The sequence below is a fragment of the Dyella jejuensis genome (assembly GCF_044904675.1).
GTDB lineage: Bacteria > Pseudomonadota > Gammaproteobacteria > Xanthomonadales > Rhodanobacteraceae > Dyella_B > Dyella_B jejuensis.
Window position 1 is genome coordinate 1 of sequence record NZ_JADIKJ010000004.1, and the last position, 57671, is coordinate 57671.

The window sequence follows — 57671 nt, forward strand, 5'->3', positions numbered from 1 at the left end:
GATGCGAACTACCGGCTCACCGACCTGACCAGTCCGGCGTTCACCCTGCACGTGGCAAGGGATGCGATGGGGGATATCACGGCGATTGGCAATGCACCCGGTGCGAGTCCGGCTACCGAGACCTATGCCTACGATCCGCTGTATCGGCTGACCCAAGTCAGCGAGGCCGATGGAAGCATTTTAGCAAGTGTCGCCTACGACCAGGCGGGCGACCGGCTCAGCAAGTCCGGCAGTGGCCTCGCCACGGGAACATACGACCACAGTATGGGTACGCACCTCTTAATCGCGACGGGTAACGCTGCTCGTAGCGTAGATGCCAATGGCAACATGACGGCCATGGCCCAGAGTGGGAGCGCCTACGGCTTTGGGTATAACGATCGCAACCGGATGACGATTGCGCAGTTGGCTGGCAGTACGGTGGGAAGTTACACGTATAACGCCCTGGATCAACGTATACAAAAAGTAGCTAATGGCACGACCGAGCGTTACGACTACAACGAAACGCATCAGATGCTGGGTGAGTACGGAGCGACCAACAGAGATTACATCTGGATGGACGGCCTTCCGGTCGCTAATGTCGATAGGTCCGGAACAATCAGCAGCATTGTCTACGTAACGGCCGATCAGTTTGGCACGCCACGGGCCATCGCAGACAGCAATGGCAATGCGATCTGGCAGTTTGCGTATGCCGGAAATCCGTGGGGGGAGACGCAACCGACTTCGAATGGCTACGTCGATAACTTCCGTCTTCCCGGGCAGTACTACGATCAAGAAACGGGATTGGCCAATTACGGTCCGCGTACTTACGGCGCTGATATCGGTGGCTTCAATCAGCCGGACCCGACCGGGCAGCGCGGTGGATATAACCTTTACGTCTATGCCAGCGATAACCCGCTTCACTTCGTAGACGCGCTCGGCCTGCAACAGACGGATGAGCTGGACCCAAAGACAAGCGAAGCGCTCAATACGCCCGAGACCAATGCAGAAGTTAAAGCTCTCGATGAAAGTCAAGCCGAAGCGGCGCGTGCGCAAGACGCGAAACCATTTCTTTCGAGGAGGCCTGCATCTGAGTTTGGGGAGTTTGGTCAATGTTCGGCAGTCAAGCCGACGACTGCCCAGGTTGGTCCGCAAAAAGGACCAAATTTTATCGTAACTCCCTCGGGCACTGTGTACCCTGTTCCCGAGGGGGCTGTCGGACCAACTCCCACTGATAATGGCCGAGGTATGCAATTTCAGGGCGGGAGTGGTGGTGGCGGCCTTAATCCAAGGACCTCGGGTTTTAGATATATGGAGCCAGTTACGTCTGGCCCATACCAATATCCAAATGGTTATGGCTCATACAATAATATCTCCGGACAGGCCGTAAACCCTTATACTGGTCAAACAATCGCTCCATCAAATCCGATGTGGCATATACCTAATGGGTAGTAATGTGCAAGAAAAAAAGAAAACATTGCTGCAGGAATTGATCGAGCTGCATGAGTTAGCGTTTGTAACTATTATGCGCGGCTATCTGCAGCTTAACTTTGATGGTCCATATCTCAATGTCTATACAATGCCTGAGATTGGTGAGGATGGTGCTTCAATTAAATTAACCGATATGGGCTACTACGATCGTCTTTGCAGATTGGTGGGAAAAAAAGTTATCTCCGCCAAGGAATTTCCTGGGATTTGTTTGATATTGGCTTTTGAGGGAGATGTTTTTTTACGTATCTCCCTTAAGCCAGAGGATCGTCAGTGCGCTGAAGCAGTCATGTTGCAAGGTGAAAATGGTAAGCAGTGGATGGTTTGGTGACAAGGGTCATATTCGCGAAGGTGGAGAAATTAGGTCTGATTGGGTGCTTCATCGACCAAATTAATCCTGGCGCGCTATATGTCCAGTTTGCTCCTAGGCCTAAATAATGAACAAGATTGAAGTAGAGCTTTTTTCCGACCAAGGGGATGGCGCGATACTGCGGCTGCCCGAGAGAAAATTTTCGGGTCTGCTTCTACAGGAAGATTCTTTAAGAAATTTGGCGGAAATGGCTGAGCGAGTGCATATGCTTTCAAATAACGGGAGCGATGAGCTTAAAGAGGAGGCCGCCTTGCTGGCAGAGTCGCTTCGTGATTTATGTTCCTGGTATGAATCTTTCGCCGAGTGATATAAGTAGTGCGATCGCCATCCAATTAAATTCAGGCTTTACCTATATCGGGATGGATATGAGTCGTATAACAACGCAAATGATCAGGTGATAAACCCATATGCTGGTAGTCCAAATATCTCCAGGACGGATCCTTTTTGGCACATAGTTCCGGAAGGGATATCATTGATGTCGGACCATCCGCTACTCTCAAATCAAGAGTTCTTGACGCTCTTCCCAAGGAGCCAATGGATCGTTAGCTATTCGCAGGGCGCTGACTCGGGCGCAGTAATTCCCAACCGCATAGAGCATCGGCAGTATTCATATCCAGTCGACTGTGCGTAACTTCCGGCGGCGGTGGATCAGAGAGCGCCACGTAAGAGCTATCACTGGCTAGCTTGTGTGGAAACACTGCGATACAGGAGCCGCTGCCCTTTGTTGACGGGTAGCGGATGGCCTCAAAGCCAGCATCGAGGATCAGGCTGGCGAGTATTTGGCTGGGGGCAGGAAGGCCAAATTGAACGGGCATGACACGCCAGTTTCTGACCAGTGTCTCGCTGCGCAAACGCTTTACCGTGCGGATCATGAACACGCCGCTGGCTGGAATTTTGAGCCGGCGTTGGATTTTATGGGCTTCACTCGGCAACTTCATCTTGTTGAGAACCACACACAGCGCGTCGAGGGCGCCGGGTTGATCAAGATCAAAAACCTGTTCTAGGTGACCGTCCAAATAGGTGGCAGAAAAGCTGGAAGTTAGCGCTAATTCTTCGGGTGAAAGCCCATTGACGCGCTCATCTCCACTGAGCTGGAATTTTTCACGAAAGGCCGTTTCGAAGTCTTCGCCGATGTACAGCGCCGGCCATGGCGCGCGCATGGCTTTATCTACATCGCGCCCGATGTTGAATCGTCCACCGTAGTCGGTCAGACTGCCGGCCGCTGACAAGGGGCTGAGTGAGTAGCGATACGTGACAACGCGCGCCCAACGCTTGAAGGATAAGGATGCTGGCGCGACGGATTGCAGCGCTTCCATCATCTCGCCGTACAAGCGCTGTCGCTGGGGCTCGACACCGAAATACAGCAGGTCATTGAGTTCGTCGAGGTCGCCCGATAATCGACGCCACTGATTCAAGTTCTCGGTCGAGAAGCGATCCAGTTCAAGCAGACTGGGACGTGATTCATCGGCCGATACGGTTGGCCGAATAGGTGGCTGTTGCTTCCTTGCCCTGGGCACTCAGCGTGTTCCGTGCGGACTGGTCGTCGCTGGTGCCATCCGTTCCGCCATGGCATTAAGGATGAACTTGCGTAAGCGATCGAATCGACCCAGGCGAACCATGTCCCTGGGGGATATATCGCCTAGCAACGGATTTTTTGCTTTGAACCACAGCGCTGTTTTTACCGCATCACCATCGAAGGCTTGCGCAACGAGATTGCACGTCATGGCGATTTCTTCAAGACGGTCTCGCACGGCGACGGGAATGGCATCGTCATAGCGCACGGACTTCGGCGAAACAGCAGCCACGCGAGAGACGTCCGTTTTTTTAAGGTCCAGCCACTCGGACACTCGTTGCGGCTGAAACTGTGGGCCAAGCCCAAAGCCGAGAACGTCTTTGTCCGGTATGTTGCTGAATAGACTGACTGCGGTCATGGCTACGGCCTCTCGGGTCATGCAGTGTACCACCCCATCCGCCCGGATGGGCACTTTTCAACCGCGTTTCAACCATATTCAAACCACGTTTTAACCACGGCGTCAATGAGGTCGAAATGGCTGTGCGACGGGGACTTGGAGGGGTATATGAGGGCAGCCATCGTGAAAAGGAGGTCACGCAGAGGGTGTGCCGGATTACTTTGGAAGCCCATGGCGCCCCGGCGTCGGCGCTTCTTGAAAGGGAGGCCCCTATTAGGGAGCGCCCTGCGTCATAGTTATCGACAACTATCTTGCAATTGGCGCTTGGGACAATGGCTTACCTGGCGATCCTGGGGCCTGGCCTCTTTGGCACAAAGCTATTGAAGGCAAGCTTGTCGGGTCGCCTAATGATGAAAATCACTAACTGGTTACTGGTCTTGGTGACGCTGGGGACATCCTTGTCGTGTCCGCATTAATGGTATCGCCACAGCAATGCACTCGCGAACAGGCTATTCAAGCAGAGGGAAGTGATCCGAGTTTTCCCCGTTCTATCACCGCGACAAGCATTGCGACGCTTCTTTTTGCGCAGCCATGGAAAGGCGCTTTGCTGATCTCGATGTTGAAAACAAGCAGTGAGCGTTGATGGCCGCATTACACCTCATCCGTGTGTAAAACTGGCCTTGGCAAAGTTGCCACCCTCAAAACTTCGGATCACGGCTTACATGCTCACTGGCCAAAAGGCCGAATATGAACAAGTCGTCAAAGCCGTTATCCGAATAGCAAGCCTCGCGAAGCCGACCTTCGAGCACAAAGCCAGCGCGCGCTGCAACGTGCTGGCTCGGTATATTGCTGGCATGGCATCGCAATTCGACGCGATTGAAACGCAGGTCTTCAAACGCATGGTTCAATAGCTGCGCCAAGGCGCGGCTGACGAGGCCGCGCCCCTGGTAGCGGACATCAATGAAATAGCCCACTGCCGCTTTGCGGTTGTTGGCTTCGATATGGTTTAGCCGGATTCCGCCACAGAGGATGCCGTCCTGGTACAGATGCCAGTCGATTAGCGATCCCTCCGCTATCTGGCGTTCGACCAGATCGAAATGCGCTTGCGCCCGATCCATGGTGATGACTTCGGCAAGCGGTGGTAGATAACGACCGATAGGTTTTATGTTGCGCCGAACCAGTTCGATGAGTGATGGCGCATCGCTTCGTGATGCTGGTTTGGCTTCCAGGCCATTGCCGAGTTCGAAATGCTTCGTCTGCACGCGCGCGATCTCGTCGGCGATAAAGCAGTCAAGTCTAGACTATCGGGGAGTCAAGGCGTTTAGATGGAGGCCCTTGTAGGGCGCTCAGTTGTGCGTGGCGGGGGCTTGGTGTCCCGTCGTAAAGATAAGCGGGTCTACCTTGCCATGTTCTACGCCGGCGCGCGCTCCAGCGGCCGCACACGGCCTACCGTGATAGCCCATCCAAACCTACGTAGACTTGCCTCCATGCCCTTCCAGAGACTCCCATGAACGTTGACTCCCACGCCGCGTCGTCGATCCAGACTTTGCTGGGCGAAGCCGCGCTCGCCTATCAGCAAGGTGATTTTGCGCGTGCTGGCGAGCTTGCGTTGCAGGCAACACGCATGGAGCCGGGTAATGCCGAGGCGCACTACCTCACCGGCCTGGCGTGTCTGGATACCCAGCAGGTGAATCGCGCGCTGGAGCACTTGAACCGGGCGCTTTCGCTTAATCCCAAGAGTGCCGAGTACGCGACGCATTTTGGGCGGGCTTTGGCGCAGGCCCAGCGCTATAGCGAGGCGCTGCAGGTGGCCAATATCGCGTATGCGTTGCCGCCGGCCAGTCCGCTCACGCTGGACGTGCTGGGCTCGGTCTATATGCAATGCAATGCGCACGAGCGCGCGCACGTGTTGTTCCGGCGTGCGGTGGCGTTGGCGCCGGATAACGCGATCTGCCGCTTCAATGCCGCGGTCACGGATACCTTTACCGGCGATTTCGCCGGGGCCGAGCGGCAGTTCGACGCCTGCCTCGCGCGCCAGCCGGATTATTGGCGGGCCTATGGGCTTCGTTCGCGCTTGCGGACGCAAACGGCGGACCGCAACCACGTCGATGCCTTGCAGGCGTTGCTGGTGGCGAACGCGGGCGACGCCGAGGCGCAGATCCATCTGCACAGCGCGCTCGGCAAGGAATACGAAGATCTCGGTGACTACGCCAAGGCGTTTGAACATCTGAGCCTGGGCAAGGCAGCGGCGCGGCGGCGCGTGTCTTACCGGCCGGAGCAGGACAGTGCCATGGTCGATGCGTTGATCAAGGCGTTTCCCGCCGAGATCTCCACCGGGACCGGCTACGGCAGCGATGAGCCGATCTTCATCGTAGGCATGCCGCGTTCGGGTACGACCTTGGTCGAGCGCATTCTCTCCAGCCATCCGGAGGTCTATGCCGCTGGGGAATTGATGAACTTTGGCGCGCAAGTGGAGCGCCTGGCTCCGGCTGATGTTCCGGCGCGGCTGGATCCGGCCTTGATCGCGCAATGCCATCGGCTGGATTGGCAGCGGCTGGGACTGCGCTATGTGGACAGCACGCGCCCGCAAACAGCGGTCAAGCCGCGTTTCATCGACAAGCTCCCGCATAATTTTCTGTATCTGGGGCTGATCGCCAAGGCGCTGCCCAAGGCCAAGCTCATTTGCCTGCGGCGTCATCCGCTGGATACGTGCCTGAGCAATTTCCGCGAAGCGTTTGCGGAGAATTCTTCTTTCCATGGCTACAGTTTCGACCTGCTCGACATTGGCCGTTTCTACGTCCAGTTCGATCGCATGATGGCGCATTGGAACAAGGTCATGCCGGGCCGGGTGCTGCAAGTGGATTACGAAAGCCTGATCGCCGACCAGGCATCCGCCACGCGCACGCTGCTCGCCCACTGCGAACTGGCCTGGCACGATGCCTGCCTGCACTTCGAACGGAACACGTCGGCCGTTGCGACGGCCAGCACGGCGCAAGTGCGAGAACCGATCCATCGCCGGGCCGTTGGCCGCTGGGAACGCTACCGGCCTTGGCTCGGTCCGCTGGAGCAACTGCTGAATCAGGCTGGGATCAAGACGAATACGTAAGCGCTATCTGTCCCTGCGCGTAAGGGCGATCGGCCTGGCGTGGTTCGGCCGCACTTTCGCTATGATCGCCGCTTTGCACGATGGAGAGCCGCCGATGAATGTCCTGGGCAGGATGCTGCGCCACAAGTCCGTGGAGCAATTGCAAGCGGAGGCGGGCCGGCTTGGCGATTTCCGGCGCGTGCTTGGCTTGTGGCAACTCACCGCCATCGGCATCGGCGGCATTATCGGGGTGGGCATCTTCGTGCTGGCCGGGCAGCAGGCGGCGATGAACGCGGGGCCGGCGGTGGCGCTGAGCTTCATCATCGCGGGCCTCGGCAGCGCGTGCGCCGCGCTGTGCTATGCGGAATTCGCCGGGCTGATCCCGGTGACCGGCAGCGCCTACACCTACGGTTACGCGGTGCTGGGCGAATTCGTGGCCTGGATCATCGGCTGGGACCTGTTGCTGGAATACGCGCTGGTGGTCGCGGTGGTGGCGATCGGCTGGTCCGGTTATGTGCAGGTACTGCTCGCCTCGGTCGGCCTGCACTTGCCGGAATGGGCGCAGCAGAGCATGAGCACGCAGACCATGGAGTATTACCTGCAGCGCCTGTTCGGCTTGCACGGCACGCAGGCCATTGCCGGTCCCAGCGACGGCCACCGTTTCAATCTCATCGCCGCGGCGATTTCGCTGCTGGTGGCCGCGTTGCTCACCATGCGCACCGAATGGGGCGCGCGCTTCAATACGCTGGTGGTGACGATCAAGGTGATTGGCGTGCTGCTGGTGGTGGGGGTGGGCGTGTTCTACGTGCATACCGCGAACTGGCAGCCGTTCATTCCGGCGCGCGTGGTCGATGCGCAGGGCGTGGGCCATTTCGGCTGGGCCGGCGTACTGACTGGCGCCAGCGTGGTGTTCTTCGCGGTATTCGGCTACGACACGCTGACCACGGCCGCCGAGGAAGCGAAGCATCCGCAGCGCGATCTGCCGCGCGCGGTGTTGCTGTCGCTGGCAGTGGCGATGGTGCTGTATATCGCGGTGTCGCTGGTGCTGACCGGCATCACCCCTTACAGCCATCTGGGTGGCGATGCATCGGTGTCGGATGCGTTCGAATCGATCGGCCTGCACTGGCTGAGCGTGACCATCGCGGCGGCGGCGGTGATCGGCGTGACCAGCGTGCTGTTCGCCTTCATGCTGGGCGCGGCACGCATCTGGTTTGCGCTGGCGCGCGACGGGTTGCTGCCAGCGTGGTTCGCGCGCATTTCCCCGCGTTTCGGCACGCCGGCGCGGCCGACAGTGATCCTGGGTGTGTTCACCGCGCTGGTATCGGGCTTGCTGCCGATCGGCGAGGTGGCCGAGCTGGTGAACATCGGCACGCTTAGCGCCTTCATCATTATTTGCAGCGCGGTGCTGGTGCTGCGCGTGCGCAAGCCGCAGGTGCCGCGCAGTTTCCGCGCGCCGGCGCTGGGCTTCGTGGCGCCGCTGGGCGTGCTGTTTTCGCTGCTGCTGATTTTTGGCGTGCCGTGGCCGGAGGCCGAGGGCTGGCAGCGCATCGGCGGCCTGCCGTGGATCACCTTCGAGCGTTTCATCCTCTGGATGGCGCTGGGCTGCGTGATCTATTTCGGATACGGCATCCGGCATAGCCGTCTGGAGCATCCGCCGTCGTAATGGCGTGAAACATCTCGCGGCAGCAATCATGACCTCTGGCAGGGGAGTGACGGTGGGGCCTTGGCTCTACCATGCGTCGGTCACCGCCTGATCGGCGGTCATCGTCACCCAGCCGTATTTGCGGGCAGCCGCGCACGGCACCTGCCGGAGTTATCGAGTGAAGTCCCATTCCCTGCGTTTCAGCGTGCTCGCCGCCGCCGTGCTGGCGGCCTGTTGCTTCTCGGCCGGCGCGGCCGCGCAAACCGAAACCGCCGCCGGTGCGCCGGCGCCCGCCGATCAGCCGTATGCGGGCACGCTGACGGTTGACGTGGATCTCACCGACGCGGGCAAGCGCATCTTCCGTTCGCACGAAACCATTCCGGTCAAGCCCGGCGCGTTCACGCTGTTCTATCCGAAGTGGATTCCCGGCGAGCATGCGCCGTCCGGCCCGGTGCAGAACGTTTCCGGTTTGATCATCCGCGCCAACGGCAAGCAACTGCCATGGCGGCGCGATCTGCGCGACATGTTCGCGATCCACCTCGATGTGCCGCAGGGCGTGAGCCAGCTCGACCTGCAATTTGAATTCCTGTCGCCGGGCGATGGCGAAGGCAGCAACTTCGGCGCCAGCGCTTCCGCCTCGCCGGACCTGGTCGACATGGAGTTCAACCAGGTGGCGTTCTATCCGGCCGGCTATTACACGCGGCAGATCCAGATCCAGCCGACCGTGCAGTTGCCGCAGGGCTGGAAATTCGGTACGGCGATGGAGGTGGCCAGCCAGTCCGGCAATACCATCCACTTCAAGCCGCTGAGCTTCAACAATTTCGTCGATTCGCCGCTGATCGCTGGTGCGTATGTCAATCGCGTCGATCTCGCGCCGGGCGAAAGCGTGCCGGTGCACCTCAATGTGGTGGGCGATTCGGCCAAGGATGTGACGCTCACCGACAAGCAACTCCAGCAGCAGCGCAACGTAGTCAAGCAGACCAACCTGCTGTTCGGTGCGCACCACTACAACCACTACGATTTCCTGCTGACGCTGTCCGATCACACCGGCCACTTCGGCCTGGAGCATCATCAATCCAGCGACGATCGCCTGCCGGCCGATTTCTTTACCGACGACGACATGCACCTGGTTGCGGCCAGCCTGATGCCGCACGAATTCGTGCATTCGTGGAACGGCAAATTCCGCCGTCCGGCGGATTTGTGGACGCCCAACTTCAACGTGCCCATGCAGGACGACCTGCTGTGGGTGTATGAGGGCCTTACCGATTATTGGTGCGGCATCCTCACCGCGCGCGCCGGTTTGTGGACGCCGGAGCAGTACCGCGATTCGATCGCCAACATCGCCGGCGAGATGACCTACCGCACCGGCCGCGCGTGGCGCTCGCTGCAGGACACCGCCGACGCCGCGCCGCTTACCTATTACGGCTCGCAGAGCTGGATCAACTGGATCCGCGATACGGACTTCTATCCGGAAGGCCAGCTATTGTGGCTGGACGTCGATACCAAGATCCGCGACCTCAGCGGCGGCAAGCGCTCGCTGGATGATTTTGCGCACGCTTTCTATGGCATGGACAACGGCAGCTACGTCACCAAGACCTACAGCTTCGACGACGTCGTCCGCACGCTCAACCAGGTACAGCCGTTCGATTGGGCCACGTTCCTGCATGATCGCCTGGATTACACCGGTCCGACATTGCCCGAGCACGGCATCGAGCGCGGCGGCTGGAAGCTGGTATTCAACGACACGCCCAATGCCGAGGAAAAAGCCTACGAGAACCTGCGCCACGGCGCCAACCTCGCCTATTCGATGGGCCTGGTCGTCAACCAGAGCGGCCACATCAGTGACGTGCAATGGAATGGCCCGTCGTTCCAGGCCGGCCTGGTGCCGGGCCTGACCATCGTCGCCGTCAACGGCCGCGACTTCTCCACCGACGCATTGAAGGACGCGGTCACCGCCGCCAAGACGTCGCAGGCGCCGATCGAACTGCTGGTGAAGAACGTCGACGTGTACAGCACGGTGAAAGTGGATTACCACGGCGGTTTGCGCTATCCGCACTTGGTTCGCGCTGATGGCAAGGACCTGATCGGGGCGATCGTCGCGCCGCGGAAGTAGGCGACGGGCTGACATTCCAATCCGCGCCGCGGATAGTGACCATCACCCTCTCCCCTTCGGGAGAGGGTCGGGGTGAGGGGTGGCTCTTGCGATGGAGAAAACCGGAGCGAGTTTTTGCTGTGGTCCTGGCGCAAGATTGTCCCCTCATCCCGGCCTTCTCCCCGGAGGGGAGAAGGGGTAAAGGCGGCGCCCGTTTCTGCATCAAGTTTCCGTCCTCGACGACCAATCCGCGCTGCGGATAGTGACCATCGCCCTCTCCCCTTCGGGAGAGGGTCGGGTGAGGGGCGGCTCTTGCGATGGAGAAAACCGAAGCGAGTTTTTGCTGTGGTCCTGGCGCAAGATTGTCCCCTCATCCCGGCCTTCTCCCCGGAGGGGAGAAGGGGTAAAGGCGGCGCCCGTTTCTGCATCAAGCTCCAGCCCTCGACGCCGATATATCACCTTATGAAGAGGGATGAAGCGGCGCGTCGGGGACAACCATGAGTGGATTCTGGAAACGGCTGTTTGTGCGCGAGGTGCCAGCGCAGCGTCCGCGTCTTGGCATAGTCCTGCCGTGGCCGGAGCCAAGTGTGCCCCAGGAACAAGCGGTGGCGCTGAGCAGTGCCGATATCCAGGATTGGTTCTACCGCCTCGTGCTTGGCATGCCCGGTTCCGACGTCACTGACCTGCGGCCGCCCGAGCAGGTGATGCTCAAGCGGCTCGACGAGTTGTGCGGTGGCGATCGTTTCGACATCACCAGCCTGCCGCGCCTGCCGGAAGTGCTGCCGCAGTTGTTGCGCCTGCTCAAGAGCGAAAATTCCGACGGCACCAAAGTCTCCAAGCTGATTGGCCGCGATCCGGTGCTGGTGGGCGAGGTGATGCGCGTCAGCCGCAGTGCGCATTACCGCACCGCCCGGCCGATTTCGAGCCTGCAGCATGCGGTGGTGTTGCTCGGCTACGATGGCCTGCGCCAGATGGTGGCGCAGCATGTGATGAAGCCGATCCTGCAGGCGAGCGCGGGCATGCTCGGTCACGCCGCCGGCCAGCGCCTGTGGGACCACGCGGAACGCTGCGCGCATGCCAGCATGTATCTGGCCAAAGGGCATGGCGATCCGTTCGAGGCGTACCTCGCCGGCGTCGTCTGCAACGCCGGCGTGGGCGCGATGATCCGCGTGCTGGACCAGGAAGCACCGCCGACGCTGGGCGTATTCAGCCGTGCATTTTTGAACGGTTATGTCGGCATGGCCCATCACCTCTCGCTGCGCGCGGCGCGACATTGGGAATTGCCGCCGAACGTGATCGAAGCTTTGCGCGAGCGGCTGGAAATCCGCGCGCGCCCGGTGACCACCGAACTGGGAAACGCAGTGCTTGCCGCCGACCACCTGGCGATGATCCAGATGTTGGCCGAGAACCATGTGATCGACCGCGGCACTCCGCCGGCGCCAAGCCGCGTGGATCGTTTGCCCGACGTGCTGGTGGAAAGAGCGCAGCAGGAGTTGCGGCGGGTGTTCCGGCAATCGGAAGGCTATGTCGGTTGAGTGGAAGGATGCCGGCGCGCGTTGCTGGCAGCACTTCCTTCAGGGATGAGGAGCAAAGCAGAACGGGACATTCGACCGTTTCCCTCTTTTCTTCCTGAAGAGACTGGTCATGATTTGACTGGACACACTCTTGTGCGCCGGACGTTTCGGCCTGAGTGTTTCATCGCACAGCCGCACAGTGACGCAAGCTTGGCCCCTCACCCCGGCCCTCTCCCCGAAGGGGAGAGGGTGACGGTCAAGCCGAGGCACGCTGCAACAACGCTGCATGAGCACATGCTTTGCTCCCTCTCCCCTTCGGGGAGAGGGCTGGGGTGAGGGGCCAAGGCTTGCCTGACATTCCTGCGCGCCGGGTGGTGCGGCTTGAATGTTTCATCGCGCAGTCATGCGGCGATGCAAGGTTGGCCCCCCGCCCCGACCCTCTTTCCGAAGGGGAGGGGAACAGACCGGATTTACCTCAGCTCGTGCGCTGCTCGGCAAACGAATACACCTGGTCGGCCCATTGCGTCGCCGCGTAATAGGCGCCGGCCATCTTGCGGATGTTCTGCGGCTGCATTTGCGCTGCCTGCAGTTCGCCCGCTTCCCATGCGTAGATCTGGCTGAGCAGCGGCGCGAACGGTCCGCGATCCTCCACCAATGCATCGCGGATTTCCGGGGCGAGCGGCAAATGGCTCAACACGAATTCCATCGGCGCGCACAGCAGCGTGTCCAGCAGCGACAGCAGGCCGGCCATGAACGCCATCTCCTGCTGTTCGGCGGGCATGCCGTGCGCGAGTTTTTCGCACATATGCGCGCGGATCAGCGCGGTGCGCAGCAATTCTGGCGGACGATCATCCATGCTGCTGAGCGACATGGTATGGATCCAGTTGCGCATGCGCGCAACGCCGAAGAAGATCGCCGCCTGCTGGATGGATTTGAGCTGGCGCGGCAATGAGAAATAAGCGGAGTTGACGCAGCCGAGCAGCTTGTAGCTGAGTACGGCATCGTCGCGGATGATTTCACCCAGTTCCACGGGACCGGCGCTGCTTTCCTGCAAGGCGCCCATCAGGCGCAGCAGGCTGAGGCGGTTGGGCGTCAGCACCGGCACTTCGATCTGTTGCGGCACGAGCAGGTAGCGGCCCTGGATCGCCTGGAACGGCAGGCTCTTGCAGCGCCCGTAGGTGATGTGGTCGTCGACGTTGCCGGCGATGACGCTCAGCCCGCGTTCGTACAGTCGCTTGCAGCGTTCGGCCAGCGTCTCGTCGTCGAGCGCCTTGGCATCGATGCGTACATAGCGCGCCAACCGCAGCAAGGGTTCCAGCGCACCGAAGGAGTCGCTTGCGTCCGGATCGGCGTCGCCCAGGTCGAGCAGCAGCGGGCAGTTGCGCAATGCGAGTTGTTGCAGGCGTTGCAGCACGGCGGCATCGCGCACATGGATCGGATGCACGATCACGCCCAGGCGCGGCACGTGCGCAAGAATGTCGGTTTGTTCCAGCAGCAACTGGCGCGGCAAGCGCATGAACGCGCGATTGCCGCGTACCAGCCGGGTAATCGCCCCATCGGTAATGCCGGAGAGAATACTTCCGGCCAGCGTGGTGTCGGCGTCGGTGCCCGCGCCCTGGCGGTAGAACACGAGCTCGTAGGCGAACAGCTCTTCCTCGCGATCCAGCATCGGGCTGCGCACCACCGGCAGCAGCATGTCGCTGAGTGGGGAGGCGTCGTTACTCGCCGCCTTGGCTGGAATCGCTGTACTCGTCGTCATGGCATCGATACCGGGTAGGGGTGAGCGACTACGTGTTTTTTTCTCCCGCCGGGGACGGGGGAGTCTTGCAAATCAGGCTTGCGCCAGCGGTACCGAGCGCGTGTTTCCCTGGAACGCGCCGCTCTGGCTGTACGTGCCGGCTTGCGCATCGTTGCCGGTGAGCACCGACAGCGCGCGCCGCACTTGCGTCAGGCGCTGTCCCACCAGGGCGCCGTTGTGCTGGTTCTTGTCGCGACAGGTGGCGAGCGAGGTAAGCAGCGCGCGCCACATCGGTTCGACCTGCTGCGCCGCGTCGGCGGAAAGGCTGCTCAGGTGCAGGCGCTCCACGTCGAGTTGCTCGAGCCTGCGCATCAGCATCTGCTTGGCCTCGCCGGCGCGGTTGAGCGCCTTGGCGTCGGCGCAGTTGAGCGCGTCGCGCTCCTCGTCCAGGATCGCGATCAGCTGCGCGGTAGTCGCGCTCATCTCATCCAGGACGGTGCGCAAGGTGGCACCGAGTTCGGCCTGCAGGTTCGGGCTCATGGCATGGGTTACTTCGTGCCGCTGATCTGGCTTTCCATCGAGACGAGGCTATTGGCGATGGCGTTCGGGTCGACCTTGTAGGTGCCTTCGGACAGCGACTTCCTGATCTGCTCGACCTTGGCCGTATCGACCGGGCTGTCGGTGCTGCTGGCCTGTTGCAGCGCGCGGGCCGAATCGGTCAGCTTTACGCTGTCGCTCGAGACAGCTACCGACGCGGTGGTGCCGGACGCGGTCGCCGACGAGGTGCTGGTGCTGGTGTCCGTATTGCTGTTCGCAAGGGGAATCTGCGGCAAGCCGTTGGACGAAATAGTGGTGTTCATGGCGTTGGGATTCTCTCGTTCGATGAGCCCTGCAAAGGGGTATCGGCATCCCCCGGGAAAACTTTAAGCCTGCCGAGCACCTCAGTATGTCCGGTCGTGACGCCTCAGGGCAGTGCCTGCACCTGCCCTGCGCCGACCACGACCCCGTCGATGATCCGCCCGGAATTGCCATTGCGTACCCGCAGCCGCGTGCCGGTGTCGCCGCCGTCCAGCGCCATGCCGGAGGTGCGCACCTGGATACCGTCCAACTGGGCGATCAACTGCACTTGTTCGCCGGCTTGTACCGTCTGGCGCCCGTTTAGCTGGCCCGGCTCCAGCACCACCCCGGCGATCAGCGGCCGGGCCAGCGAATGGCCCAGGATCTGGTCGAGGCTGTCTATGTAGCCATAGCCCAGCCGGGCCACGTCGCGTTCCTCGGTGTGCACGTCGGCGGGGCCGATGTTGTCGCCGCGCGCCAGCGGCCGGCTGGTCACCAGCACCTGGCGGAAAACCTGCATCTGCACGGGCACCTCGATCGTCCAGCCCGGCGTACCGGCGCAGCTGACCGCGACGGCCACGCGCGAGGGCGTGCCCTCGCGCAGCGGCAAGCGCGTCTGCAGCGGATGCGTGCAGGCGGCGAGGTGCCAGCGCGGATTCAGTCGCGTCGGCACGATCACCACCCGGCTGCCGGCCGTGCCGTATTGCGCACGCACCGCCTGTTCGGCGGCCGCGCGCAGGTCGGTGGATGTCGTGGTATTGGCCGTGCCGGCCAGCGTGGGGCCGGCGATGCCCAGCAGGGCAAGCAGCATCAGGCCCCTGCGGGCGAGTACCGGAGCGCCAGCGACGCGGCGCTGGCGTGAAGCGCTGCGATCCCGTGCCGGCCTGCCGCTGCGGACAGCGCCGAGGTTATGCGTCGCATCGGCATGGGCTCGGCAAGGCGTCATGACTGGCCGTCGGAAAGGATCGTCGCCAACTGGCTGTTAATGGTCTCGCGTTCGCTTTCCAGCTTGCCGGACAACTGCGCGGCTTGTTCGAACTGGCCGTTGCCGAGCAGTTCGAGGAAGGCTTCGCCCTGCTCGCGCAGGCGCGCGGCCGATTGATGCAGGCTCGCGCTGGAAGGGTGATGGCCGTGGCGGGAGGTAAGGCGCTCCAGGCTGCGCCGGAGTACGTCGGTATCGAACCAGCGACGATCGAGCGAAGTCGGTTCTTGCAAGGCCAGTTCCATGCTTTGGCGCAGGCCGGTGACCGATTCGCGCACGGTCAGGCTGAGGCTGGCGGTGTCGCTGCCGCTTTCGCCTTCCAGCCAGCTCAGGCACAGGCGATGGGCCAGCGCGGCCGCGCGGCCGAGCGCTTCGCCATGGCGGCGCGCTTCATACGCGCGACGTTGCAGGGCGCCCAGCGTGGCCTTCATGGTGGTGGCGCGCACTTGCGCCGCGTCTTGCGTTTCGCGCAAGGCGCGCAGCCGTTCCACCGTGCCCTGCAAGGCCGTGCCGCCCTGTTGCAGCGAGCGTTCGGTTTCGCCAACGCCGCCCTGCGCGCGCTCCAGGCGCTGCAGGCTGAGCTGCACATTGCCGTTCATCTGCAACGAAAATTCGCCGATCGAGCTGGTCACGCTCTCGATTTCCGCGGTGGCTTGCGTGGTTTTTTCCGCCAGCTGCTTCACTTCGTCGGCGACGACCGCGAAGCCGCGGCCGGCATCGCCCGCGCGCGCCGCTTCGATCGCGGCGTTCAGTGCGACGAGATTGGTCTGGTGCGCAATGTCCTGCACGCTGGTGGTCAATGCGCGGATCTGCGCCACCTGTTCGGTGAGCAGGCTCTGGCTCTGGTTCATGGCCGACAGCGCACTGCGCAGCAGGCGCAGCTGGCCGTTCATTTCGCTCACGCTGGCCGCGCTTTGCTCGCCGGCCTTCGAAGCCTGGTCGATACCGCCCTGCGCTTGCTGCAGCAGTGTCGACATCCCGGCGCTGTGGTCCGTCAACTGGCCGACACTGTCGCGGCCTTCGCCGATCGATTGTTCCAGTGCGGACTGCTCGCGGTGCAGTGTCTGCGAATGGGCCAGCACCAGTCCCTGCTGTTCCAGCGATTGCAGGGCCACCGCCGCCGGCGCACGCGGCGCCAGCCGGGCGAACAGCGGCGCGAGCAACCCCGCTGCCGCCGGGTGTTTGCGGCACAACGTCGCCAGCTCCGCGTCGTTTCCGGCGAGGGCGGCTTGGACCAGGGCGGCCACGTGCTGGCTGCGGATCAGACTCATAGATAAAGCCATTCCATTCATGGGTTCCCTAACATCGGCGGGAAACGCTGGAAGTTGAGGAAGCAAGGGGTATGCCACGACCGCATCGGCAGCGCGGGAGCGCGTGTCCGCTCAAGCTCGCGGCGGGCGGGTCGATAACCACCCACCAAGCCCTCACGAAAGCCGATGACGCACGAGGAACAAGCATGAGCGGTGCAGCCCTGCTGGACAGCGTGGAGAACCACACCCGGCTGGCCGGTCACAACCGCGTGGCGATGTTGCTGTTTCGCCTGGGCGACACGCAGCTGTTTGGCCTGAACGTGTTCAAGGTGCGCGAGGTATTGCGCAAGCCGCCGCTGGAAAAATTGCCAGGCATGCATGAACTGCTGGCAGGCAGCTTCGATTATCGCGGCAAGACCATTCCGGTGATCGACCTCGCCGCGGCGCTAGGCTATCCGCCGCTCGAAGGCGTCGATACGGCACACTTGCTGGTTACCGAATTCAGCCGCTCGATGCAGGGTTTCCTGGTGGCGGATTTCCAGCGCATCGTGCATTGCCGTGGCGAGTCGCTCGAAGCGCCGTCCAGCACACTCGGCTTCGGTGGCCGGGTCAGCGCGGTGAGCCGGATCGACGGCCAGTTGATGGCGGTGGTCGATGTGGAGCACGTGCTGGCCAGCATCGACGGCGCGCCGGCCGAGATCTCCCACCGCATCCAGCAGCAGGCCGAACAGCGGCATGTGAACTCGCGCCGCGTCATGGTGGTGGACGATTCGAGCGTGGCGCGCCAGCGCATCGTCAATCTGCTGGGGCAGATGGGCATTGAATGCCTGATCGCGCAGGACGGCCAGGAGGCGCTCGATCTGCTCCAGCGCCTGGCCGCCGGCGACGAGGAACAGGTTGCGCTGGTGCTTTCGGATATCGAGATGCCGTGCCTGGATGGCTATGCGTTGACGCGCGCCATCCGCGATACGCCAGGGCTGCGCGGCTTGAAAGTGTTGCTGCACAGTTCGCTCAGCGGTGTCTTCAACGAGACGCTGGTGCGCGATGTCGGCGCGGATCGTTTCATCGCCAAGTTCCAGCCGGAGCTGCTCGCCAAGACCGTGCTGGAACTGATGACCGGGGAGACGTCAACAAATTGACAGCGCCACATTTCCATGCACGAAAAGGGTGCCTTCATTAAGGTGCGCCAAAATTTCGCACGCTCTTGGGGGATGGCCGTGATGGCCGGACACCAGTCGGAAATCCGTCCCGCCGCGCCGATATAACGTCACCGCTCCGCGTCGCGCCGGGGCCGATACCCGCAAAATGGCCGTCCCATGCGGCTTGCGCCATGCCGCGTGCGCGTGGCATGCAACTTGCTCGATGACCTGCAAGCAGTGATCGCTGCGGGGAATCCGTCATGAGCAATACTCTGGACAACGTCTTCGGTTTGAGCAGCCAGGCCCTGGGTCTGTGGCAGCGCCGTTCCGAAGTGCTCGCCTCCAATATCGCCAATGCCGACACGCCGAACTACCAGGCGCGCGACATCGATTTTCACCAGGCGTTGCAACAAGCCAGCGGCGAATCACAGACCCTGGCGTTGAGCACGCCCAGCGCCGGCCAGCTCGATCCGGCCACGCAGTCGACCGACTCGCTGAAATACCGCGTGCCGCTGCAACCGAGCATGGACGGCAACACCGTCGATACGCAGGTGGAGCAAGCCTCGTTCGCCAGCAACATGGTGCATTACCAGGCCAGCCTCAGCTTCATCAATAGCGCGATCCAGAGCCTGCGCCTGGCCATCAACGGCGGAGGACAAAGCTGATGTCGCTGATGAAGATCTTCGATACCGCCGGCTCCGGCATGGCCGCCGAATCGCTGCGGCTCAACACCGTCGCCAGCAACCTGGCCAACGCCGACAGCGTCAGCAACAGCCCCGATTCGGCTTACAAGGCGAAAGAGCTGCTGTTCGCGCCCACCCAGGAAAGCGATGCCGCATTCGGTGCGCAGGGCGAAGGCGAAGGCAATGCCGGCGTGCGCATGGTGGGCGTGACCGAAAGCCAGCAACCGGTCGAAACCCATTACGAACCCGGCAATCCGATGGCCGACGCGAACGGTTACGTGTACGGCAGCAACGTCAATCCGATCGATGAACTGGTGAACATGATTTCCGCGTCCCGTTCGTACCAGAACAATGTCGAAGTGATGAATACCACCAAGCAGCTGATGATCAAGACCATCGATCTGGGCAGCTGATCCAAGGAATCATTCCATGTCCGCCGTCATTGGCAGTACCAGCAGTTATTCGACCTCAGGCCTGAGCCTCACCGGCAGCACGGTGACCAACACGCCGACCGGCTCGACCATGACCCAGTCCGACTTTTTGCAACTGCTGACCACGCAGTTGCAGGACCAGGATCCAACGCAGCCGATGGACAACTCGCAGATGGCGTCCGAGCTGGCGCAGTTCGCGACGTTGTCCTCGACTCAGGATATCGACACCAACCTGCAGACCTTGAGCAGCAATCTAAGCACAGGCATGCAGACCTCGCAGGTGCTCAGCGCCTCCAACCTGGTCGGCAAGCAGGTGCTGGTGCCGTCCAGCACGCTCGATTACAGCGGCAGTGCCGCCACCGGCGGCGTGAATGTCACCACGGCCGGCGACGTGGTGGTCACCATCAAGGACAGCAACGGCAACACCGTCAACACCATCGACCTGGGCACGCAGCAAACCGGGCTGGCGCCGTTCAGCTGGAACGGTACCGACAGCAACGGCAACACGGTGGCCAACGGCACCTACAGCATCTCGGCCAACAGCGGCGGCAGCAGCACGGCGATGACCACGTATGCGTCCGGCTCGGTCACCGGCGTTGGCTACGGCGGCACCACCACCGGTACCTATTTGCAAGTGGCAGGCATCGGCGGCGTGCCGCTGAGCCAGGTTGCGCAGATCAACTGACGACGGCAGGCAACGTCCACCGTCATAGCATTCAGAGGAATACAGCATGGCTCTCAATCAGGCGCTTAGTGGCATCAACGCGGCCCAGGCCGATCTCAACGTTATCTCCAACAACATCGCCAACGCGGGTACGGTCGGCTTCAAGGGCTCGGCTGCGCAATTCGCCGAGGTCTATGCCGTGACCGGTCTCAACCTCAGTTCCGTGGCGGTCGGCAGCGGCGCCAATCTGACCGACGTGCAGCAGCAGTTCGCGCAAGGCGATCTGGAAACCACCAATGGCAGCCTGGACATGGCGATCAGCGGCAATGGTTTCTTCATCGTCAATAGCGGCAGCGGCGACCAATACACTCGCGACGGTTCGTTCCACGAAGACGCGAACGGCAACGTGGTCACCGCTTCGGGCGCCAACCTGCAGGTGTATCCGCCCAATGCCGCCGGCGGCTTCAACACCAGCACGCTCACCAACCTGCAGTTGAATACCGCGCAGAGTGCGGCCACGCCGACCAGCACCATATCCATCAGCTCCAATCTTCCGGCCGGCGCGTCGCTGCCGGTCGACACGACGTTCAGCCCCACCGACACCAACAGCTACAACAATGCCTCGTCCCTGACCGTTTACGACTCGCAGGGCGGTTCGCACTCGGCCACGGTGTATTACGTCAAGACCGGCAACAACACCTGGAACGCCAATCTTTATATCGACGGCAACAGCGCCGGCACCGCCGCGCTGACCTTCAATAGCGCCGGCGCGCTGACCTCGCCGGCCAACGGCAATCTCAGCTTCACGCCGACGCAGCCGACCAATGGCGCCACCTTGCCGACACCGATGACGGTGAACGTGAGCAACACCACCCAGTTTGGCACCGCGTATGCGCCGGGCACGATCAACCAGAACGGCTACGAGGCCGGCGTGCTGGAGAACGTGGAAATCGGCACCGACGGCACCGTCACGGCGGTCTACTCCAACAACCAGACCACCCAGCTCGGCCAGATCGCGGTCGCCAACTTCGCCAACCTGCAAGGTTTGCAGCAAGTCGGCAACAACAACTGGGTGGCGACGCAGGCGTCCGGCACCGCGGTGCTGGGTTCGGCGAGCACGGGCCAGTATGGCGATATCGAACAAGGCCAGCTGGAAACGTCCAACACCTCCGATACCACCGCGCAGCTGGTCGACATGATCCAGGCACAGCAGAACTACCAGGCGAACTCGCAGATGCTCGGCACCGTGAGCTCGCTGGACCAGGCGCTGTTCCAGGCGGTTGACCGCAGCTAAGCAACGCCATCAGGACTGACCCATGGATCGTTCCGTCTACATCGCGATGACCGGCGCCACGCAGACCATGCGTGCGCAGGATGCCGTCAGCCACAACCTGGCCAACGCATCCACCGTCGGCTTCAAGAGCGAGCTCAGCGCGTTCCAAAGCGTGCCGGTGCTCGGCGCGGGCGCCAACACGCGCATCAATGCCGTGGCGCAGGGCGAAGGGCAGGACGATACGCAAGGTTCGATCCAGCATACCGGCCGCTCGCTCGATGTCGCGGTGAACGGACCGGGCTGGATCGCCGTGCAGGCCGCCGACGGCAGCGAGGCGTACACGCGCGCCGGCAACCTGCAGCTGGATGCCGACGGCAATCTGACTGACAGCCGTGGCAATCCGGTGATGGGCGCGGGCGGTCCGATCACCATTCCCGACAGCTCGCAAATCAGCATCGGCAAGGACGGCACCATTTCCACCGTGCCGATGGGGCAGGGGCCCGACACCATCGCGGCAGTGGGCCAGCTCAAATTGGTCAATCCCGATCCGACCCAGATGGCGGAAGGATCGGATGGCCTGATGCATATGAACGACGGCAGCACCGCCGATGCCGATCCCACGGTCACGGTGACCTCCGGCGCGCTGGAAGCCAGCAACGTCAATCCATCGTCGGAGCTGGTGAAAATGATTTCGCTCTCGCGTCAATACGAAATGCAGGTGCGTTCGATCAAGACCGCCGAAGACGACGCGGACGACAGCAGCAAGCTGTTGCAGACGAGCTGAGAGATAGAGCCATGACCCGTTCTCTTGCAGCACGCACGACGCCCTCTCCCCTCCGGGGAGAGGGCTGGGGTGAGGGGACAACCTCGCCACGGCACTCACGCGAAGCAGCTTTTGAAGAAGGCCATTCGCCAGCGCAGCCCTTCACCTCGCTCCTCTTCCCAGTGGGAAGCGGAGGAAAAGCGCCAACGCTTCGCTTCACTCATTCGGAATAAGCCCATGTTCTCGTCACTCTGGATCGCCAAGACCGGCCTTGATGCGCAACAGACGCAGATGGACGTGATCTCCAACAACCTGGCCAACGCCAGCACTACCGGCTTCAAGGCCTCGCGTGCGTCGTTCCAGGACCTCATGTACCAGAACGAAGGCCAGCCCGGCAGCCAGACCACCGAGCAGACCGAGGCGCCGTCGGGCCTGTTGCTCGGCACCGGCGTGAAAGTCGTCGGCAGCGAAAAATTGTTCACCCAGGGCGCGGTCACGCAGACCGGCAATTCGCTGGACGTGGCGATCCAGGGCAACGGCTTCATCCAGGTCAGCCTGCCCGATGGCACCGTTGCCTACACGCGCGACGGTTCGCTGCACGAAGATTCCACCGGCCAGCTGGTGACCGCCGACGGTTATCCGCTGGTGCCGTCGATCACGCTGCCGGCCAACATCAACAGCGTGACCATCGGCACCGATGGCACGGTGAGCGCCACCAGCAACGGTTCCACCACGCCCACGCAGATCGGCGTGATGCAGCTGGCCAACTTCGTCAATCCCGCCGGCCTCGAACCGATGGGACAGAACCTTTATCTGGAAACCGAATCCAGCGGCACGGCCCAGACCGGGCAACCGAGCATCAACGGCATGGGATCGCTCGCGCAAGGCTCGCTGGAATCGTCCAACACCAACGTGGTGGCGGAGATGGTCAACATGATCGAGGCGCAACGCACCTACGAGATGAATTCCAAGTCGATCAGTGCCGTGGACGACATGTTGCAGTTCGTCATCAACAAGACCTGAGTACCGCCGTCATGTCGTATCCCTCCGTGTATGCACGCCTGGTTTCCGCTTCGCTGCTGGTGGCGGCGCTCGCCGGTTGCGCCGGCATGCAGCAGCGCCAGAAGCAGGAAGACGCCGAATGGGCCGCCACCGCGCCGGTGGAGAAAACCGCGCCGCCGCCGGCCGACGGTTCGATCTACCACGACATGCAGAACCTGGAGCTGTTCAACGATCCGCGCGCGCATCGCATCGGCGACATCCTGACCATCAACCTGGTCGAGGCGATGCAGGCGAGCAAGAAATCGGAAACCACTACCGCCAAGACCGACAAGGTGAATGTCGGCGCGCCGGAAATCCTCGGCCATTCGTTGAGCGTGGGCGGCGGCGCCGCGGCCAATTCCGCGCTCAATACGGCCAACAGCTTCGATGGTTCGGGCAGCAGCACGCAGAGCAACCAGCTCACCGGCGAGTTCACCGTCACGGTGGCGCAGCGCCTTTCCAACGGCAACCTGATGGTGCGCGGCGAGAAGTGGCTGACCATCAACCAGGGCCAGGAACTGATCCGTCTGTCCGGCATCGTGCGTCCGGAAGATATCGAGCAGGACAACTCCGTCGATTCCACCCGCGTGGCCGACGCGCGCATTACCTACACCGGCCGCGGCACGCTGGACCAGGCCAATACGCAGGGCTGGCTGGCGAAGTTCTTCAATTCCAAGTGGATGCCGTTCTGACGCTCTTCTCCCTCTCCCCTGGGGAGAGGGTTGGGGTGAGGGGACAACCTCGCGAAAGAACCCAACCTGACATACACACATGAACATCAACATCCGCAACCCTAGTGGGCATTCTGGCAAGGGCAGCCCCTCACCCCAGCGCTCTCCCCGCAGGGGAGGGGGAGTAGCTCTCGTTGCAGTGCTGATCGCGCTACTGGTTTTCACTCCCTCCGCCCACGCCGACAAGATCCGCGACCTGGTGCAAGTCGCCGGCGTGCGCAGCAATCAGCTGGTCGGTTACGGCCTGGTGGTGGGCCTGGACGGCACCGGCGACCAGACCACGCAGGCGCCGTTCACCACGCAGAGCCTGGAGAACATGCTCAAGCAGTTCGGCGTGTCGATTCCGGCTACCGGGATCCAGCCGCAGTTGAAAGACGTGGCGGCGGTGACGATCACCGCCGAGCTGCCGCCGTTCGCCAAGCCGGGCCAGAGCATCGACGTGACGGTGGCCTCGATCGGCAATGCCAAGAGCATCCGCGGCGGCGAGCTGCTGATGACGCCGTTGCGTGGCGCGGACGGCAATGTCTATGCGGTAGCGCAGGGCAGCGTGGTCGTCGGCGGCGTCAGTGCGTCGGGCCGCAGCGGTTCCAGCGTGCAGATCAATATCTCGGCCAGCGGCCGCATTCCCAACGGCGCTTCGGTTGAACGGACGGTGCCCAACTCGTTCGAGCGTGGCGGCGACCTGGTACTGAACTTGAATACCGCCGACTACGTCACCGCCAACCGCGTGGTCGAGGCCATCAATCATCTCTACGGCGCGGGCACCGCGCATGCGCTCGACGGCGGCTCCATTGCCGTGCGCGGGCCGGTCGATCCCGGCGAAAAAGTGGCCTGGCTCGGCGCGATCGAATCGCTCGACGTCACGCCCGGCGATGCGCCGGCGCGCGTGATCGTCAATTCGCGCACCGGCACGGTCGTGATCGGCTCGGACGTGCGCGTGAGCGCGGCGGCGGTGGCGCACGGCTCGATCCAGGTCACCATCACCGAACAGCCGCAGGTCAGCCAGCCAGGAGCGTTTAGCAACGGGCAGACCGTGGTGGTTCCCAACAGTTCGGTATCGATCAACCAGCAAGGCGGGCATATGTTCAAGTTCGGGCCCGGCGTGAGCCTGGATTCCATCGTGCGCGCGGTGAACCAGGTCGGCGCTACGCCCACCGACCTGATCTCCATCCTCGAAGCGCTCAAGCAGGCCGGCGCCTTGCATGCGGACCTGGTGGTGATATGAGCGCCTGCTTGCAGCCCATGCGCCGCCCGCGCTGCGCCGACTCCGCCAGCAGGCCCGGCCATGGCTGATCTGGGCAACGCCGCGGCGCAAAGCTTGAGTACCTGGACCGACCTGTCCGGGTTCAGTGCCTTGCGTCATCAGGCTGAGACCGATAGCGGCGCCACGCTGCCGGCGGTAGCCAGGCAGTTTGAGTCGATGTTCACCGAAATGCTGCTGAAGTCGATGCGTGATGCGAACTTCGGCGACCCGCTGTTCGAAAGCCAGGCGGGCGACGAGTGGCAAGACATGTACGACCAGCAGTTGTCGCTCAACCTGTCGCAACACGGCAAGGGCCTGGGTATCGCGGACATGCTGGTGCGCCAGCTGGGTGGCCACGAAAACCACGGCGATAAATCAGGACAGGTCGATCCGGCGGCGACAGGGCTCGTCGACGACTGGAAACAACGCTTGTATCAAGTGGCTGACGCTACCCGTTCGGCCGGCCGCGCCGCCATGGCATGGCTGCCGGACGATGCCGAAGCGTTCGTGCGTGAACTCGCGCCGCAGGCCAGCATCGTGGCGAAGGAACTGGGCCTGTCGCTGCGCACCGTGCTGGCGCAGGCTGCGCTGGAAACGCAATGGGGCAAGCATATGCCCACGCATCCGGACGGCAGCAGCAGCTTCAACCTGTTCGGCATCAAGGCCGGCGGCAGCTGGGGCGGTTCGCGCGTGAACGTACCCACGGTGGAATACGAAGGCGGCATCGCGGTACGCAAGCAGGCGCAATTCCGTTCCTACAAATCCATCGCCGATTCGCTGGCCGACTACGCCGACCTGATCGGCAAGGATCCGCGCTACACGCAAGCGCGCGGCCACGGCGACGATGTGCTCGGCTATGCCCGCGCGCTGATCGAAGGCGGTTACGCCACCGATCCGGACTACGCGGGCAAAGTGGCAGCCATTGCCAACAGTTCCATGATGCGCAACGCGCTGAGCGCGCTCAAGAACGCCGACCCGGTGCCGACACCATGAGAGAAAACGCTGCTCGCCTGCATAAGGCAACGCTGCCTTCCCCGGACGCGGGGAAGCGTCGGGAGGCGTGTGCGTCCGCCTGCACCCCGATGCGGGCGGGCACCTTCTTTCCGACCTTCCGCGCCCACTGATCCTGAGGAACGCTTCATGTCCAGCATGCTCAACATCGGCATTACCGGCTTGAATGCCGCGCAGGTCGCGCTCAGCACGGTCAGCAACAACATCGCCAACGCCAGCACCAGCGGCTACAGCGAGGAAAGCGCGCTGCAGGTGGAAAGCATCGGCCAGAGCAACGGCGCCTACACCATCGGCAGCGGCGTGAACGTGGTGGCAGTGCAGCGCGCCTATAGCCAATATCTCACCAGCGCGTTGTGGAGCAGCAACAGCGGCCTGCAAAGCGCCACCACCGCCAACACGCTCACCAGCACGCTCAATAGCCTGCTGAGCAACAGCGGCAACCTGCAGACCGCGCTGGACAATTTCTACAGCAGCTTCAGCAGCGTGGCGAACTCGCCCAGTTCCACCTCGGTGCGGCAGGCAGCCCTGGGCTCGGCGTCATCGTTGACCAGCGTGTTCAACACGCTCGGCCAGCAGCTCAGCCAGCAGTCGACCCAGGTCAACCAGCAAGTCACCGGCACGGTCACCAGCATCAATACCCTGAGCCAGCAGATTGCCGCACTCAACGGCCAGATCGCGCAGGCGGGGCTGGGCAGCAATCCGAACAGCCTGCTCGACCAGCGCGACAACCTGGTGCAGCAGCTGGCCGGCTTGACCGGCATCTCCGCCTCCACCGACAGCACCGGCTCGATCAGCGTGTATACCTCCGCCGGCGAAACGCTGGTGAGCGGCACGCAATCGTACGCGCTGTCCGCCGGCGCGAACCCCTACGATCCGGGCACCACCGACGTCTTCGACAGTGCCGGCAACGACGTGACCGCGCAGCTCAGCGGCGGCACGCTCGGCGCCTTGATCAGCTATCGCGGCAACGTGTTGCAGCCGGCGCAAAACGCCTTGGGCCAGTCGGCGATCGCCTTGGCCGCCAGCGTCAATGGACAGCAGGCGCAAGGCCTCGATCTCAACGGCCAGCAAGGCCAGGCGATCTTCAGCGTGGACGGGCCTGCGGTGTTGCCATCCAGCCAGAATGCCGGCAGTGCGGCGGTGAGCGCCTCGGTCAGCGATGCGTCGGCGCTGACCACCTCCGACTACATCCTCAAGTACACCGGTAGCGGGACCGGCACCAACGGCTGGAGCCTGTCCACCACCGGCGGCCAGAGCGTCCCGCTCACCGCCAATGCGGATGGCACGCTGTCCGCCGACGGCCTGACCTTCAGCACCTCCGGTACGCCGCAAACCGGCGACAGCTACGAAATCGAGCCCACGCGCAACGCTGCCGCATCGCTATCGGTGAGCATGACCGATCCCAAGGGCATTGCCGCCGCGGCGGCACTGACCGCGACCGCTGCGGCTTCCAACACCGGCACGGGCAGCGTGGGCTCGATCAGTGTCAGCAACAGCGCCAACGCCAACCTGCTTGCCGGCGCCACCATCCAGTTCGGCAACGGCGGCAGCTACACGATTACCGATGGCGCCGGCAACACCACCACCGGGACCTACACATCGGGCCAGCCGATCACGGCCGACGGCTGGAGCCTGAGCCTCAGCGGCACCCCGGCCAGCGGTGACAGTTTCACCGTCGCGGCCAACAGCAACGGCCTCAGCGACGACAGCAATGCGTTGTCGCTGGCCGGCCTGGCCGATGCCGGCGTGATCGACGGCAGCACGGTTTCGGTGGTGACCAGCTATGCCAACCTCACCGCGCAGATCGGCAGTGCCGGCAGCCAGGCCAGCGCGGAATTGACGACGCAGACCAATCTCTACAGCCAGGCGCAGAGCAACCAGCAAAGCCTGGCCGGCGTAAACCTCAACCAGGAGGCGGCCAACCTGGTGCAGTACCAGCAGGCGTACCAGGCTTCCGCCCAGGTCATCTCGACCGCCCAGATGCTGTTCACCAGCCTGATCACCGCGATCGAGGACGGCTAAGCGCGTGCCCGCGGTCTTGGCGTGGCCCGCGCCGGGATCTGCTTTGCCAGTCGGGCCAGGAGGAACGAAGGCGTGTACATCGATGCACAACTGAGAGCGGACGCAGCCCGGCGGGCAAACAGGCCCGGCCCTTCGGGTTGCCACGCTGCGTCCACCCTGCGGCCGCGCGCAGCCTGGCTTGCCAGCCAGGCAAGCGCTGCGCCGCGCACTACCACCTGGCGGTCGCGCCGCGGCAACGCGGGCTACGCCCAGACCCGAGGCAAGCTCCCATGATGCGCATTTCCACCGCGTGGATGTACCAGCAATCGGTCAACACCATGCTCAACCAGCAGAGCGAACTGGCGCAGACGCAGAACGAGGTCAGCACCGGGCTCGCCATCAATGTGGCATCCGACAATCCGGTGGGCGCGGCGCAGGTCGTGGGGCTGAACCACATCCTGGCGGAGAACACCACCTATACCAGCAACAACAGCAGCGCCACCACGCGACTATCCACCGAAACGAGCACGCTTTCCTCGGTCAGCAACCTGTTGAGCAGCGTGAACGACATCGCGTTGGGCGCGATCAACAGTGCGATGTCCTCCAGCGACCTGAGCAACATGGCGACCGAGCTGACGCAATACCGCGACCAGCTGGTGCAGCTGGCCAATACCACCGACGCCAACGGCCAGGCGCTGTTCGCCGGCACCAGCAGCACCACCACGCCGTTCGTGATGGACAGCAATACCGGCGCGGTGACGTATGCCGGCAACGACCAGCAGTCGTTCACGGCGATCGGCTCGGGCTTGAAGGTCGCCAACGGCGATCCGGGCAGTTCGATTTTCATGAACCTGCCCGCGGGCAACGGCTCGTTCGTCGCCAGCGCCGGCAGCGGCAATACCGGCACGCTGGTGGTCGGCGCGAACAGCGTGACCGATGCCAGCGCATGGAGCGCCGCCACCGCCTCCGGCCCGATCAACGACACCATCACTTTTGGCGCCAATGGCGCGTACACGGTGACTGACGCCAATGGCAATCCGGTCACCGACAGCAGCGGCAATCCGATCACCGGCACCTATACCGACGGCGGCAGCATCAGTTTCGACGGCACATCGATCGCCATGAGCGGCACGCCGGCGGCCGGCGATACGGTGACCGTGCAATCGGACACGGCATCCAACACGCAGGACGTGTTCACTACGCTCAATAACATGATCGCCGCGCTGCAAAGCGGCGGCAGCACCGCTTCGATCAACAACACCCTGAACCGCCAGCTCGAATCGCTGAACACGGCGATGGACAGCGTATCCACCACGCAGGTCGCCGTGGGCAGCCGCATGGACACGCTGCAACAGCAAAGCAGCAGCGATGCCGACCTGAACGTGACTTACCAGAGCGCGCTGTCGGACGTGCAAAACGTGGACATGGCCACCGCCATCAGCAACCTGTCGCTGCAATCCACGGCCTTGCAGGCCTCGCAGCAAGTGTTCGCGAAAGTGCAGGGCACCAGCCTGTTCGACTACTTGCAATCCTGATCCGCGCCACCCGAGGGCGACCGTATGCAACAGACACCCGTCAACCAGATCCACAACCAGGACGTACTCAATCTGATGCCGCTCGATCGGCGCCGGATCGTCGAAATCGGGTGCAGCTCCGGCGTATTGGCGCGCGAGTACAAGAAGCTCAATCCGAACGCGCATTACGTGGGCGTCGATATCGTGCCCGAATACACGCAGATGGCGGCCGAGCATTGCGACGAAGTGCTGTCCTTCGACATCGAGGCGCAAGACAAGCAGTTCCTGCGCGATCGTTTCCGCGCCGATTGCTGGGTGTTCGCCGACGTGCTGGAACACTTGCGCGATCCCTGGCAACTGCTGGCCAACCTGCGCGAGATCATGCCCGCCGATGGCTGCCTGCTCGCCTGCGTGCCGAACGTCCAGCACTGGAGCATCCAGGCCCGCCTGAGCCGCGGCGATTTTCGCTACGAACCGGCCGGTCTGCTGGATCGCACGCACCTGCGCTGGTTTACCCGCATCACCTTGCTGGAAATGTTCCAGCGCGCGGGTTTTGCCATCGCCACCGGCGTCACGCGCATGTTGAACAACCCGGCCATCGACCAGTTCGCGCCGCACATCCGCGCGATGGCGCTGGCAGCGGGCGGCGATCCGGAAATGGCGGTGCAGGATGCCAATGTCTTCCAGTTCGTGGTCAAGGCCGTGCCGGCCTGAGCGAACGCAGCACTACCAACATCGCCAGCGTGCAACGCGGCCGCACCCTCCGAATCGACAGAGAACCGAGCATGTTTCGCCAGATCGTCAAAGACTATGCGTTGATCGATCCCATCGCCTCCTCGCAGCTGCTTCCGGCTGGCGATTCGGCGTCGCCCAAGGAACTGATCTTCCATATCCTCAAAGACAACGCGGCCGATGTGGAGGTGCTGGATATCGGCTTCGGCCGCGGCGCCCTCGGCGAACTGATCAAGGGCACGCCGCAGACCGCGCACTGGTCGGTGGACGGCGTGGACGGTTTCGAGGGTGCCTGCAATCATCCGGCGCTGTTCGAACGCAAGATCTATCGCAACATCTGGCACGGCCTGGCGCAGGGCGTGCCGTCCGACCGCTTCGCGCGCTATGACATCATCTGCCTGCTGGACGTCATCGAGCATCTCACCGCCGATACCGCGCGGTGGCTGTTGCGCACGCTGCTCACCAGCATGGGCGACAACTCGTTCCTGTTCATCAGCACGCCGCTGTGGTTCTACCCGCAGCACAGCCAGCAGAGCGGCGACCTGGAAGAACACCTGATCGGCGTTCCGGCCACCTCGATGATGGCGCTGCTGCCGGTGATGTACGCGATGAATCCACCGTTGATCGGCGGTTTCGTATTGACCAAGCGCAGCCTCGACTTCATCGAATTCTTCCAGCCGACCGCCGACAGGAGCTTCTCCTACCAGCGCGGCATGCTGATTGCCAACGCGGTCAATTTCCAGTGCGTGCCGGGAAAATTCTTCAAGCTGCTGTAATCGCAGCTTTCGCTGGCTAAGCGCGAGCCGTGCTTCGCCGCGTATGGTGTCCGCTCTCATCGGTTGTTGATTATGCATATAATATATGCATAATGCATGCATGGAATACGAGGCCGATCCTTTCAAAGCAGCCTCCAATATCGCCAAGCATGGCATTTCGTTTGGCGAGGCCGTGACTGCGTTGCTCGATCCCAATGCACTCGCTATGGAGGATGACTCTGCGGATGAAAGCCGCTGGGTTCTACTCGGTCTAAGCGAAGCCGGACGATTATTGACAGTGGTTTACGCCATGCGTGGCGATGTGCCACGCATGATCTCGGCCAGGAGGGCTACCGCGCGCGAGAAAAAGGCTTATGAAATCTGAGTACGATTTTTCCAAGGCAAGGCGGGCGAAAGACATTCCGCATTTGAGCACATTGCAGGAGCAGGCCGGTGGCGGCAAGACACGCATCACCATCATGCTCGATGATGACGTGATCGAAGGTTTCAAAGCGCTCGTCGGCCCTGCTGGCGCCTACCAGACCGAGATCAATCGCGTGCTGCGGGCGCATTTGTCTGCATCGGCTCCGGTGACGGCCAGCGAGATGTTCGCGGCACTCGAAAAGCTGGCCAAGACCATGCAAAAAGCGGTGCGGGATACGGTTAGAAAAGAATTGCACACGAACTGACCAAAAGGTGGCGGAGCCTGTGTGCGCGGATTGCAAGTCCGGCACGCTATAGCTCATCCGCACGTGTTCGCCGCCCCCGATCGCCCGCACGATGCGCGGCCCGGTGTCGACGCGGGCACCGCAGCACAAGGAACTGGCTCATGCGCCATTGGCTTTACATGGCTACCGCGATTCTCACCGAAGTGATCGGCACGCTTGCCATGAAGTACGGCATGCTGCACGACGCGCGCGGCCTGGGGCTGGGCGTGATGTATGGAATGCTGGTGATGTCCTACACCGCGCTGGCCCTGGCGGTGGCGCGCATTCCGCTGGCGGTGGCCTATGGTGCATGGGAAAGCCTGGGGCTGGTGCTGATCACGCTATGCAGCGCATGGCTGTTTTCGGAAACGCTGGGAGCGATCAAGGTTGCCGCCATCGGCGCGATCATCCTCGGCATTGTGCTGCTGGAGCGCGGCACCGAGGAGGGCGATCATGCTGCCTGACTTCGCGCCGGTCCATCTGCTTTATCTCGGCCTTGCCATCGCGCTGGAAATCGCCGCGAACGTGTTGATGAAATGTTCGGCCGGTTTCCGCCGAAAGGCCCCCGCCGTGCTGGCGATCATCTGCGCGCTCGCGGCTTTCACCGCGCTGAGCCATGCCATCGAGGGCATCCAGTTATCGGTGGCCTATGGCATCTGGGGTGGCGTGGGGCTGATCGCCACGGCGATCTTCGGCATCGCGATGTTCGGCGAGCGCTTGCGTCCTTCCGGCTGGCTTGGGCTGGGCCTGATCCTGGGCGGCGTCGTGCTGCTGAAATTTTCCTAGCGGCGGGAAGCGTGGGGGCGCTCAAGGGTTCTGCGTGGCCGGCGATGGCGCGTACAGCAGGCAGTTGTCGTAGAACGCCTTCAGCACGTTCCTGACCCCGGTTACCTCGAATCCGAAGCCGTAGCGGAAGCTGCTGCTCCGCTGCTCGACCCAGGCGCCCAGCGACTGCGCGGAAGCGATGCGTTGCAGTTGCGCGAGCGGATAGGTGCGGCGGATCACCACCGACTGATCTTCCAGCGTAGCGCCATCCTGTTCCTGCACCAGCACCGGCTGCCGGTCGATTTCGAGATACGAGCGCGTGCCGCGTGCCACGATCTGGCGCGCGCGATCGCTGCCTGCCGTGTTGTACGCAGCCAGCTGCGCGCCGTCGGGTTTGCACAGCAACGTAATGCGATGGTCGCCGTGGCGATCGGTTTGCTTGAGTTCCAGATAAGGCGCGCCGGACAACAGCTTGTAAGTGGCAAACAGATTCAGGCGCCCGTTGTTGGCCAGGCCCGAGGCCAGCATCCGGTCGGCATCGAGCCACGCCGTTGCATCGTGCGACGGCGTGGAGGCCGAGGCGAGCCAGTCCGGCTTGACGCCCATGTCTTTCAGATAGGCGTCGACCTCGGCGCTGGCCGATGGTGCATGCGCGGCCTCGGCGCCCTGCGGCGTGATGCCGAGGTGATCGCTGCCGCTGGGCGCCCAGCGATACAGTCCACCCATGTAAGCGTAGGCGCATGCATCGATACAGACGGCGTTTTTGTTGACGACGCTCTGGTGCGGACCGCGCGTGGGCGTACCCAGGTGCGTCACCATCGAGCCTGCACGGAACAACCGGCCCAGCGCCAGCCCGGCTTTCAGGTCGCCGCCGGGAGAATTCAAATAGATGTCCGAACCGGTGGGGATCTTCCATGACTTCATCAGCGCCGAAAAACGTGCGGGCGCATCGGCATCGATATAGCCGTACAGGTAAACCTGCGGCGCCTCGGTCATGGCCAGGGTCATGCGGTCGTCGTAGATCTTGATAGCCAGTTGGTCAGCCTGGCTTTGCCCCTCATTGGTCCGGCTGCGCGAAGCACTGCCCGTGGCGTGTGCGCCGAAGGCGGCGGCGAGCGAAACGGCGCAAAGTAGCAGGTGCCGCAGGGCGGCTTGACGAAAAAATGAATGACGATGGGGCACGGCTGCTCCTTGACCGGGCATCGGAGATTAAGCCGCTAAGTGTCCTTGGTCTCGCGGACGATACCGTGAACGTGGGATAACGCTGGTCTTGCGTGGTTCTGCGCCGGGATATGCCGGGTGCGCGAGCGCTGGAGTTTTTTATGGGCTCAAGATGTCGTGTCGTGACGTGGAGATTGCCTGCGGCGCTTTCGGACGCCGTGGGCGCCCGAGTCACTTTTCTTTGCTGGCCCAAAGAAAAGTAACCCAAAGAAATGGCCTTGAGAGCTCGTGGGTTATGTGGGTTATAAGCCTGATGGTTTTCCGTATGTCTGGTGGTTGCCAGGCCCGCTTACACGGCGCGGCTATACCGCGTGCGCCAAAGCGATGGGGTTTAAAGCCGGCGATCGGCAGGCTTGATCATCTGGCACGAGTCATGGGCTTTGATGCTTTGGTGCCTCAGCGCCTCGACCTGTTGCGGTATAGCGGGGGCGTGTAACCCTGGGCCACCAACGCTCCAGCTGGCCACAAACGACCTTGGACTACTACTGCCCGGCTGAAATGTTCATGCGCGCACTTGGACGTCAAGATCTGGCAGATCAGTTCGATGATGCACTTCCAGATTGACTCCGCCAACCCAAAGAAATGGCCTGAAAGGTTCGCAGCATAGAAGAGGTAAAAGCCTGGACGTTCATGATCAACTGAATCGATGGCGGCCCAGGTTAAAGGCCCCGCTATACCACGACACGTCGAGATGTTGAGGCAAAAAACTTGCCTGCCAACGGACCAGGCTGTTTCCGAGTGCCTGCTTTAAGTCCTCATCGCTTTGGCGCACGTGGTATAGCGGCGCGGTATAAGCCTGGCCCGTTAACGATCACGCCATGGCGTAAACGTGCAGGCTTGTAACCCACATAGCGCCATGAGCTCTCAAGGCCATTTCTTTGGGTTACTTTTCTTTGGGCCAGCAAAGAAAAGTGACTCGGGCCCTTCAGGGACCGAAAGCGCCGCAGGCAATCTCCACGACACGCCACGCCACGACATCTTCCGTTCCATAAAAAAACAGCACTCAAAAGCGCCGCAGGCAACTTCCATATCGCGACCTGCACAGCCATGCCGTTCAAAAGCGCCCAGCGGCTTAAGGCAGCCATGCGTCGCGCCACTCCAGCAATCGATCCCCCTCCAGCATCCAGTCCCGATGCACGGCATCCCGCAAGGCATCACCCATCTTCGCGGTGGCATCCAGATCGGCCAGGTGCATGCGCACCGCGCCGGTCCATTCCTTGTAGCGGTTCTTCACGCGGGTGACCGGCAGGTCGTCCTGGTAGCACACGATATCGGTGCACACTACCGGGAACCCGCACGCGCCGTATTCGAGCAGACGCAGGTTGCTCTTGCAGAAATTGAAGGCGTTTTCTTCCAGCGGCGCGAGCGCCAGGTCGAGATTGAGCGAAGCGAGCTTGCGCGGGTATTCGTGGATCGGCACGCCGGTATGGAATTCATGCACGTAGGGACGCAGCTTGTCCGGACACATGCCCAGGAACACCCACTCCACTTCGTCGGCGAGGTCGCGCACGACATCGGCGATCAGTTCCAGGTCGCCGCGATGGCTGGAGCCGCCGCCCCAGCCCACGCGCGGCTTGCGGCCGACGCGACGCTGGTTCTTCAGCTCGCTCCACCAGTTCACCGGCAGGCGGTTGCGCACCACGCGGATATCGGAATGAAAACCCTCGAATTCGCCGGCCAATGTGTCGGTGGAGACCACGAAGCGATCCACCGTTGCGAGCGCGCGGCGCAATGACTTGATCACGTCTTTGGGCATGGCGTCGTAGAACATGCTCTTGACCGGGATCTGCTGGATCAGGTCGTCCAGTTCAAACACCTTGAAGGCGTGCGAGAAATCGCGATAGCTCTCCAGCAGCTTGATCTGGTGTTCGGCCACCTGCCGCTGCAATACCAGCGAGGTCGGCTGGAAGCGCTCCATTGCCACCGGCTGCAGGTGCACGTCGGCGATCATGCCTTCGATCATGCCGCCGCGCTGCATCGAGGCGAACGGTTGCAGCACGCGATAGTGGCCGCAGCCGTGCTCGTCGGCAGCCACGCAGAACATGCGCGGCAGCAACGGATTGGCGAACGGCTGCCATGCCTTGCTGCGCTGGCCGTTCAACTCGAAGCCGGCGCCATCCAGGCTGAAATTGATGCTGTAGGCGGGATCGCGCGCCAATTGCGGCAGCCATTTGCGATACATCGCCTGCTGCTCGCCCTGGAAGCGTTTCAGCTTGGCGTCCTGCGCGGTGGTGTCGACCTTGGTCTGGCTGACGCTGCCGACGTGCATCAGCCGCGCATACGGCGTCCACACGGTGAGGTAGCCGGCCTTGTGCACTTTCAGGCACAGGTCGACGTCGTTGTAGGAAACCTTGAAATCCTGCTCGTCGAGGCCGCCGACTTCCTCGTACACCGACTTGCGGATCATCAGGCAGGCGGCGGTTACCGCGGTGTAGTTCTGGTCCACGCGCAGACGGTGCATGTAGCCGTCCGCTTCCATCGGCTGACCGATGAACGGATGGTCGGCCGCGCCGCGCAAGCCCAATACCACGCCGCCGTGCTGGATGCGGCCGTCCGGGAAATGCAGCTTGGCGCCGACGATGCCCACCTCCGGCCGCTGCGCATGGTTGAGCAGCGCCTCGATCCAGTCTTCGTGCAGCACCGCCGTGTCGTTGTTGAGCAGGATCAGGTATTCACCGCGCGCCTGCGCCACCGCGAAATTATTGATCGCCGAATAGTTGAACGGATGCGGATAGCGCAGCACGCGCAGTTGCGCGCTGTTGAGGCCCTCGATCCCGGCAAGGTAGGCGCAGGCCGCCGGTTCCTCGGTATGGTTGTCGACGATCAGCAGCTCGTAGTTGAGATAGCGGGTCTTGGACAGCAGGCTGTCGATCAGCCCGTTGAGCAGCGGCAGCTGGTCCTTGGTCGGCACGATGATCGAGACCAGCGGCTGCCGGGCGTGCTGGTAGATCACGCGATTGAAGCCGGGCAACGCGCCCGGTTCCATCGCGTGCGCCACGCCAATGCGCGCGAGATGGCGGGAAACAATCGCGGCACTGTGTGCCTTCACTGTTTCCGAAGCAAGCCATTGGCTGTACGGCAGCGCGGCGCGGTACATCACTTCGCCGACGTGGCCGATGGTGTGCAGGCCGTCGGTCTCGAGCAGGCGGAACAGCAGTTCGTGCACGGCCATGTCGCCGTATTGCTCCGGCAGGCCGCCCAGTTCCAGGCAACGCTGCCGGCTGAAGGCGATCGCGCGTCCCATGTAGGGATAGCTGCGCAGCATGTCGAGATTGAAATCGGGCTTGAAGATCGGATTGTCGAACACGCCATTGGCATGCGTATCTTCGTCGACATAGAGCGCGCGCAGGTACGGATGCGAGACCGTGCGTTCGGCCAACAGCAGCAGCGCCGCCGGATGCAACAGGTCGCCGGCATACACCAGCTGGACCCAGTCGGCGTCGCTGGCGGCGATCTCGTCGTTGAGCCGATTCATCGGCGCTTCGTCGCCGGAGATCACGCTGATGTGGAAATGCGGATAGTGCTGGGCTTCCAGGCTCGCCTGGGTGCGGAGCGCCGCCTCCACGTCATTGGCCAGATCGATCACGATGGCCTGGAAGCGCGGCGGGCGGCCCTGTTTTTCGATGCGCCGGATCGCCTGCCGGATCGTCACCTCGCCAAGCTTCTGCTGCGCCTGCCACTGCTTGTACAAGTCGGAGGCGGGCGGCGGGATCATCCATTCCGGAATGATCTTCTGGTGGCGATCGGTGCGGTTCCAGCTATCGCCCTCGTGGATTTCACGCGCGAATGATTCGTTGATGTTGCGCCCGTGCCCGATCCATTCGGCCGAGGCGTCGATCAACAGTTGCTTGCACAGCCAGGTGACGCGCTCGACCGGCGATGCCAGCCCAAGCAGCGATTCCAGCCCGCTTTCATAGGCGATTTGCCACAGGCCGACGTACACCGGGATTTGCTTCTCGATCGGCTGGCGCGCGCGCCATTCGCCACCGTGATATGCCAGGCCGCCGTCGGCTTCCAGATAGACATGCGCCGGCAAGGCGTCCAGCCATTCGGCGGGAAGCTTGTCCTCGTCATCCGCTTGCGCATAGACCAAGGCGCCCCATTGGCGCAGCAAGGCGATCATGCGGTCCGCGCGGCGTTCGTGGATGGCTTTGCGGATCGCCACCAGTACCGAGCGGCCGGCGCGATGCGCGCGCGCCTGGCGCATCGGCTCGAACGCCGAGGTGGTCCATATCAGATCCGGCGACATGGCGCGCGGAACGACGCGCACAGTACCGTTTTCGAGGATGTATTCCGTCACCGTATTGAGTGCCGGAACGCGGTTGTCGGCAAAACTCTGCGCCAGCAAACCGGCGCGTAGCGGCGAAGCGGTGCCATCGCGGCGGGCGATCAGCCACAGGCCGGGCGCGTACTGCGCCATGGTGCCCGCTTCGTAGTGCATCGCCCACTGCACCGCTTCCTTGTCCGCGCCGCGCAGGAACGGCCGCTGCGCCACCAGTTCATCCACGCGCAGGCCGAGGGACGGGTCGAGCGCGCGCTCGGACACCAATACTTCGGGCAGCAGTGCATCGGGAAACGCCAACTGCGTTTCGATGCAAGCCAGGCCATTGGCGCGCAGGCTGGCTTCCAGCTGGGTGCGGGTGAGCAGTGCCGGCTGGTCGGGTTGCGCCTGGCGATTGGCGCTGGCGAGCAGCAGGATGCCGTCGGGCTTGAGCGCCTTGGCCGCGATGGCGATGGCCTCGCGCAGTGATTCGCCGCGCGGCCATGCTTCGGCATAATCGTCCGCCACGGTCAGCGACACGATGTCGTAGTCCGGCTTCAGGTCCAGTTCGCGCAAGCTCGCCTGGAATACGCGCACCTGCGGCTGCTCGCGCATGCGGGCGGCGGCAACACGGGCCCAGTGTGGCGCGAACTCGACCGCGTCCACGTGGCAGCCGCGTTCCACCCAGGCCTGGGTGACCGGGCCGCCGCCGCAGCCAATTTCGAGCACCCGGCTGCCTGCGGCCAGATCGAGCGCATGCAGCGGATTGGCGCGCCGTGGCGACAGTTGCAGCGCACTGGTGCGATGGTGGATTTCCCTGGCCAGCACGGCGGAGTGCAGGCGCGTATCGAGCGCCTCGTGCACACGTTCGAACAGGCGGCTGGCAACGCTATGGATCGCCTTGTGCGCGGGACGGTCGCGCAAGGGCGAATGCCACACGCCCTCCTCGTTGCGCACGAAGCTTTCCAGCGGCCAGGTCGGCGGCAACACGCCCAGTTGCGCGATGACGCGCAAGACCGTGTCATCGTGCACTTCATTCAAGACGTGTTCGTGTTCCAGGAACGCGCTCCATTCCCGCTTGCCCTTGCCATCGGCCAGGGACTTGGCGAACTTGTAGCGGCATTCGTCTTCCGATTTGCTCCAGTAGTGATTGATGCGCAGCTTGTCCACCGACACCCGGGTGGTGAAAGCGCCCTCGATCGGCTGGCCGTTTTCATCGACCGCGCGGGCGCCGCCGGCGTACTGCATGAAATGCGCGTTGGTGCAACCGAGCATCTTGGAGGGCTGCACGATGCTCTTGATGTGCGCGTTTTCCGGGCGCTGGCTGCGGTCCGGCTGCAAATAGGTTATGCCGCCTTCCAGCTGGCCGCGGCGCAGGTAATTTTCCAGCACGCCGCCGGCCGGCTTCTGCTTATGGCCGGCCGAACCGAACATCACCCAGTTGACGCCGACACCCGGATACTCCGCATAGTCGGCCAATACGTCGGGCAGCAGGCGGGCCTTGGGCGAGAACAGGAATTCATCGATGTCGATGAAGGCGAGCCAGTCGGTTTCGGCGCCGTGCGTCTTCAGGCAATGCTCGTACACCTGCAGTTGCGCCGGATGGTCGGGCCATTCGTGCAGCACCACGGCGCCCGACTCGATATGCATTTGCAACGCATCGAGGTAACGGTCCGAGCTGTTGTTGTTGTAGAGGTAGAACCGCTCCACGCCCATCAGCTGATGGAATTCCACCCATTCGCGCAGATAGGCGGCCTCGTCCTTGAACACCGCGCAAATCGCCAGTACACAACGCATCTGTCTGCCTCGCCTTATCTAGGGAGCGCGGGAGCAGGTGTCGGAATTCCGACACTTCCGGACGCCCGCGCCGGATACGGGAGGTAGTGAGCAAACTTGGTGCCAATGACGATGGCGTTGGCAGCTTTTCCTCCTCTCCTCTCTGGGGAGAGGACCGAGGTGAGGGGAGCAACCTTGCGAGAAAACCCACATCGAAGCGCGCTTCGAATGATGCGCCTGCGCAAGCGTGGCCCCTCATCCAGCCCACTCCCCGGAGGGGAGAGGGTTCATGGAAGATCTCGCTTTTCCTCCTCCTCTTCCCTCTGGGAGAGGGCTGGAGCGTGCGTCGCATCAGGGCTTTCAGCGCGCCCTCGCCTCGGCAGCCGCAGCCAATTCTTTAGGCTCGCCGTAGCGCATATATATCGCCCATCTCCTTGCCGGCACAGCGAAAAATCGCATGCTTCGCTCAAGTAATCCGTGCTGGCGCCGAAAAGCTTCCCGAGGCGGTCGGCACAGCAGTAACTGGACCCCGCCGGCTTGAGTACAACTTATCCGGTTCCAGGAGACTTCCATGTCACTCGTCCTAAACACCAACATTTCTTCGTTGCAGGCGCAAAACAACCTGACCAAGTCGTCGAGCGAATTGAGCACGGCAACCGAAGATCTGTCGTCCGGCCTGAAAGTGAACACCGCGGCCGACAACGCCGCCGGCTATGCGATCGCTACCCGTTTCCAGACCCAGATCGGCGGTCTGAGCCAGGCCAGCGAAAACGCCAGCGACGCCATCAACCTGGCACAGACCGCGGGTTCCGCGCTGAGCCAGATCACCTCCAACCTGCAGTCGATCCGTGACCTGGCGGTGCAGGCCGCCAACGGTACGTACCAGGCTTCCGACCGCTCCGCGATCAACACCTCGGTGCAGCAGTACCTGTCGGAAATCACTCGTATCGCCAACCAGACCACGTTCAACGGCACCAACGTGTTGAACGGTTCCACCAGCAGCCTGTCGTTCCAGATTGGCGCCAACGTCGGCCAGTCGATCAACGTGCAGCTGGGCCAGGGCGTCACCACTGGCCAGGTGGGACAGATCTCGGAGATCTCCACGGGCGATATCAGCGGCGCGTTCGTCAATGCCAGCGGCGTTTCCGGTTCGTCGATCAGCCTCAGCGGCCTGTCGATCACCGGTGCCGACGGCACCTCCTACACGTTCAGCGGTACCTCCACGGCCACCAGCGCGCAGGATCTGGCCGACGACATCAACGCGGCCGGCATCAACGGCGTCAGCGCGGCTGTCAATGCCAGCGGCGGTATCAACATCTACTCCACGGGCGAACTGTCGGTGAAGGGCGCTGCCCTCACGGGTGCCAATGGTTCGGGTTTCAACCTGACCACGGGTGCGGTTGCCTACGGTGCCAGCGGCCTGGGCAATGCTGCCAGCGGCCTGGCTGCCACCGGTGTCACCTACACCGATGGCGGTACGTTGAGCGCATCCGGTTCGCTGGCCGGCGGCGATGTTTTGACGGTGGACGACGCCAACCAGCTGATCTCGCGTATCGATGCGGCGCTGACCACGGTCAGCAACTTCTCGAGCACCCTGGGTGCCGTACAGAACCGCTTCCAGTCGACGATCTCCACGTTGAGTGCGCAGCAAACCAACCTGACGTCCTCGCAAAGTTCGATCCAGGACACCGACTTCGCGGCGACCACCGCGCAGTTGAGCCAGGCGCAGGTGCTACAGCAGGCAGGTATCTCGGTGCTGGCAACCGCCAACTCCGAACCGCAGAACATCCTGAAGCTGTTGCAGTAACCGTAAGGCCGGCCATGGCGAAACCGCCATGGCCGGGATTTTGCTTAAAGGGTTCCGGCGGCCTGATCGCCGCCGGAAATCCCACGCGAGCAGCGGGTAAAGCGCTCATGCGACGACACCTTGGCGGTGTGGGCTTTGCCGGCGGCTTGATGGCGCGACGTTTCCAAAGTTGATTTTGCGAGGCCCCCCATGAGCATTACCAGTCTGGGTACCGGAACGACCACCTACACCGGCGTCGGCTCGACCACCACCAGCACCAGCGGCAGCACCGGTTCCACCTCCGGCACCGTCGCCAGCATCGCCGGTACCGGCCTGCTCAGTTCGCTGGGCCTGGGTAGCGGCCTGGACGTCAGCTCGATCATCTCGGCGCTGGTCAATGCGCAGGAAGCCGGCCCGCAGGCGCAAATCACCAACCAGACCAACCAGGACAACAACCAGATCGCCGGCCTTACCGCCTTGCAGACGGCGTTGAGCGGCCTGCAGTCGGCGTTGGGCGAACTGACCTCCAGCACGACCTACGATACGTACTCGGCCACCCTCTCGAACACATCGCTGGGCACGGCAAGCACCTTGCCGGATGCGACCGCCGGCTCCTACGACATCGATGTGACGCAGCTGGCCACGGCGCAAAAGCGCATCAGCACGGCGCAGGCCAGCACGGCGGCGGTGGGCGGTGGCACGCTCAACATCAGCGTGGGCAGCAACAGCATGGCCGTATCGGTGTCTTCCACCGACACGCTGGCGGACGTCGCCGCCGACATCAACAACGCCAGCGGCAATCCCGGTGTTTCGGCCACGGTGGTGTCGGGCGTGAACGGCGACCAATTGGTGCTCACCTCCACCAACACCGGGGTCGCCAACGGTTTCTCGGTCAATGCCAGCGCCGATAGCAGCAGCGGCTTGAGCGCGCTCGCCACCACGCTCAACACTCCCGGCAGCAACGAGGCCGCCGATGCCCAGCTGACCGTCGACGGCATCGCCGTCGACAGTGCCTCCAACAACGTCAGCGGCGCATTGACCGGCGTAACGTTGAGCCTCACGTCGACCGGCAGTTCCCAGCTCACCGTCGCGCAAAGCACCACGCCGATCACCACCGCGGTCAACGATTTCGTCACCGCGTACCAGCAATACGCCTCGACGGTGAGCACGCTCAGCAGCTACGACTCGACCAGCGGGGAAGCGGGCGTCCTGCTGGGCGATCCCACCTTGAACACGATCGAGAGCCAGCTGTCGAACGCGCTGGGCAGCTCGGTCGCCGGCAACAGCATCGGCAACCTGGCGAGCCTGGGTATCACCCGCAATTCCGACGGTTCGATGTCGTTGAACACCCAGACGCTGACCACGGCGTTGACCAACAATCCCCAGGCCGTGCAGAACCTGTTTACCGGTACCAACGGTATCGCGACCAACCTGAGCAACCTGGTCAACAACTTCAACAGCAGCACCGGCGTATTGCAGACCCGCATCAACAGTCTCAATACCGACGTCACCAACATGGGCACGCAGCAGACGGCATTGAACGCGCGCATGGCGGTGTACCAGCAGCAGCTGGTACAGGAATATTCCAACCTGGGCTCGCTGATGACCTCGCTCAACAACACCAGCTCCTATCTCACCGAGTCGCTGGACGCGATGAACAAGTCCACCAGCAGCAGCTGATTGGGAAGCGACGATGAGTTATATGATGCGAAACGGAAGCGCGCTCTATGCCCAGACTCGCGCGCAGGGCAGTATCGAAGGAGCCGACCGCCACCAGTTGCTGGCGATGCTGCTGGACGGCCTGGTCGACCGGATCGCGCAGGCGCGCGGCCACATCCTGCACAAGGATGTTCCGGCCAAAGGCAGCACCTTTCGCAAGGCCATCGGCATCCTCGGCGAATTGCGCCAGAGCCTGGACCACAGCGTGGAGCCCACGCTGACCGGCCGCCTCGACGCGCTGTACGACTACATCACGCGCCGCCTGCTGCATGCGCAACTGCATGACGACCTGCGCGCGCTGGACGAATGCGAGCGCCTGATCGCACCCATCCGCGAAGCCTGGCGCGCGATCCGCGAGCCGTACCTGGCCGAATTGGCGCAAACCAAGGCGAAAGCGTGATGGACGATCCGACCCAGGCCGCCCTGCAACGCGCGCTCGACATCACGCTGGCAATGACCGAAGCGGCCTCCAGCGACAACTGGACCTTGGTCGCCGAGCTCGACGAGCAGCGCCGGACCGTGCTGCCAAAGGCCGATACCGCCGGATCGCAACACCGCGAAACATTGCTGGCGCTGGAAGCGCACAACCGCGCCTTGCTCGAACGCGCCGGCCTCGTCCGCGCGGCGATGGAGCAGCAGATCAGCCGGCACCAGTACAACCATCGCGCGCTGCGGACCTATATCACTTCTTCGCGCTGATGCCGCGCCGTGCTCTGCGCCGGTGACGGGACAGGCGCTGCGGTGAAGGGCCGCCCCAGGTTGAGCGCCGGCCGCCTTGGCCCGCAAAAAAGGAGCCATGGCACGCATCGTGAATAATCCATCCCTATGGCCGGTCGCCAGTCAACAAGCCGGCACGAGGAGAGGAAAGACCATGCAATCCACGCAGACCGACCAAACATGGCAGGCGTTCTCGCAGCGGATGACCTACCAGGGCGATCCCTACCTGGGCGCGGAGGCCTTCACATTCACGCGCGAAGCCGTCGCCCGGCTCAACGAACGCAATGTACATGTGTTGCGAACCCTCGATTCGCTGGACGAGCGCCGCGCGGAGAGTGCCGATGACGACACGCCGCTGATGCAGGAGCTGCAGCGCATGGACAGCAAGATCAATGTGCTGCTGGATATCGTCGATCGCCTGCTGTTGCCCGAGACGCTGCTGCCGGCGCGCCAGCCGGTCAGCTTCAATGCCGTCGGCGCACTCGTGCCGGCAAGCGTGCTGCCCGCGAGCGACACATTATTGATACGACTGCACTTCGATGCCTGCCGTGCCTTGCCGCTGGAGCTTCCGGCAAGGCGCGGGAGCGTGTCCGAGAACGGCCGCGCTTTCATTTACTTTTGTGAATTGAACGAAATGGTCGAAGATGGGTTGGAACGTTTCGTTTTTTGTCACCATCGGCGAAAAGTGGCCGAAGCACGTTTGACCGGCGTTACGGAAAACGTGTCGAGCAGCAAACATGAAATGTGATGGTTATCACGACATGAAACATTCAGCCCGCCGGTTTTTTGTCATGTCAACGCTTCTGCACATCCGTGAACCGGCCTGACCCATCTTCCATCGGATCGATCTAAGCCCTTGATGTAAACGGTTTCTTTGGTCCGACAATATGTGAATTCATCGAGGTACGGAGCGCGAAAGCCGTCACGAAACGCACGAGACGCATGGCATATCCCCGTTTCCAGCAAAAATTTTGGCGTTCTTCTTGCTGGATTGGACCACGTGTCACGACGGATACCTGACACGAAGGGGAACAACACGACTTTGGACTGGAAACGTCGTTGTTCGTCAGTCGTAGCAACAGCCGGACTCGTGCTCATGCCAAACAGCAACGTACTCATCATCGAATCGAACGGTACACGCGCCGACATCATTACCTCGGCGCTGCAATTCATGGGGTTCTTCCCGCAGCGATGGGACGCTTCGTTACCGACTGGTTCGATCGCGCACGATTGGCGTGCGGTCTACGTTGGCGGCATCGATGACGATGCCTCGTGCGAACAGATCCTGGCCTCGCTGGATGTACCGGCGGACCAATTGCTGGTGCTGGTCGGCGCCGATTCGCCGCAGCTGGAGCGGCTGACCAAGGCGGGTTGTGCCTATGCGGCACAAATCGAAGTGCTGGATTTTCCGTTGCGCTACGAGCGCCTGGCCGAAGCCGTGCGGCGCGCGCCGAGCCTGCGCGCCAGCAGCCAGCCGGCGCCGTTGCGGCTGGTCGGCAGCTCGATCGCGATGGGGCAGGTCAATGCCTTGATCCGCCAGGTGTCGCCGTTCGATTCCAGCGTGCTGGTGCTGGGCGAATCGGGCACCGGCAAGGAAATGGTGGCGCGCGCCATCCATGATTGCTCGCCGCGCCGCGACAAGCCGTTCGTGGCGATCAACTGCGGCGCGATTCCCGCCGAGCTGCTGGAAAGCGAATTGTTCGGCCACGAAAAGGGCGCCTTTACCGGTGCCATCAGCACGCGCAAGGGCCGTTTCGAAATGGCCGAGGGCGGCACCCTGTTCCTCGACGAAATCGGCGACATGAGCCTGCCGATGCAGGTGAAGCTGCTGCGCGTCTTGCAGGAGCGCATGTATGAGCGCGTCGGCAGCAACCGCACGCAGCGTTGCGACGTGCGCATCATCGCCGCCACCCATCGCAATCTCGAGCGCGCCACCGCCGAAGGCCGCTTCCGCGAAGACCTTTATTACCGCCTCAGCGTGTTCCCGCTGGAGATGCCCGCCCTGCGCGAGCGCCTGGAAGACATGCCCGAGCTGATCGGCGAATTCAATCAGCGCCTGCAACGCCGCGGCCTCAACAGCGTGCGTTTCAGCAGCAGCGCCATGCAGTCGCTGCGCCAGCACACCTGGCCGGGTAACGTGCGCGAGTTGTCCAACCTGGTCGAACGGTTGGCGATCCTGTATCCCAACGGCGAAGTACGCGCCGGTGACCTGCCGGAAAAATACCGCGGCATGCAGCCCGTCGACGAGGCTGGCGGCGGCCTCCTGCGCGCCATGCTCGATGGGCAGGCCAAACCTGCGCCGGCCGCGGGTCGCCATGTGCTGGATACCGAGGTGCTGCTGCCCGAAGGCGGCGTCGACTTGAAAGACCACCTGGCCGATATCGAAGTGGGCTTGATCCGGCAGGCGCTGGACATCACCGATGGCGTGGTCGCGCACGCGGCCAAGCTGCTGCACATGCAACGCACCACGCTGGTCGAGAAGCTGCGCAAATACGGCTTGCAATCGTGCGCGCGCGCCAACGATGCCTCGCCGCACAGTGGCACGGCCGTTGCTTGAAGCACTCTGCAACCCTTTTTAGCGTTGGAAAATCGACATGAGCCAGATTGACGTCAACAGTGTGCTCTCGCAGATGCGCGCACTCGGCGCGCAAGCCACCGGCGCGATGCCCACCGCATCGTTGCCGTCCGCGTCGAGTGCGGCACCGAGCGTGGATTTCGGCAGCCTGTTCAAGCAATCGCTCGGCGCCGTGGCCGCGCAACAGCAGGATGCGCAGACCCAACAGGCCGCCTTCGAACGCGGTGATCCGGGCGCCGACCTGGTCAAGACGTCGATCGCGGGACAGAAGGCCGATCTGGCGTTTCGCGGACTGGTGGAAGTGCGCAACAAATTGACCGATGCCTATACAACCATCATGAACATGCCGGTCTAGCGGGTTGCCAGACAGCCCGCAACCGAATGCGATCCTGCGTGATTGCATTCACAAGCCGGTCGGGTCACCGCCCGATACGGCGCGTTGAAAGCGTGCAGCAAGGCGTTCTTTCGACATCGAACACGAACAGGATCGCGTTACGGCCATGCCAGATATCCAAACCACCTCCAACGCCTCGCGCATGGACCCGCTGAAGAGCCTGCTCAGCAATCCGACCACGCGCTTGCTGCTGCTGCTGGTCGGCGTCGCGGCGGCCGTGGCGTTGGGGGTGGCCATCGTGTTGTGGTCGCGTGGTCCCAATTACGCTTTGTTGTATGCCGGCCTCGATCCCAAAGACGCCGCCGCGGTGACGCAAGCGTTGCAAGCCAGCAACACGCCGTTCCGCCTTGGCGCCGATGGCGCTTCGATCTCCGTTCCGGCCGACGCGCTCGCCGATGCACGCCTGCGGCTGGCCAGCCAGGGCCTGCCGCAAGGCAGTACCGCCGGCGCCACCATGCCACAGAGCGATTCGCCGTTCGGCATGAGCGACCTGGCCGAAAGCACGCACTATCGCGAAATGCTGGAGAACGACCTGGGCAACACCATCTCGGGCCTGCAATTCGTGCGCGCCGCGCGCGTGCATCTGGCGCTGCCGAAACCGTCGGCGTTCATCCGCGACAATCATCCGGCGAGCGCTTCGGTATTGCTGACGCTGTATCCGGGGCGGCAGCTGGACAGCAGCCAGGTGGCGGCGATCGTGCATCTTGTTTCGGCCAGCGTGCCGGACCTGGATCCGGCGCAGGTATCGGTAGTCGATCAGCAAGGCAACCTGCTTACCGTCTCCGATCCCGACAGCCCCGGTGCGGTGGGCGATGCGCGCATGAGCCTGGCGACACGCATGGAAAACGCATATGCGCAGCGCATCGAAAGTTTGCTCACGCCATTGGTCGGCCAGGGGCGCGTGCGAGCGCAGGTCGATGTCGCGCTCGATTTCAGCCAGACCGAAAAGGCCAGCGAAAGCTATGACGGCGCCAATCCGGCGCTGCGCAGCGAGCAGACCAGCAGCGAACAGAAGCACGACGACGCCGGTGCCGAAGTGGCCGGCGCGCTGAGCAACCAGCCACCCAACACGGTAGCGCAACCCACCGCGGCCAAGCCCAACGCCGGCACGCCAGCGGCGCCGGCTACCGCTGCCGCGGCGAACGCCAGCAAGAGCGCGCCCGCCGATACCTCCTCCAGCGACACGCGCAACTACGAACTGGGCCGCACCATCAGCCACGTCAGCGATCCGGCCGGACGGCTGGTGCGCCTGACGGTCGCGGTAGTGGTCGACAACAAGCCCGCGCCCGACGGCAAAGGCAAGAGCGTGCCGCTGACCACGCAGGAATTGCAGCACCTGACCGACCTTACCAAGAACGTGGTGGGCTTCGATGCGCAGCGCGGCGACAACGTGAGCGTGATCAACCAGGCGTTCTCCGATGATGCGCCGGCCGACAGCGCGCCGGTGGCCGAGCCGTTCTGGCAGCGTCCCGGCATGCTCGACCTGATCAAGCAGGGCGCGGGCATCCTGATCGCCTTGCTGATCGCATTCGGCCTGCTCAAGCCCATGCTCAAGGGGCTGTTGCGCGGACCCGATCCGCTGCCCGCCCTGGCCGGACCGATGCCTACCGTCTCCGTGCGCATCAACGACGATGTGCGCGACGAGCGCGAGGACCAGGTACGCATCACCTCGCCGCAGATCCAGAGCATGGCTTACGAACAGAAGATCGGCCTGGCGCGCAAGCTGGTGCAGGAAAACCCCAAGCAGGTCGCGCAGGTCGTGATGAACTGGGTGGGCGACGATGGCAGCTGACCACAGCACGCTCAGCGGTGCGCAGCGCGCGGCCATCCTGCTGCTGACGCTCGGCGAGCAGGATGCCGCCGAAGTGCTCAAGCACCTCAGTGCGCGCGACGTGCAAGCCGTCGGCACCGCGATGGCGACGTTGAACAATGTCTCGCGCGACCAAGTCGAAGGCGTGCTCGGCCGCCTCAACGACGATATCGGCCGCCAGACCGCGCTCGGCGTCGGCACCGAGGAATACATCCGCAAGATGCTGGTCAACGCGCTCGGCGAAACCAAGGCCGGCAGCCTGATCGACCGCATCCTGCTCGGTCGCTCCACCAAGGGCCTGGAATCGCTGAAGTGGATGGAGAGCCGCGCCATCGCCGAGATGATCGGCATGGAACACCCGCAGATCATCGCGCTGGTACTGGCTCACCTCGAACCGGACCAGGCCGCCGAGGTGATCGGCTATCTGCCCGCGCGCGTGCGCAGCGACGCGGTGATGCGCATCGCCAATCTCGACGGCGTGCAGCCGCAGGCGCTGAACGAGCTGGACGAAATCATGGAACGCCAGTTCTCCGGCACGTCCTCCAAGCTGAAATCCGCCACGGTGGGCGGCCTCAAGGCGGCGGCCGATATCCTCAACGCGATGGAATCCTCGCGCGAGGCGGAACTGATGAGCGCGATCCGCAGCCAGGATGCCGGCCTTGGCGGCAAGATCGAGGAACTGATGTTCGTGTTCGAGGACCTGGCCGACATCGACGACCGCAGCATGCAGACGCTGTTGCGCGAAGTGCCGTCCGCGCGCCTGATCGTCGCGTTGAAGGGCGCCGAGCCGGCGATCCGCGAAAAGATCTTCGCCAACATGTCCAAGCGCGCCGCCGACATGCTGCGCGACGACCTGGAAGTGAAGGGCCCGGTCAAGCTCAGCGAAGTGGATGCGGCGCAGAAAGAAGTGCTGGGCATCGCGCGCAAGCTGGCCGACGCCGGACAGATCAACCTCACCGCCAGCGGCGATGAGTTCGTATGACGGCATTCGCATACCCACGCGCGACAGCTCCTTCTCCCTCCTGGGAACAGTTCCGGATCGTCTTTGAGGAGCGGGGAGAGGGCTGGGGTGAGGGGCTGCGCTTGCCGTGCACGTCATGGCTGCGTCGAAGCCTTCTTTTGTTCTTCGTCGCCATGCAGCAACTTTCCGCGAGATTCGCACCTCTCCTCGGCGGGGAGAGGGCGCACTTATATGGCGGGCCAGCGCGATGAACGGGGTCCTCAGCCGCGACAAAGTTTCCACTTTCGACCGGTGGGAGCCGCCCTCGATGGGCGACGCACCCGCGGCCGCACCTGAGCCCGCACCCGGTCCCACCGTGTTCGAACTGGAAGAAATCGAACGGCAGGCGCGCGAAGAAGGGTATGCGGCCGGCGTGGCCGAAGGGCGCGCCGCCGCGAAGCAGGAATTGGACGAAAGACTGGCGCGCCTGGATGCCCTGTGCATCGCAGCCGCCCGCCCGCTCGACGCATTCGACGACGCCACCGAACGCGAGCTGGCCCTGCTTGCCACGGTGATCGCGCGCCGCGTGATCGGCCGCGAACTGCAACTCGATCCCGCGTTGATCGAACTCGCCGTGCGCGAGGCCGCCGCTGCGCTGCCTTCGGCCACGCGCGAGCTGCGTGTGTGGGTCCATCCCAGCGACATGGACCTGCTGCGCGAACTCGGCGCGGCCGAACCCCATTGGCGCTTCGGGGCCGATCCCGCCTTGCGGCGCGGTGACTGTGTACTGGAAAGCGCGCGCTCGCGGCTGGATGCGCGCGTTACCACGCGCCTTGCCGCGGTCGTCGACGCGGTGATCGGCGACGATCGGGATGATGAAGAAGGCGAGGTGGTGGCGTGATCCAAGCTTGCCGCCCGCATCCATGTCAATCCGGCCAGCGCCGGCGGGGGACGCAAGCATGAATGCGCGTCCGTCACGCCCGGCTCGCTGGCAGCAACAGCTCGCGCGCCGCGCGCAGCACGCGCAAGCCGCGCAAGTGCTGACCGTGGAGGGACGCCTGCGCCGCGTCGTCGGACTGACGCTGGAAGCCGAAGGCTGCGAAGCGCCGCTGGGCGCGCGTTGCCTGGTCGATGCCGCCGATGGCACCGCGCTGGATACCGAGGTGGTCGGTTTTGCGGATGAACGCTTGCTGCTGATGCCGGTCACCGAAATGCATGGTGTATTGCCCAATGCGCGCGTGCGTCCCTGCACGCGCACGGGCGGGCTGCCGGTCGGCGAAGCATTGCTCGGCCGCGTGGTCGGCGCCGACGGCATGCCGCTGGATGGGCTGGGCCCGCTGCGTGCCGACGCGCATGCTGCGCTCAAGCGCGAGCCGATCAATCCGATGGCGCGCAAGCCGATCGACACGGCGCTCGACACCGGCGTGTGCGCCATCAATGCCTTGCTTACCGTGGGCCGCGGCCAGCGCATTGGCCTGTTCGCCGGTTCCGGTGTGGGCAAATCCACGCTGCTTGGCATGATGACCCGCTATACCGATGCCGACGTCGTGGTGGTCGGGCTGATCGGCGAACGCGGCCGCGAAGTCAAAGAGTTCGTCGAGCAGACGCTGGGCCATGAAGGCCGCGAACGCGCGGTGATCGTGGCCGCGCCGGCCGACGCGCCGCCGCTCAAGCGCCTGCGCGGCGCGCAGTACGCCACCGCGATCGCCGAATGGTTCCGCGATCGCGGCCAGCGCGTGTTGTTGCTGATGGATTCGCTGACCCGCTACGCCCAGGCGCAACGCGAAATCGCGCTGGCGATCGGCGAGCCGCCGGCGACCAAAGGCTATCCGCCTTCAGTATTCGCGCTCATGCCCGCCCTGGTCGAGCGCGCGGGCAACGATGCGCAAGGACGCGGTTCGATCACCGCCTTCTATACCGTGCTGACCGAAGGCGACGATCATCGCCACGATCCCATCGCCGATGCGGCGCGCGCGATCCTGGACGGCCATATCGTGCTGTCGCGCGATCTGGCCGAGGCCGGCCATTATCCGGCGATCGATATCGAAGCATCGATCAGCCGCGTGATGCCGGCGGTGGTCACGAAAGAACAGATGCGCGCCGCGCAGCGTTTTCGCCAGGTGTATTCGGCCTATCGCCAACGGCAGGACCTGATCGCCGTCGGCGCTTACCAGAAAGGCGCGGATGCACAGGTGGACCAGGCGATTGCCATGTGGCCGCGCCTGACCCGCTTCCTGCAGCAGGAAGTGGATGAACCGGTCGAACTGCGCGCCGCGCAGGAACGGCTGGGTGCCCTCGCTGCGGAGATCACGGCATGAGCTCGCGTTCGGATCGTTTGCAACCAGCGGTAGACCAGGCGCAAAAGCGTCAGCAGGATGCCTTGCAGCGCCTGGCCGAACACCAGCAGAAACTGGCCCATGCCGAGCAGCAGCTGGAAGAACTCAGGCGCTATCGCCTGGACTACAGCCTCAGCGACGGTGGCCTGACGGTCAGCGCCCTGCTCAACCGTCAACAATTCGTCGAACGCATCGACCAGGCCATCTTGCAGCAAGGCCGCCTGGTCGAACGCCTGCAACGGCAGGTCGACCAGGCACGCGAGCGCTGGTTGCATGCGCACGCGCGCGAAAACGCGCTGGATACGGTGGTGGAAGGCTTACGCGAGCAGGAGCAGCAGCGCGAACAGCGCCTGGAACAGGCCGAAGTGGACGAGCGCATGCAATACCGCAATCGCCGCGTGGGCCGGTCATGATGGCGCCGGCGAGGAATGGCGCAGTTTTTGCTGCGCAAGCAATGATCGTCTGCCGAACGAGTATCCGCGCATGAGTGCCAGCCCTTTACCCGCCGTCCCGGCCGCCCCGCCAGCGCCAATGAGCAGCAGTGCGCCGCCATCATCGGCCAGCCGCCAGCGCAACGATGGCGCTTTCCAGGCGCGCTTGCAGGACGCGCGGCAAGAAAACGAGGCGTCTTCCAGCGACAAGTCGGATGCGTCCAGCAGCACCAAGGCGACCAGCGGCCAGGGCGGAACCAGCGCTGCCGGCACCGCCAAGCCCGGTGCGGACCCGTCGGCCCAGGACGCGGCGCAGCAGGACGACGCGGACAGCGATAGCACGCTCGCCGTGCCCGATGCGATATCGCTCGCCAGCGCCGTGCTCCATCTGATCGACCATGCCGTCGGCGACAGCGGCAGCCATGGCGCGCCCGTCGCCAGCGCCACCAAGTCCACGCAGCAAACAATTGCCAAGCATGCCGCGCCATCGCAACCGGCTGGATTAATGGCGCCGCTACCGTTGCCGACGACAGCGGCGGTCAGCAACGGCAATGCCGATGCGGGTGCCGCCATCGGCGGCGCGACAGGCGGCGCAGCAGCATCGTCATCCGCGCTGTTGTTGCACAAAGCATTCGCGAATGCGGCAGATTCTGGTGCTGGCGATGCCGACTCCGGCGCCGCCAGTGCATTGGGCGATGCCAGCGCAGCGGCACAAGGCGGCAGCGCCGATCCGACGCAAGCGCTGGCCGGCGCGCTATCCGCGGCGAGCCATGTCGCCATCGCTTCGACGGCAGCCGCACCGGCGGCGGCGGCGGCCACGCCAGGCGGAGCTGACGTGAGCGCGTTGGCGGGTCTCGGCGCGGTATCGAACGCGATGCCTGCCGCCACGGCATCCACGGGGCACAGCCTCGGCATGAACGCGCCGGTCGGCTCTTCCGGTTTTGCCAAGGAACTCGGCCAGCAGGTCACCTGGCTTAGCGGGCAGGAGGTCAAGCAGGCGCAGATACGCCTCAATCCGCAGGACCTCGGCCCGCTCGATGTGAAGGTAAGCGTCGAGCACGGCCGCGTCGACGTGGCCTTCATGACCCAGCATCCGGCCGCCACCGCAGCCGTACAGCAAGGGCTGGGGCAACTCAGCCAGATGCTCGGCGGGCACGGCCTCTCGCTCGGCCACACTAGCGTGGGCCAACAGGCGCAACAGCAATTCAGCGGCCACCAGCAGGCGCAAGATGGCTCGCGGTTATCCAACGATGGGGAAGACCCGGCCGAGGTTGGCGCAATCGGCGCATCGCAGCGTGTTGCCATCGGTCTCGTCGACGCCTTCGCCTGAAGAAGCACCGGCTCGCCGATCGGCCGGCCTACATCGAAATGTGATTGCAGACAGATAAACAAGCGCTAACGCTGTTTACGGTATCAGCCAGGCCGACGTGTTTTCGGCCGTGCGCGGGCGCAGTCAACCCACAGCAAAGGCATCGTTGCTTGCTGCGCTTATGGAAAAAACAACGCCGCCCAGGATCAGGCGCGGCGAGCCAGGAACTGGCTTTGAAAGGAGCATTACTTATGAAAATCAAAGCGATCATGTCGGCGGCCATGGGGTTTGCGTGCGTGGCGGCTATCGCCTGCCTGTCACCCGCTTACGCCGCTACGACAGCTGGACAAGCCACGGTGGCTTATTTCTCGTTCGTGCAAACCGGAATGCTTACGCGAATGCCGCACGAATTCGTATTCGCGGTAGATGATCCGGTATTGGTGGAGCAAATACGGGACGTCATTGCGAACAGCTCCGCCTCCGCAGATGTGCATATTGCCGGCAGGATCGACATCGGGCGCGAAGCCTACAACGAGGAATGGCCATTCCATCTCGTGCCAGGAACAGTCCATTTATTCCGCAACGCCCCCGAAGTCTGCCACGCCACTCCGTTCGAAATCGAGGAGCATCTGGCGGAAGTAGGCGGCGCGTTCCTTCCAGGCAACGAATGGTGTTCCTGGAACTCGAGATTGGTTCGCGAGGTTGCCGTGCCATAGGCGCGGCATGCCGCAACGCAGAACCTAACAGCCATCAATGGCTGGCCCCTCTCGTTGTGAGAGGGGCCAGATGCGTTTACGGCGGCGCGGCCTGGGCTTGCAACAGGTTGTTGCCGAACGCATTCGCCAAGCTGGCGGTATCAAACGCGAGCAATGATCCGCAACGATCAAGGAATCGCAGCTTTTTTATTGCGATCTCTGACAAAAGAGTGTCGCCCCCGGACGGCCACCAGTCACCTGGCTGCGTCCGGCCCTGACGGAATCGCCACGCCAAACCCGCGCCTGCCTTCCGCCGCGCGTCAATAAATTGCCATGGCCGCTTCACGCCATCCGTGAAAACCGCGCTGCGCTGCGATCCGCCGCCATGGCACGACGCTTGCTAAAACTCCTGTAGACAAGCCTGCTCCATGCGAGCCAGGCAGCGCGCTTTCTACGTTGGAGTTGAGGTCGTTCATGGCTTACGCCGAGGATGTCGAGGATGAAGTGCCGGTCGTCACCCCCAAGAAAGGTGGCAAAGGCAAGTGGGTAGCCATTGGCGTGGTGGCGCTGGTATTGCTTGGCGCAGGTGGTTATGCGTTGACCCGCCCGCACGCGGGGAAAGCGGGTGCGGAAGCGGCCGAAGCGCCAAAGGCGCCCGAAATCTTCCTGCCGCTGGATCCGGCTTTCGTCGTGAATTTCCAGGACCAGGACGCCACCCGCTATCTGCAGGTCGGCGTGACCGTGATGACGCATGACCAGACCGCCGTGCAGGCGATGAAAGACAGCGATCCGGTGATCCGCAACGCGCTGGTGATGCTGTTCAGCAGCCAGACCTACGCGGGACTGAGCGATACCGCCGGCAAGCAAAAGCTGCAGGCCGAAGCGCTGGATGCGGTGCGCAAGATCGTGGCCGACCGAACCGGCAAGCCGGATGTCGACGCGCTGTACTTCACCAGTTTCGTCATGCAGTGAGAGAGCGATGAGCGACCTGCTATCCCAGGAAGAAATCGACGCCCTGCTCAATGGCGTCGACGACGGCAAGATCGAAACCGAAAGCGACGTGCCGCCGCCGCCGGGCACGGTGCTGGATTTCGACTTCACCCAGCAGGATCGCATCGTGCGCGGGCGCCTGCCTACGCTGGAAATGATCAACGACCGCTTCGCGCGCTTCTTCCGCACCGCGCTGTTCGGCGTGCTGCGCAAGACCTGCGAAGTGTCGGTGCTCGGCGTGAAGATGCTCAAGTTCAATGAATACGTGCATGGCCTGGCCGTGCCCAGCAATCTCAACCTGATCCGCCTGAAGCCGCTGCGCGGCACCGGGCTGGCGGTGATGGAGCCGCGGCTGGTGTTCACCGTGATCGACAACTTCTTCGGTGGCGACGGCCGCTACCACGCGCGGATCGAAGGCCGCGATTTCACGCCGACCGAAAACCGTGTGATCCAGATCCTGCTTGCCGAAGTGTTCGGCTCGATGACGGAGGCGTGGGCGCCGGTGATGCCGGTGCAATTCGAATTCCTCAATTCGGAAATCAATCCGCAATTCGCCAACATCGTGAGCCCGACCGAGACAGTGGTGGTGTCACGCTTCCATGTCGAACTCGATGGCGGCGGCGGCGAAGTACACCTCACCCTGCCTTATTCGATGGTGGAGCCGATCCGCACCATGCTCGACGCCGGTGTGCAAAGCGACCGCATGGGCGAGCGCGACGAACGCTGGATCCATTGCCTGCACGACGAAGTGATGGATGCGGAAGTGGAACTCAGCTCACTGCTGCTGGAAACACAGATCAGCATCGGCGACTTCCTCGGCCTGCGCATCGGCGATGTGATTCCGGTCAACATGCCCGAGGCCACTACGGTCTTCGCCGAAGACGTACCGGTCTTCCGTGGCCACTACGGCCAATCCAACGGCCGCTATGCGGTGCGCTACAAGGTCGCGGCCGGGCGTCGCGCGCCGCTTCCCTCCCTCGACTTCAGCCAAGAAAAAATCTCATGAGCCAGAGCATTGATATCGCCGCCGTGGCAGCGAAGAACGGCGAACGTCCCCTCGAGTTCGACACCTTGAACGAGGCCGGCGGCGAACCCGCCGATGTCAGCCTCGACATGATCCTGGATGTGCCGGTGACGCTGGCGATGGAAGTCGGCCGCACCCGCATCAGCATCCGCAATCTGCTGCAACTCAACCAGGGTTCGGTAGTGGAGCTGGATCGTGCCGCGGGCGAGCCGCTGGACGTGTTCGTCAACGGCACCCTGGTGGCGCACGGCGAAGTGGTGGTGATCAACGAAAAGTTCGGCATCCGCCTGACCGACGTGATCAGTCCGGCCGAACGGGTACGGAAGCTCCGATGAGCAGCCTGACGTTTGCGCCGGCGGCGAGCATGCCCGACGTCAATGTCACGGGCGAACTGATCCGTGTGGTGCTGAGCCTGGGCGCCATCGTGGCGCTGATCTTCGTGGCCGGCTGGCTGACGCGCCGGTTGCAGTCGCGCCAGTTCGCCGGTGGGCGACGCTTGCGCTGCGTGGAATCGATGCAGGTCAGCGCGCGCGAGCGGGTACTGTTGATCGAAGCCGATGGCAAGCGCCTGCTGGTCGGCGTGGGGGCCGGCGGCGTGCGTGCCCTGCACGTGTACGAAGGCAGCGTGCCGGTCGAGCCGGCGCCGGCGCTTGCTCCGCTGCCGCCGTTCGCGGAGCTGTTGGGCCGCCTGGGACGCAAGTCATGAAGAAGTGGTATTGCCGCTTCATCGTGTTGTGCCTGCTCGGCTTGCTGCCGCTGGGAGTCCGCGCGGCCACGGCCGCCAGCACCGCCACGGTTTCCGCGGCGGTGACACCGATCGCGCCGATCGCGCCGATTTCATCCTCGGCCGGCATTCCGGTACTGACCGTGCAGAACGCTGGCGCCGGCCAGAATTGGAGCCTGTCGTTGCAGGTGGTGGCACTGATGACCGTGCTCACCGTGCTGCCGGCCGTGCTGCTGATGATGACCTCGTTCACGCGCATCATCATCGTTTTGAGCTTCCTGCGGCAGGCGCTGGCTACGCAATCCACGCCGCCGAACCAGGTGCTGCTGGGGCTTGCGTTGTTCCTGACCTTCTTCGTGATGTCGCCCGTGCTCGACCGTGCCTACGAGAATGGCGTCAAGCCGTACATGGATCACCAGGTCAGCGCGGACGTCGCGATTCCCGCCGCCGCCGCGCCGTTCAAGCGCTTCATGCTGAACCAGACGCGCGATACGGACTTGCAGCTGTTCACGCGCCTGGCCAGGCAACAACCGTATGCCAGCAAGGATGACGTGCCGTTCCGCGTCGCGATGCCGGCTTTCGTCACCAGCGAACTGAAAACCGCGTTCCAGATGGGCTTCCTGCTG

55 protein-coding genes (1 of these 55 running past the window's edge) are annotated in these 57671 nt (G+C 63.2%); 44 read left to right on the forward strand and 11 right to left on the reverse strand.

What is annotated here, in order from left to right; all coding sequences use genetic code 11:
• From ISP15_RS04940 to ISP15_RS04950, 3 genes are all read left to right on the forward strand, one after another.
• Positions 1-1428: RHS repeat-associated core domain-containing protein (locus ISP15_RS04940; protein WP_404545723.1), on the forward strand; the 1428-nt coding region annotated here is incomplete at its 5' end.
• Positions 1421-1795, forward strand: coding sequence for a hypothetical protein (locus ISP15_RS04945; RefSeq protein ID WP_404545725.1), 375 nt, complete (start codon positions 1421-1423; stop codon positions 1793-1795). The genes ISP15_RS04940 and ISP15_RS04945, both read left to right, overlap by 8 nt.
• Before the next feature lie 106 nt (positions 1796-1901).
• Positions 1902-2141, forward strand: a complete 240-nt coding sequence (locus tag ISP15_RS04950) for a DUF6959 family protein (RefSeq protein ID WP_404545727.1) — start codon at positions 1902-1904, stop codon at positions 2139-2141.
• Between the two features lie 235 nt (positions 2142-2376).
• On the opposite strand, the gene ISP15_RS04955 is transcribed toward ISP15_RS04950, so the two are convergent.
• From ISP15_RS04955 to ISP15_RS04965, 3 genes are all read right to left on the reverse strand, one after another.
• Positions 2377-3249: an RES family NAD+ phosphorylase gene (locus ISP15_RS04955; protein WP_404545728.1), complete on the reverse strand. Its 873-nt coding sequence runs from the start codon at positions 3247-3249 to the stop codon at positions 2377-2379.
• Between the two features lie 102 nt (positions 3250-3351).
• Positions 3352-3765 (reverse strand): hypothetical protein, encoded by a 414-nt coding sequence (locus ISP15_RS04960; RefSeq protein ID WP_404545729.1) that lies wholly within the window; start codon positions 3763-3765, stop codon positions 3352-3354.
• 677 nt (positions 3766-4442) lie between these two features.
• On the reverse strand, positions 4443-5006 hold the full coding sequence (locus ISP15_RS04965) for a GNAT family N-acetyltransferase (RefSeq protein WP_404545731.1): 564 nt from the start codon (positions 5004-5006) through the stop codon (positions 4443-4445).
• Between the two features lie 245 nt (positions 5007-5251).
• Between ISP15_RS04965 and ISP15_RS04970 the strand changes: the two genes are divergently transcribed.
• The 4 genes from ISP15_RS04970 to ISP15_RS04985 all read left to right on the forward strand — a co-directional run bounded on the left by ISP15_RS04970 (position 5252) and on the right by ISP15_RS04985 (position 12098).
• The gene (locus ISP15_RS04970) at positions 5252-6850 is read left to right on the forward strand and encodes a tetratricopeptide repeat-containing sulfotransferase family protein (RefSeq protein ID WP_404545732.1); all 1599 of its coding nucleotides are present in this window, start codon (positions 5252-5254) and stop codon (positions 6848-6850) included.
• Between the two features lie 94 nt (positions 6851-6944).
• Positions 6945-8492, forward strand: a complete 1548-nt coding sequence (locus ISP15_RS04975) for an amino acid permease (protein ID WP_404545734.1) — start codon at positions 6945-6947, stop codon at positions 8490-8492.
• A gap of 157 nt (positions 8493-8649) precedes the next feature.
• Positions 8650-10584 (forward strand): M61 family metallopeptidase, encoded by a 1935-nt coding sequence (locus tag ISP15_RS04980; RefSeq protein ID WP_404545736.1) that lies wholly within the window; start codon positions 8650-8652, stop codon positions 10582-10584.
• A 566-nt stretch (positions 10585-11150) separates the two neighbouring features.
• The gene (locus tag ISP15_RS04985; RefSeq protein WP_404545738.1) at positions 11151-12098 is read left to right on the forward strand and encodes an HDOD domain-containing protein; all 948 of its coding nucleotides are present in this window, start codon (positions 11151-11153) and stop codon (positions 12096-12098) included.
• Between the two features lie 454 nt (positions 12099-12552).
• Here ISP15_RS04985 and ISP15_RS04990 read toward each other — a convergent pair whose 3' ends face one another.
• The 5 genes from ISP15_RS04990 to ISP15_RS05010 form a co-directional block, all read right to left on the reverse strand.
• Entirely contained in the window at positions 12553-13836 is a 1284-nt protein-coding gene (locus ISP15_RS04990) for an EAL and HDOD domain-containing protein (RefSeq protein WP_404545739.1), read from the reverse strand.
• 72 nt (positions 13837-13908) lie between these two features.
• Positions 13909-14355, reverse strand: a complete 447-nt coding sequence (locus tag ISP15_RS04995) for a flagella synthesis protein FlgN (protein ID WP_404545741.1) — start codon at positions 14353-14355, stop codon at positions 13909-13911.
• 8 nt (positions 14356-14363) lie between these two features.
• Entirely contained in the window at positions 14364-14675 is a 312-nt protein-coding gene (flgM, locus tag ISP15_RS05000) for a flagellar biosynthesis anti-sigma factor FlgM (RefSeq protein ID WP_404545743.1), read from the reverse strand.
• Between the two features lie 104 nt (positions 14676-14779).
• On the reverse strand, positions 14780-15463 hold the full coding sequence (flgA, locus tag ISP15_RS05005; protein WP_404545744.1) for a flagellar basal body P-ring formation chaperone FlgA: 684 nt from the start codon (positions 15461-15463) through the stop codon (positions 14780-14782).
• A gap of 131 nt (positions 15464-15594) precedes the next feature.
• A complete protein-coding gene (locus tag ISP15_RS05010; RefSeq protein WP_404545746.1) occupies positions 15595-16905 on the reverse strand; it encodes a methyl-accepting chemotaxis protein in 1311 nt (436 codons plus the stop codon).
• Between the two features lie 185 nt (positions 16906-17090).
• Here ISP15_RS05010 and ISP15_RS05015 point away from each other — a divergent pair, with 185 nt between their 5' ends.
• The 18 genes from ISP15_RS05015 to mdtI all read left to right on the forward strand — a co-directional run bounded on the left by ISP15_RS05015 (position 17091) and on the right by mdtI (position 32358).
• Complete coding sequence (locus ISP15_RS05015) at positions 17091-18023, forward strand: chemotaxis protein (protein ID WP_404545748.1); 933 nt, start codon at positions 17091-17093, stop codon at positions 18021-18023.
• Positions 18024-18283: 260 nt separating this feature from the next.
• A complete protein-coding gene (gene flgB / locus ISP15_RS05020) occupies positions 18284-18688 on the forward strand; it encodes a flagellar basal body rod protein FlgB (protein WP_404545750.1) in 405 nt (134 codons plus the stop codon).
• A complete protein-coding gene (gene flgC, locus ISP15_RS05025; RefSeq protein ID WP_404545751.1) occupies positions 18688-19119 on the forward strand; it encodes a flagellar basal body rod protein FlgC in 432 nt (143 codons plus the stop codon). The genes flgB and flgC overlap by 1 nt, the downstream gene beginning before the upstream one ends.
• A 16-nt stretch (positions 19120-19135) precedes the next feature.
• Positions 19136-19822 carry a flagellar hook assembly protein FlgD gene (locus tag ISP15_RS05030; RefSeq protein ID WP_404545752.1) on the forward strand — a complete coding sequence of 229 codons (687 nt, stop codon included), beginning with the start codon at positions 19136-19138 and terminating at the stop codon, positions 19820-19822.
• A gap of 46 nt (positions 19823-19868) precedes the next feature.
• Positions 19869-21095 (forward strand): flagellar hook protein FlgE, encoded by a 1227-nt coding sequence (flgE, locus tag ISP15_RS05035; RefSeq protein WP_404545754.1) that lies wholly within the window; start codon positions 19869-19871, stop codon positions 21093-21095.
• 22 nt (positions 21096-21117) lie between these two features.
• Positions 21118-21858, forward strand: a complete 741-nt coding sequence (gene flgF / locus ISP15_RS05040; protein WP_404545756.1) for a flagellar basal-body rod protein FlgF — start codon at positions 21118-21120, stop codon at positions 21856-21858.
• A gap of 216 nt (positions 21859-22074) precedes the next feature.
• On the forward strand, positions 22075-22860 hold the full coding sequence (gene flgG / locus ISP15_RS05045; RefSeq protein ID WP_404545758.1) for a flagellar basal-body rod protein FlgG: 786 nt from the start codon (positions 22075-22077) through the stop codon (positions 22858-22860).
• Positions 22861-22871: 11 nt separating this feature from the next.
• A complete protein-coding gene (gene flgH / locus ISP15_RS05050) occupies positions 22872-23570 on the forward strand; it encodes a flagellar basal body L-ring protein FlgH (RefSeq protein WP_404545760.1) in 699 nt (232 codons plus the stop codon).
• Positions 23571-23649: 79 nt separating this feature from the next.
• The gene (locus ISP15_RS05055; RefSeq protein WP_404545762.1) at positions 23650-24834 is read left to right on the forward strand and encodes a flagellar basal body P-ring protein FlgI; all 1185 of its coding nucleotides are present in this window, start codon (positions 23650-23652) and stop codon (positions 24832-24834) included.
• Between the two features lie 60 nt (positions 24835-24894).
• Positions 24895-25845: a flagellar assembly peptidoglycan hydrolase FlgJ gene (gene flgJ / locus ISP15_RS05060; RefSeq protein ID WP_404545764.1), complete on the forward strand. Its 951-nt coding sequence runs from the start codon at positions 24895-24897 to the stop codon at positions 25843-25845.
• 147 nt (positions 25846-25992) lie between these two features.
• Entirely contained in the window at positions 25993-27885 is a 1893-nt protein-coding gene (flgK, locus tag ISP15_RS05065) for a flagellar hook-associated protein FlgK (RefSeq protein WP_404545766.1), read from the forward strand.
• 269 nt (positions 27886-28154) lie between these two features.
• A complete protein-coding gene (gene flgL, locus ISP15_RS05070; protein ID WP_404545768.1) occupies positions 28155-29399 on the forward strand; it encodes a flagellar hook-associated protein FlgL in 1245 nt (414 codons plus the stop codon).
• A gap of 24 nt (positions 29400-29423) precedes the next feature.
• Complete coding sequence (locus ISP15_RS05075) at positions 29424-30092, forward strand: class I SAM-dependent methyltransferase (protein ID WP_404545771.1); 669 nt, start codon at positions 29424-29426, stop codon at positions 30090-30092.
• 71 nt (positions 30093-30163) lie between these two features.
• Positions 30164-30886 (forward strand): methyltransferase domain-containing protein, encoded by a 723-nt coding sequence (locus ISP15_RS05080; RefSeq protein ID WP_404545774.1) that lies wholly within the window; start codon positions 30164-30166, stop codon positions 30884-30886.
• A gap of 100 nt (positions 30887-30986) precedes the next feature.
• The gene (locus ISP15_RS05085) at positions 30987-31250 is read left to right on the forward strand and encodes a BrnT family toxin (protein ID WP_404545775.1); all 264 of its coding nucleotides are present in this window, start codon (positions 30987-30989) and stop codon (positions 31248-31250) included.
• Positions 31240-31554 carry a BrnA antitoxin family protein gene (locus ISP15_RS05090; RefSeq protein ID WP_404545777.1) on the forward strand — a complete coding sequence of 105 codons (315 nt, stop codon included), beginning with the start codon at positions 31240-31242 and terminating at the stop codon, positions 31552-31554. The genes ISP15_RS05085 and ISP15_RS05090 overlap by 11 nt, the downstream gene beginning before the upstream one ends.
• Positions 31555-31694: 140 nt before the next feature.
• On the forward strand, positions 31695-32036 hold the full coding sequence (locus ISP15_RS05095; RefSeq protein ID WP_404545779.1) for an SMR family transporter: 342 nt from the start codon (positions 31695-31697) through the stop codon (positions 32034-32036).
• Positions 32026-32358 carry a multidrug/spermidine efflux SMR transporter subunit MdtI gene (gene mdtI, locus ISP15_RS05100; protein WP_404545781.1) on the forward strand — a complete coding sequence of 111 codons (333 nt, stop codon included), beginning with the start codon at positions 32026-32028 and terminating at the stop codon, positions 32356-32358. Before ISP15_RS05095 ends, mdtI begins: the two co-directional genes overlap by 11 nt.
• Positions 32359-32379: 21 nt before the next feature.
• On the opposite strand, the gene ISP15_RS05105 is transcribed toward mdtI, so the two are convergent.
• Entirely contained in the window at positions 32380-33519 is a 1140-nt protein-coding gene (locus ISP15_RS05105; RefSeq protein ID WP_404545783.1) for a hypothetical protein, read from the reverse strand.
• Positions 33520-34630: 1111 nt separating this feature from the next.
• Complete coding sequence (locus ISP15_RS05110; RefSeq protein ID WP_404545785.1) at positions 34631-39616, reverse strand: glycosyltransferase family 92 protein; 4986 nt, start codon at positions 39614-39616, stop codon at positions 34631-34633.
• Between the two features lie 550 nt (positions 39617-40166).
• On the opposite strand from ISP15_RS05110, the gene ISP15_RS05115 reads away from it, so the two are divergent.
• The 14 genes from ISP15_RS05115 (at position 40167) to ISP15_RS05180 (ending at position 54328) form a co-directional block, all read left to right on the forward strand.
• Positions 40167-41402 (forward strand): flagellin N-terminal helical domain-containing protein, encoded by a 1236-nt coding sequence (locus ISP15_RS05115; RefSeq protein WP_404545786.1) that lies wholly within the window; start codon positions 40167-40169, stop codon positions 41400-41402.
• Positions 41403-41591: 189 nt separating this feature from the next.
• Positions 41592-43061, forward strand: a complete 1470-nt coding sequence (fliD, locus tag ISP15_RS05120; RefSeq protein WP_404545788.1) for a flagellar filament capping protein FliD — start codon at positions 41592-41594, stop codon at positions 43059-43061.
• Positions 43062-43083: 22 nt separating this feature from the next.
• Entirely contained in the window at positions 43084-43500 is a 417-nt protein-coding gene (fliS, locus tag ISP15_RS05125; protein WP_404545790.1) for a flagellar export chaperone FliS, read from the forward strand.
• On the forward strand, positions 43500-43799 hold the full coding sequence (locus tag ISP15_RS05130) for a hypothetical protein (RefSeq protein WP_404545791.1): 300 nt from the start codon (positions 43500-43502) through the stop codon (positions 43797-43799). The genes fliS and ISP15_RS05130 overlap by 1 nt, the downstream gene beginning before the upstream one ends.
• A gap of 172 nt (positions 43800-43971) precedes the next feature.
• On the forward strand, positions 43972-44565 hold the full coding sequence (locus ISP15_RS05135) for a PilZ domain-containing protein (RefSeq protein ID WP_404545792.1): 594 nt from the start codon (positions 43972-43974) through the stop codon (positions 44563-44565).
• A 348-nt stretch (positions 44566-44913) separates the two neighbouring features.
• Positions 44914-46374, forward strand: a complete 1461-nt coding sequence (locus ISP15_RS05140; protein ID WP_404545794.1) for a sigma-54 dependent transcriptional regulator — start codon at positions 44914-44916, stop codon at positions 46372-46374.
• A gap of 37 nt (positions 46375-46411) precedes the next feature.
• Positions 46412-46747 (forward strand): flagellar hook-basal body complex protein FliE, encoded by a 336-nt coding sequence (gene fliE / locus ISP15_RS05145; RefSeq protein ID WP_404545796.1) that lies wholly within the window; start codon positions 46412-46414, stop codon positions 46745-46747.
• A 145-nt stretch (positions 46748-46892) separates the two neighbouring features.
• A complete protein-coding gene (fliF, locus tag ISP15_RS05150) occupies positions 46893-48578 on the forward strand; it encodes a flagellar basal-body MS-ring/collar protein FliF (protein WP_404545798.1) in 1686 nt (561 codons plus the stop codon).
• On the forward strand, positions 48568-49578 hold the full coding sequence (fliG, locus tag ISP15_RS05155; protein ID WP_404545800.1) for a flagellar motor switch protein FliG: 1011 nt from the start codon (positions 48568-48570) through the stop codon (positions 49576-49578). The genes fliF and fliG overlap by 11 nt, the downstream gene beginning before the upstream one ends.
• A gap of 226 nt (positions 49579-49804) precedes the next feature.
• Positions 49805-50437 (forward strand): FliH/SctL family protein, encoded by a 633-nt coding sequence (locus ISP15_RS05160; RefSeq protein ID WP_404545801.1) that lies wholly within the window; start codon positions 49805-49807, stop codon positions 50435-50437.
• A 58-nt stretch (positions 50438-50495) separates the two neighbouring features.
• Positions 50496-51854 (forward strand): flagellar protein export ATPase FliI, encoded by a 1359-nt coding sequence (gene fliI / locus ISP15_RS05165; RefSeq protein WP_404545803.1) that lies wholly within the window; start codon positions 50496-50498, stop codon positions 51852-51854.
• The gene (gene fliJ / locus ISP15_RS05170; RefSeq protein WP_404545805.1) at positions 51851-52285 is read left to right on the forward strand and encodes a flagellar export protein FliJ; all 435 of its coding nucleotides are present in this window, start codon (positions 51851-51853) and stop codon (positions 52283-52285) included. Before fliI ends, fliJ begins: the two co-directional genes overlap by 4 nt.
• A 70-nt stretch (positions 52286-52355) precedes the next feature.
• Positions 52356-53633 (forward strand): flagellar hook-length control protein FliK, encoded by a 1278-nt coding sequence (locus ISP15_RS05175; protein ID WP_404545807.1) that lies wholly within the window; start codon positions 52356-52358, stop codon positions 53631-53633.
• Between the two features lie 149 nt (positions 53634-53782).
• Entirely contained in the window at positions 53783-54328 is a 546-nt protein-coding gene (locus tag ISP15_RS05180) for a BP74-related protein (RefSeq protein WP_404545809.1), read from the forward strand.
• A gap of 299 nt (positions 54329-54627) precedes the next feature.
• On the opposite strand, the gene ISP15_RS05185 is transcribed toward ISP15_RS05180, so the two are convergent.
• On the reverse strand, positions 54628-54783 hold the full coding sequence (locus tag ISP15_RS05185; protein WP_404545811.1) for a hypothetical protein: 156 nt from the start codon (positions 54781-54783) through the stop codon (positions 54628-54630).
• Between ISP15_RS05185 and ISP15_RS05190 the strand changes: the two genes are divergently transcribed.
• The 5 genes in view from ISP15_RS05190 to fliP are tightly spaced (at most 7 nt apart) and all read left to right on the forward strand, a layout consistent with a single transcriptional unit that may run on beyond the window.
• Positions 54782-55279 (forward strand): flagellar basal body-associated FliL family protein, encoded by a 498-nt coding sequence (locus ISP15_RS05190; RefSeq protein WP_404545813.1) that lies wholly within the window; start codon positions 54782-54784, stop codon positions 55277-55279. The two genes, ISP15_RS05185 and ISP15_RS05190, sit on opposite strands and share 2 nt — an antisense overlap.
• Before the next feature lie 7 nt (positions 55280-55286).
• The gene (gene fliM, locus ISP15_RS05195) at positions 55287-56303 is read left to right on the forward strand and encodes a flagellar motor switch protein FliM (RefSeq protein WP_404545815.1); all 1017 of its coding nucleotides are present in this window, start codon (positions 55287-55289) and stop codon (positions 56301-56303) included.
• Positions 56300-56656, forward strand: coding sequence for a flagellar motor switch protein FliN (fliN, locus tag ISP15_RS05200; RefSeq protein WP_404545816.1), 357 nt, complete (start codon positions 56300-56302; stop codon positions 56654-56656). Before fliM ends, fliN begins: the two co-directional genes overlap by 4 nt.
• Positions 56653-57027 carry a flagellar biosynthetic protein FliO gene (gene fliO / locus ISP15_RS05205; protein WP_404545818.1) on the forward strand — a complete coding sequence of 125 codons (375 nt, stop codon included), beginning with the start codon at positions 56653-56655 and terminating at the stop codon, positions 57025-57027. Before fliN ends, fliO begins: the two co-directional genes overlap by 4 nt.
• Positions 57024-57671, forward strand: partial view of a flagellar type III secretion system pore protein FliP gene (gene fliP, locus ISP15_RS05210; protein ID WP_404545820.1) — the 5' portion only. It continues 171 nt past the right edge of the window; 648 of the gene's 819 nt are visible here — the first part of the coding sequence; it begins with the start codon at positions 57024-57026; the stop codon falls past the right edge of the window. Before fliO ends, fliP begins: the two co-directional genes overlap by 4 nt.

Excerpts from the sequence above, each read along its gene's own strand:
- ISP15_RS04945 (WP_404545725.1), top strand. The coding sequence starts at position 1,421 with ATGGGTAGTAATGTGCAAGAAAAAAAGAAAACATTGCTGCAGGAATTG.
- ISP15_RS04950 (WP_404545727.1), top strand. The coding sequence starts at position 1,902 with ATGAACAAGATTGAAGTAGAGCTTTTTTCCGACCAAGGGGATGGCGCG.
- ISP15_RS04960 (WP_404545729.1), bottom strand. The coding sequence starts at position 3,765 with ATGACCGCAGTCAGTCTATTCAGCAACATACCGGACAAAGACGTTCTC.
- ISP15_RS04970 (WP_404545732.1), top strand. The coding sequence starts at position 5,252 with ATGAACGTTGACTCCCACGCCGCGTCGTCGATCCAGACTTTGCTGGGC.
- ISP15_RS04975 (WP_404545734.1), top strand. The coding sequence starts at position 6,945 with ATGAATGTCCTGGGCAGGATGCTGCGCCACAAGTCCGTGGAGCAATTG.
- ISP15_RS04990 (WP_404545739.1), bottom strand. The coding sequence starts at position 13,836 with ATGACGACGAGTACAGCGATTCCAGCCAAGGCGGCGAGTAACGACGCC.
- ISP15_RS04995 (WP_404545741.1), bottom strand. The coding sequence starts at position 14,355 with ATGAGCCCGAACCTGCAGGCCGAACTCGGTGCCACCTTGCGCACCGTC.
- flgM (WP_404545743.1), bottom strand. The coding sequence starts at position 14,675 with ATGAACACCACTATTTCGTCCAACGGCTTGCCGCAGATTCCCCTTGCG.
- flgA (WP_404545744.1), bottom strand. The coding sequence starts at position 15,463 with ATGCTGCTTGCCCTGCTGGGCATCGCCGGCCCCACGCTGGCCGGCACG.
- ISP15_RS05010 (WP_404545746.1), bottom strand. The coding sequence starts at position 16,905 with ATGAGTCTGATCCGCAGCCAGCACGTGGCCGCCCTGGTCCAAGCCGCC.
- ISP15_RS05015 (WP_404545748.1), top strand. The coding sequence starts at position 17,091 with ATGAGCGGTGCAGCCCTGCTGGACAGCGTGGAGAACCACACCCGGCTG.
- flgB (WP_404545750.1), top strand. The coding sequence starts at position 18,284 with ATGAGCAATACTCTGGACAACGTCTTCGGTTTGAGCAGCCAGGCCCTG.
- flgC (WP_404545751.1), top strand. The coding sequence starts at position 18,688 with ATGTCGCTGATGAAGATCTTCGATACCGCCGGCTCCGGCATGGCCGCC.
- ISP15_RS05030 (WP_404545752.1), top strand. The coding sequence starts at position 19,136 with ATGTCCGCCGTCATTGGCAGTACCAGCAGTTATTCGACCTCAGGCCTG.
- flgE (WP_404545754.1), top strand. The coding sequence starts at position 19,869 with ATGGCTCTCAATCAGGCGCTTAGTGGCATCAACGCGGCCCAGGCCGAT.
- flgF (WP_404545756.1), top strand. The coding sequence starts at position 21,118 with ATGGATCGTTCCGTCTACATCGCGATGACCGGCGCCACGCAGACCATG.
- flgG (WP_404545758.1), top strand. The coding sequence starts at position 22,075 with ATGTTCTCGTCACTCTGGATCGCCAAGACCGGCCTTGATGCGCAACAG.
- flgH (WP_404545760.1), top strand. The coding sequence starts at position 22,872 with ATGTCGTATCCCTCCGTGTATGCACGCCTGGTTTCCGCTTCGCTGCTG.
- ISP15_RS05055 (WP_404545762.1), top strand. The coding sequence starts at position 23,650 with ATGAACATCAACATCCGCAACCCTAGTGGGCATTCTGGCAAGGGCAGC.
- flgJ (WP_404545764.1), top strand. The coding sequence starts at position 24,895 with ATGGCTGATCTGGGCAACGCCGCGGCGCAAAGCTTGAGTACCTGGACC.
- flgK (WP_404545766.1), top strand. The coding sequence starts at position 25,993 with ATGTCCAGCATGCTCAACATCGGCATTACCGGCTTGAATGCCGCGCAG.
- flgL (WP_404545768.1), top strand. The coding sequence starts at position 28,155 with ATGATGCGCATTTCCACCGCGTGGATGTACCAGCAATCGGTCAACACC.
- ISP15_RS05075 (WP_404545771.1), top strand. The coding sequence starts at position 29,424 with ATGCAACAGACACCCGTCAACCAGATCCACAACCAGGACGTACTCAAT.
- ISP15_RS05080 (WP_404545774.1), top strand. The coding sequence starts at position 30,164 with ATGTTTCGCCAGATCGTCAAAGACTATGCGTTGATCGATCCCATCGCC.
- ISP15_RS05085 (WP_404545775.1), top strand. The coding sequence starts at position 30,987 with ATGGAATACGAGGCCGATCCTTTCAAAGCAGCCTCCAATATCGCCAAG.
- ISP15_RS05090 (WP_404545777.1), top strand. The coding sequence starts at position 31,240 with ATGAAATCTGAGTACGATTTTTCCAAGGCAAGGCGGGCGAAAGACATT.
- ISP15_RS05095 (WP_404545779.1), top strand. The coding sequence starts at position 31,695 with ATGCGCCATTGGCTTTACATGGCTACCGCGATTCTCACCGAAGTGATC.
- mdtI (WP_404545781.1), top strand. The coding sequence starts at position 32,026 with ATGCTGCCTGACTTCGCGCCGGTCCATCTGCTTTATCTCGGCCTTGCC.
- ISP15_RS05110 (WP_404545785.1), bottom strand. The coding sequence starts at position 39,616 with ATGCGTTGTGTACTGGCGATTTGCGCGGTGTTCAAGGACGAGGCCGCC.
- ISP15_RS05115 (WP_404545786.1), top strand. The coding sequence starts at position 40,167 with ATGTCACTCGTCCTAAACACCAACATTTCTTCGTTGCAGGCGCAAAAC.
- fliD (WP_404545788.1), top strand. The coding sequence starts at position 41,592 with ATGAGCATTACCAGTCTGGGTACCGGAACGACCACCTACACCGGCGTC.
- fliS (WP_404545790.1), top strand. The coding sequence starts at position 43,084 with ATGATGCGAAACGGAAGCGCGCTCTATGCCCAGACTCGCGCGCAGGGC.
- ISP15_RS05130 (WP_404545791.1), top strand. The coding sequence starts at position 43,500 with ATGGACGATCCGACCCAGGCCGCCCTGCAACGCGCGCTCGACATCACG.
- ISP15_RS05135 (WP_404545792.1), top strand. The coding sequence starts at position 43,972 with ATGCAATCCACGCAGACCGACCAAACATGGCAGGCGTTCTCGCAGCGG.
- ISP15_RS05140 (WP_404545794.1), top strand. The coding sequence starts at position 44,914 with ATGCCAAACAGCAACGTACTCATCATCGAATCGAACGGTACACGCGCC.
- fliE (WP_404545796.1), top strand. The coding sequence starts at position 46,412 with ATGAGCCAGATTGACGTCAACAGTGTGCTCTCGCAGATGCGCGCACTC.
- fliF (WP_404545798.1), top strand. The coding sequence starts at position 46,893 with ATGCCAGATATCCAAACCACCTCCAACGCCTCGCGCATGGACCCGCTG.
- fliG (WP_404545800.1), top strand. The coding sequence starts at position 48,568 with ATGGCAGCTGACCACAGCACGCTCAGCGGTGCGCAGCGCGCGGCCATC.
- ISP15_RS05160 (WP_404545801.1), top strand. The coding sequence starts at position 49,805 with ATGAACGGGGTCCTCAGCCGCGACAAAGTTTCCACTTTCGACCGGTGG.
- fliI (WP_404545803.1), top strand. The coding sequence starts at position 50,496 with ATGAATGCGCGTCCGTCACGCCCGGCTCGCTGGCAGCAACAGCTCGCG.
- fliJ (WP_404545805.1), top strand. The coding sequence starts at position 51,851 with ATGAGCTCGCGTTCGGATCGTTTGCAACCAGCGGTAGACCAGGCGCAA.
- ISP15_RS05175 (WP_404545807.1), top strand. The coding sequence starts at position 52,356 with ATGAGTGCCAGCCCTTTACCCGCCGTCCCGGCCGCCCCGCCAGCGCCA.
- ISP15_RS05190 (WP_404545813.1), top strand. The coding sequence starts at position 54,782 with ATGGCTTACGCCGAGGATGTCGAGGATGAAGTGCCGGTCGTCACCCCC.
- ISP15_RS05185 (WP_404545811.1), bottom strand. The coding sequence starts at position 54,783 with ATGAACGACCTCAACTCCAACGTAGAAAGCGCGCTGCCTGGCTCGCAT.
- fliM (WP_404545815.1), top strand. The coding sequence starts at position 55,287 with ATGAGCGACCTGCTATCCCAGGAAGAAATCGACGCCCTGCTCAATGGC.
- fliN (WP_404545816.1), top strand. The coding sequence starts at position 56,300 with ATGAGCCAGAGCATTGATATCGCCGCCGTGGCAGCGAAGAACGGCGAA.
- fliO (WP_404545818.1), top strand. The coding sequence starts at position 56,653 with ATGAGCAGCCTGACGTTTGCGCCGGCGGCGAGCATGCCCGACGTCAAT.